The sequence below is a fragment of the Pseudomonas sp. EL_65y_Pfl1_R83 genome, from assembly GCF_963970695.1.
In the GTDB taxonomy this organism is placed as follows: domain Bacteria; phylum Pseudomonadota; class Gammaproteobacteria; order Pseudomonadales; family Pseudomonadaceae; genus Aquipseudomonas; species Aquipseudomonas tritici.
The window spans coordinates 1-56,239 of record NZ_CAXAQI010000020.1 but is presented as its reverse complement, the minus strand read 5'-3'; the positions used below and the strand labels follow the sequence as shown (position 1 = coordinate 56,239).

The 56,239-nt window shown below is 59.5% G+C and carries 54 protein-coding genes and 3 pseudogenes (1 of these 57 cut by a window edge); 25 read left to right on the top strand and 32 right to left on the bottom strand.

Translation table 11 applies throughout. From position 1 onward, the window contains the following. Positions 1–3,027: the 5' portion of a DEAD/DEAH box helicase gene (locus AACY08_RS23970; protein ID WP_339471688.1), read on the bottom strand. 1,224 nt of this gene lie to the left of the window's left edge; 3,027 of the gene's 4,251 nt are visible here — the first part of the coding sequence; it begins with the start codon at positions 3,025–3,027; its stop codon lies off the left edge, out of view. A 142-nt stretch (positions 3,028–3,169) separates the two neighbouring features. On the opposite strand from AACY08_RS23970, the gene AACY08_RS23965 reads away from it, so the two are divergent. Then, positions 3,170–4,054 (top strand): sugar nucleotide-binding protein, encoded by an 885-nt coding sequence (locus tag AACY08_RS23965; protein WP_339471703.1) that lies wholly within the window; start codon positions 3,170–3,172, stop codon positions 4,052–4,054. 77 nt (positions 4,055–4,131) lie between these two features. Here the strand turns inward: AACY08_RS23965 and AACY08_RS23960 are convergent, their stop codons facing one another. From AACY08_RS23960 to AACY08_RS23940, 5 genes are all read right to left on the bottom strand, one after another. Then, a complete protein-coding gene (locus AACY08_RS23960; protein WP_339417000.1) occupies positions 4,132–4,830 on the bottom strand; it encodes an OmpW/AlkL family protein in 699 nt (232 codons plus the stop codon). A 94-nt stretch (positions 4,831–4,924) separates the two neighbouring features. Next, positions 4,925–5,437, bottom strand: a complete 513-nt coding sequence (locus AACY08_RS23955) for a DUF3299 domain-containing protein (protein WP_339416999.1) — start codon at positions 5,435–5,437, stop codon at positions 4,925–4,927. 91 nt (positions 5,438–5,528) lie between these two features. Continuing rightward, complete coding sequence (locus AACY08_RS23950; RefSeq protein ID WP_339416998.1) at positions 5,529–6,794, bottom strand: ABC transporter permease; 1,266 nt, start codon at positions 6,792–6,794, stop codon at positions 5,529–5,531. A gap of 1 nt (position 6,795) precedes the next feature. After that, complete coding sequence (locus AACY08_RS23945; RefSeq protein ID WP_339416997.1) at positions 6,796–7,506, bottom strand: ABC transporter ATP-binding protein; 711 nt, start codon at positions 7,504–7,506, stop codon at positions 6,796–6,798. A 149-nt stretch (positions 7,507–7,655) separates the two neighbouring features. After that, positions 7,656–8,243 carry a DUF2796 domain-containing protein gene (locus tag AACY08_RS23940; protein ID WP_339416996.1) on the bottom strand — a complete coding sequence of 196 codons (588 nt, stop codon included), beginning with the start codon at positions 8,241–8,243 and terminating at the stop codon, positions 7,656–7,658. A gap of 136 nt (positions 8,244–8,379) precedes the next feature. Between AACY08_RS23940 and AACY08_RS23935 the strand changes: the two genes are divergently transcribed. After that, positions 8,380–8,721 carry a hypothetical protein gene (locus tag AACY08_RS23935; RefSeq protein ID WP_339416995.1) on the top strand — a complete coding sequence of 114 codons (342 nt, stop codon included), beginning with the start codon at positions 8,380–8,382 and terminating at the stop codon, positions 8,719–8,721. Here AACY08_RS23935 and trxA read toward each other — a convergent pair. Genes trxA through AACY08_RS23920 form a run of 3 tightly spaced genes read right to left on the bottom strand, consistent with a single transcriptional unit; the run spans position 8,718 to position 10,756 of the window. Further along, a complete protein-coding gene (gene trxA / locus AACY08_RS23930; RefSeq protein WP_339471686.1) occupies positions 8,718–9,590 on the bottom strand; it encodes a thioredoxin in 873 nt (290 codons plus the stop codon). The genes AACY08_RS23935 and trxA overlap by 4 nt on opposite strands. Positions 9,591–9,647: 57 nt before the next feature. Then, the gene (locus AACY08_RS23925) at positions 9,648–10,304 is read right to left on the bottom strand and encodes a class I SAM-dependent methyltransferase (protein WP_339416993.1); all 657 of its coding nucleotides are present in this window, start codon (positions 10,302–10,304) and stop codon (positions 9,648–9,650) included. After that, positions 10,301–10,756 (bottom strand): YbaY family lipoprotein, encoded by a 456-nt coding sequence (locus AACY08_RS23920; protein ID WP_339471684.1) that lies wholly within the window; start codon positions 10,754–10,756, stop codon positions 10,301–10,303. The genes AACY08_RS23925 and AACY08_RS23920 overlap by 4 nt, the downstream gene beginning before the upstream one ends. Before the next feature lie 140 nt (positions 10,757–10,896). Between AACY08_RS23920 and nrdR the strand changes: the two genes are divergently transcribed. The 10 genes and pseudogenes from nrdR to AACY08_RS23870 form a co-directional block, all read left to right on the top strand. Continuing rightward, positions 10,897–11,367, top strand: a complete 471-nt coding sequence (gene nrdR / locus AACY08_RS23915) for a transcriptional regulator NrdR (protein ID WP_049713467.1) — start codon at positions 10,897–10,899, stop codon at positions 11,365–11,367. Further along, on the top strand, positions 11,364–12,500 hold the full coding sequence (gene ribD, locus AACY08_RS23910; RefSeq protein WP_339471682.1) for a bifunctional diaminohydroxyphosphoribosylaminopyrimidine deaminase/5-amino-6-(5-phosphoribosylamino)uracil reductase RibD: 1,137 nt from the start codon (positions 11,364–11,366) through the stop codon (positions 12,498–12,500). The genes nrdR and ribD overlap by 4 nt, the downstream gene beginning before the upstream one ends. Positions 12,501–12,546: 46 nt before the next feature. Next, positions 12,547–13,209, top strand: a complete 663-nt coding sequence (locus AACY08_RS23905; RefSeq protein ID WP_339416990.1) for a riboflavin synthase — start codon at positions 12,547–12,549, stop codon at positions 13,207–13,209. A gap of 15 nt (positions 13,210–13,224) precedes the next feature. Further along, positions 13,225–14,316, top strand: coding sequence for a bifunctional 3,4-dihydroxy-2-butanone-4-phosphate synthase/GTP cyclohydrolase II (ribBA, locus tag AACY08_RS23900; protein WP_339471680.1), 1,092 nt, complete (start codon positions 13,225–13,227; stop codon positions 14,314–14,316). Between the two features lie 90 nt (positions 14,317–14,406). Beyond that, positions 14,407–14,883, top strand: a complete 477-nt coding sequence (ribH, locus tag AACY08_RS23895; protein WP_003194576.1) for a 6,7-dimethyl-8-ribityllumazine synthase — start codon at positions 14,407–14,409, stop codon at positions 14,881–14,883. Further along, positions 14,880–15,380, top strand: a complete 501-nt coding sequence (nusB, locus tag AACY08_RS23890) for a transcription antitermination factor NusB (RefSeq protein WP_065873720.1) — start codon at positions 14,880–14,882, stop codon at positions 15,378–15,380. Before ribH ends, nusB begins: the two co-directional genes overlap by 4 nt. Positions 15,381–15,398: 18 nt before the next feature. Beyond that, the gene (gene thiL / locus AACY08_RS23885; protein WP_339471678.1) at positions 15,399–16,361 is read left to right on the top strand and encodes a thiamine-phosphate kinase; all 963 of its coding nucleotides are present in this window, start codon (positions 15,399–15,401) and stop codon (positions 16,359–16,361) included. 148 nt (positions 16,362–16,509) lie between these two features. After that, on the top strand, positions 16,510–17,127 hold the full coding sequence (gene ribA / locus AACY08_RS23880) for a GTP cyclohydrolase II (protein WP_339471676.1): 618 nt from the start codon (positions 16,510–16,512) through the stop codon (positions 17,125–17,127). Next, positions 17,124–17,543 carry an MFS transporter gene (locus AACY08_RS23875; RefSeq protein WP_339471674.1) on the top strand — a complete coding sequence of 140 codons (420 nt, stop codon included), beginning with the start codon at positions 17,124–17,126 and terminating at the stop codon, positions 17,541–17,543. Before ribA ends, AACY08_RS23875 begins: the two co-directional genes overlap by 4 nt. Next, a pseudogene (locus tag AACY08_RS23870) lies at positions 17,540–18,325 on the top strand (cobalamin-binding protein); the annotation flags it as partial. The gene AACY08_RS23875 and the pseudogene AACY08_RS23870, both read left to right, overlap by 4 nt. Before the next feature lie 11 nt (positions 18,326–18,336). On the opposite strand, the gene AACY08_RS23865 reads toward AACY08_RS23870, so the two are convergent. From AACY08_RS23865 to AACY08_RS23840, 6 genes are all read right to left on the bottom strand, one after another. Next, positions 18,337–20,232: a TonB-dependent receptor domain-containing protein gene (locus AACY08_RS23865; protein ID WP_339471671.1), complete on the bottom strand. Its 1,896-nt coding sequence runs from the start codon at positions 20,230–20,232 to the stop codon at positions 18,337–18,339. 94 nt (positions 20,233–20,326) lie between these two features. Beyond that, a complete protein-coding gene (dxs, locus tag AACY08_RS23860) occupies positions 20,327–22,225 on the bottom strand; it encodes a 1-deoxy-D-xylulose-5-phosphate synthase (RefSeq protein WP_339416981.1) in 1,899 nt (632 codons plus the stop codon). A 111-nt stretch (positions 22,226–22,336) separates the two neighbouring features. After that, positions 22,337–23,224, bottom strand: coding sequence for a (2E,6E)-farnesyl diphosphate synthase (gene ispA, locus AACY08_RS23855; RefSeq protein ID WP_339471670.1), 888 nt, complete (start codon positions 23,222–23,224; stop codon positions 22,337–22,339). Next, positions 23,221–23,463, bottom strand: coding sequence for an exodeoxyribonuclease VII small subunit (locus tag AACY08_RS23850; RefSeq protein ID WP_003176346.1), 243 nt, complete (start codon positions 23,461–23,463; stop codon positions 23,221–23,223). The genes ispA and AACY08_RS23850 overlap by 4 nt, the downstream gene beginning before the upstream one ends. A 125-nt stretch (positions 23,464–23,588) precedes the next feature. Continuing rightward, positions 23,589–23,966 carry a MerR family transcriptional regulator gene (locus tag AACY08_RS23845; protein ID WP_339471669.1) on the bottom strand — a complete coding sequence of 126 codons (378 nt, stop codon included), beginning with the start codon at positions 23,964–23,966 and terminating at the stop codon, positions 23,589–23,591. After that, a complete protein-coding gene (locus tag AACY08_RS23840) occupies positions 23,905–24,549 on the bottom strand; it encodes an NAD(P)H-dependent oxidoreductase (protein WP_339471668.1) in 645 nt (214 codons plus the stop codon). The genes AACY08_RS23845 and AACY08_RS23840 overlap by 62 nt, the downstream gene beginning before the upstream one ends. Before the next feature lie 201 nt (positions 24,550–24,750). Here AACY08_RS23840 and AACY08_RS23835 point away from each other — a divergent pair, with 201 nt between their 5' ends. Next, positions 24,751–25,782 (top strand): PDDEXK nuclease domain-containing protein, encoded by a 1,032-nt coding sequence (locus AACY08_RS23835; protein WP_339471667.1) that lies wholly within the window; start codon positions 24,751–24,753, stop codon positions 25,780–25,782. Positions 25,783–25,878: 96 nt separating this feature from the next. On the opposite strand, the gene ycaC is transcribed toward AACY08_RS23835, so the two are convergent. The 8 genes from ycaC to AACY08_RS23795 all read right to left on the bottom strand — a co-directional run bounded on the left by ycaC (position 25,879) and on the right by AACY08_RS23795 (position 33,686). Further along, positions 25,879–26,511 carry an isochorismate family cysteine hydrolase YcaC gene (gene ycaC, locus AACY08_RS23830; RefSeq protein ID WP_049711340.1) on the bottom strand — a complete coding sequence of 211 codons (633 nt, stop codon included), beginning with the start codon at positions 26,509–26,511 and terminating at the stop codon, positions 25,879–25,881. Between the two features lie 104 nt (positions 26,512–26,615). Further along, on the bottom strand, positions 26,616–27,002 hold the full coding sequence (locus AACY08_RS23825; protein WP_339471666.1) for a Zn-ribbon domain-containing OB-fold protein: 387 nt from the start codon (positions 27,000–27,002) through the stop codon (positions 26,616–26,618). Between the two features lies 1 nt (position 27,003). Next, positions 27,004–28,182 carry a thiolase domain-containing protein gene (locus tag AACY08_RS23820; RefSeq protein WP_339471665.1) on the bottom strand — a complete coding sequence of 393 codons (1,179 nt, stop codon included), beginning with the start codon at positions 28,180–28,182 and terminating at the stop codon, positions 27,004–27,006. Then, positions 28,179–28,631, bottom strand: coding sequence for a hypothetical protein (locus AACY08_RS23815; RefSeq protein ID WP_339471664.1), 453 nt, complete (start codon positions 28,629–28,631; stop codon positions 28,179–28,181). Before AACY08_RS23815 ends, AACY08_RS23820 begins: the two co-directional genes overlap by 4 nt. Positions 28,632–28,739: 108 nt before the next feature. Next, positions 28,740–30,176, bottom strand: a complete 1,437-nt coding sequence (locus AACY08_RS23810) for an acetoacetate--CoA ligase (RefSeq protein ID WP_339471663.1) — start codon at positions 30,174–30,176, stop codon at positions 28,740–28,742. 119 nt (positions 30,177–30,295) lie between these two features. Beyond that, complete coding sequence (locus AACY08_RS23805) at positions 30,296–31,024, bottom strand: TetR/AcrR family transcriptional regulator C-terminal domain-containing protein (protein WP_339471662.1); 729 nt, start codon at positions 31,022–31,024, stop codon at positions 30,296–30,298. Between the two features lie 75 nt (positions 31,025–31,099). Then, complete coding sequence (locus tag AACY08_RS23800; RefSeq protein WP_339471661.1) at positions 31,100–32,371, bottom strand: aspartate aminotransferase family protein; 1,272 nt, start codon at positions 32,369–32,371, stop codon at positions 31,100–31,102. Then, positions 32,355–33,686, bottom strand: coding sequence for an amino acid permease (locus AACY08_RS23795; protein WP_339471660.1), 1,332 nt, complete (start codon positions 33,684–33,686; stop codon positions 32,355–32,357). The genes AACY08_RS23800 and AACY08_RS23795 overlap by 17 nt, the downstream gene beginning before the upstream one ends. Before the next feature lie 506 nt (positions 33,687–34,192). On the opposite strand from AACY08_RS23795, the gene AACY08_RS23790 reads away from it, so the two are divergent. The 9 genes from AACY08_RS23790 (at position 34,193) to AACY08_RS23750 (ending at position 40,901) form a co-directional block, all read left to right on the top strand. Then, on the top strand, positions 34,193–34,882 hold the full coding sequence (locus tag AACY08_RS23790) for a YjfI family protein (protein ID WP_445261453.1): 690 nt from the start codon (positions 34,193–34,195) through the stop codon (positions 34,880–34,882). Between the two features lie 17 nt (positions 34,883–34,899). Next, positions 34,900–35,598, top strand: a complete 699-nt coding sequence (locus AACY08_RS23785) for a PspA/IM30 family protein (RefSeq protein ID WP_065881133.1) — start codon at positions 34,900–34,902, stop codon at positions 35,596–35,598. Between the two features lie 57 nt (positions 35,599–35,655). Continuing rightward, positions 35,656–36,216, top strand: a complete 561-nt coding sequence (locus AACY08_RS23780) for a rhomboid family intramembrane serine protease (protein WP_339471659.1) — start codon at positions 35,656–35,658, stop codon at positions 36,214–36,216. 72 nt (positions 36,217–36,288) lie between these two features. Further along, positions 36,289–37,323: an ion channel gene (locus AACY08_RS23775; protein ID WP_339471658.1), complete on the top strand. Its 1,035-nt coding sequence runs from the start codon at positions 36,289–36,291 to the stop codon at positions 37,321–37,323. After that, entirely contained in the window at positions 37,310–37,984 is a 675-nt protein-coding gene (locus AACY08_RS23770; RefSeq protein ID WP_339471657.1) for a DUF2491 family protein, read from the top strand. Before AACY08_RS23775 ends, AACY08_RS23770 begins: the two co-directional genes overlap by 14 nt. Before the next feature lie 16 nt (positions 37,985–38,000). Further along, the gene (locus AACY08_RS23765) at positions 38,001–38,429 is read left to right on the top strand and encodes a DUF350 domain-containing protein (protein WP_065873700.1); all 429 of its coding nucleotides are present in this window, start codon (positions 38,001–38,003) and stop codon (positions 38,427–38,429) included. Between the two features lie 18 nt (positions 38,430–38,447). Further along, positions 38,448–39,158 (top strand): DUF1190 domain-containing protein, encoded by a 711-nt coding sequence (locus AACY08_RS23760; protein WP_339471656.1) that lies wholly within the window; start codon positions 38,448–38,450, stop codon positions 39,156–39,158. A 12-nt stretch (positions 39,159–39,170) separates the two neighbouring features. Further along, positions 39,171–40,328 carry a glutathionylspermidine synthase family protein gene (locus tag AACY08_RS23755; RefSeq protein WP_339471655.1) on the top strand — a complete coding sequence of 386 codons (1,158 nt, stop codon included), beginning with the start codon at positions 39,171–39,173 and terminating at the stop codon, positions 40,326–40,328. A gap of 336 nt (positions 40,329–40,664) precedes the next feature. Further along, entirely contained in the window at positions 40,665–40,901 is a 237-nt protein-coding gene (locus AACY08_RS23750; RefSeq protein ID WP_339471654.1) for a DUF6124 family protein, read from the top strand. 155 nt (positions 40,902–41,056) lie between these two features. Here the strand turns inward: AACY08_RS23750 and AACY08_RS23745 are convergent, their stop codons facing one another. Continuing rightward, positions 41,057–41,236 (bottom strand): hypothetical protein, encoded by a 180-nt coding sequence (locus AACY08_RS23745; RefSeq protein ID WP_339471653.1) that lies wholly within the window; start codon positions 41,234–41,236, stop codon positions 41,057–41,059. A gap of 241 nt (positions 41,237–41,477) precedes the next feature. On the opposite strand from AACY08_RS23745, the gene AACY08_RS23740 reads away from it, so the two are divergent. Both AACY08_RS23740 and AACY08_RS23735 read left to right on the top strand, forming a co-directional pair. Further along, entirely contained in the window at positions 41,478–42,059 is a 582-nt protein-coding gene (locus tag AACY08_RS23740) for a hypothetical protein (RefSeq protein WP_339471652.1), read from the top strand. A gap of 2 nt (positions 42,060–42,061) precedes the next feature. Then, a complete protein-coding gene (locus tag AACY08_RS23735; RefSeq protein ID WP_339471651.1) occupies positions 42,062–42,976 on the top strand; it encodes a DUF4868 domain-containing protein in 915 nt (304 codons plus the stop codon). A 134-nt stretch (positions 42,977–43,110) separates the two neighbouring features. Here the strand turns inward: AACY08_RS23735 and AACY08_RS23730 are convergent, their stop codons facing one another. The 8 genes and pseudogenes from AACY08_RS23730 to AACY08_RS23695 form a co-directional block, all read right to left on the bottom strand. Further along, positions 43,111–43,809 (bottom strand): M48 family metallopeptidase, encoded by a 699-nt coding sequence (locus AACY08_RS23730; RefSeq protein ID WP_339471650.1) that lies wholly within the window; start codon positions 43,807–43,809, stop codon positions 43,111–43,113. Between the two features lie 2 nt (positions 43,810–43,811). Continuing rightward, positions 43,812–47,147 (bottom strand): type I restriction endonuclease subunit R, encoded by a 3,336-nt coding sequence (locus tag AACY08_RS23725; RefSeq protein ID WP_339471649.1) that lies wholly within the window; start codon positions 47,145–47,147, stop codon positions 43,812–43,814. 99 nt (positions 47,148–47,246) lie between these two features. Then, positions 47,247–48,284, bottom strand: a complete 1,038-nt coding sequence (locus tag AACY08_RS23720) for a PDDEXK nuclease domain-containing protein (RefSeq protein ID WP_339471648.1) — start codon at positions 48,282–48,284, stop codon at positions 47,247–47,249. Further along, a complete protein-coding gene (locus AACY08_RS23715) occupies positions 48,281–49,606 on the bottom strand; it encodes a restriction endonuclease subunit S (RefSeq protein WP_339471647.1) in 1,326 nt (441 codons plus the stop codon). Before AACY08_RS23715 ends, AACY08_RS23720 begins: the two co-directional genes overlap by 4 nt. Next, complete coding sequence (locus tag AACY08_RS23710) at positions 49,599–52,097, bottom strand: type I restriction-modification system subunit M (protein WP_339471646.1); 2,499 nt, start codon at positions 52,095–52,097, stop codon at positions 49,599–49,601. The genes AACY08_RS23715 and AACY08_RS23710 overlap by 8 nt, the downstream gene beginning before the upstream one ends. A gap of 188 nt (positions 52,098–52,285) precedes the next feature. Further along, positions 52,286–52,363: pseudogene (locus tag AACY08_RS23705) on the bottom strand (integrase); the annotation flags it as partial. 989 nt (positions 52,364–53,352) lie between these two features. Continuing rightward, a pseudogene (locus AACY08_RS23700) lies at positions 53,353–54,592 on the bottom strand (tyrosine-type recombinase/integrase). A 359-nt stretch (positions 54,593–54,951) separates the two neighbouring features. Further along, positions 54,952–55,728, bottom strand: coding sequence for a LexA family transcriptional regulator (locus tag AACY08_RS23695; RefSeq protein WP_339416946.1), 777 nt, complete (start codon positions 55,726–55,728; stop codon positions 54,952–54,954). Between the two features lie 258 nt (positions 55,729–55,986). Between AACY08_RS23695 and AACY08_RS23690 the strand changes: the two genes are divergently transcribed. Further along, positions 55,987–56,239, top strand: a 253-nt coding sequence (locus tag AACY08_RS23690; RefSeq protein ID WP_339471645.1) for a transposase domain-containing protein, incomplete at its 3' end; no start/stop codon positions are given.

Sequence of the window (56,239 nt, the reverse complement as noted above, 5' to 3'; positions counted from 1 at the left end):
CAGCGCCTGGACCCCATCAGATTCTCGCAAGGCCAGGGGCGCGGCGATCTCGCTCAGGCTCAGCGGGCCGAACCCACCGAGGCGTGCGCGCAGCACTTCCACCACGGCCTCATCAAAGGTCCAGGGCTCATCGAAACCAGGTAACAGCGGCAAGTCGTTGGGGAAGATTGCCTGCAAGCAACTCAAGCGTTCAACGGCGACCCACAGGTCATTGTGCAATTGAAAGGCGCGGCCGCTCTTGGCCAAGGCGTGCAACCATTGCGCCCATTGCGGCGTGACTTCGCTGGCGGCGATACACGCCAGACTCATCAACGCCTCGTGCATTTCATCCAGCCCGTTGGGCGCCGGCCAGGCTTCTTCGCGCACGCTAGCAATAGCGTCAGCATCCAGCGCCCCTAGGTCGTCGGTACTTTGCGGGTCGCTCCAGCGTCGGTTGAGCACGGCCTGGGTTCGGCGCTCTTCCAGTGGCGCATCGTCAAGAAAGGTGTAGGGCCGCGCACTGAGGATTTCAGCGGCCATCGGCGAGGGCGCTGGCAAGTCGCGGCTGATCAGGCGCACGTCGCCGTGCTCCATGCGCCGCAGCAGGGCCAGCCAGGCGTCGCTGTCCATGGCTTCGTGAAGGCAGTCGTCGAGGGTTTGCTCGACCAGCGGGTGTTCAGGCACTTCGCGCTCGCCGGCGAGGTTTTCCAGGCAGGCGATCTGGTCGGGAAACACACTGGCGATCAGGTCTTCGCTTTTCATGCGCTGGATCTGCGGCGCCACCTTGCGCCCGCCGGTAAAGCGCGGCAATGCCAGCGCCACACCGGCATTCCAGCGCCAGCGCACGCCGAAGAGCGGCGCCTCCAGCACGGCCTGGATCAGGATATGTTCGGCGCTGTGGCTGTTGAGGTAACGCCACACCGCGTCCAGCTCGAAACTGTGGCTGGTGGACAGCGACAGCACGATCGCATTTTCGCTGGCGGCGGCCTGCAATTCGAAATTGAAGGTGCGGCAAAAACGCTTGCGCAAGGCCAGGCCCCAGGCGCGGTTGACGCGGCTGCCGAACGGCGTGTGGATGATCAGTTGGGTGCCGCCGGACGCGTCGAAGAAACGCTCCATGATCAACGTGTCCTGGGACGGCAGGGCGCTCAGGGCCAAGCGTGTGCGCGCCAGGTAATCGAGGATTTGTTCGGCGCTGGCGTGGTTTAGGCCGAGGGTTTCGGTGAGCCAATCTTGCGCGGCTTGCAGGTTGCCGGGCGTGGCGCTGAGCAGCGCGTCCAATTGACCCTGCAAACGCGCCACCGCCGCCGACAATTCGTTGCTGCGCCCGGGCGCTTCGCCGAGCCAGAACGGAATGGTCGGCGGCTGGCCATGGGCATCCTCGACGCGCACCTTGCCGGCGTCGACCCGCAGGATTCGGTAGGACGTATTGCCGAGCTGGAAGATATCCCCGGCGATGCTTTCCACCGCAAAGTCTTCGTTGACGCTGCCGATGTTCAGGCTTTGGGGTTCGAGCAACACGCTATAGTCGGCATTGTCGGGGATGGTGCCGCCGCTGGTCACGGCAGTGAGTCTGGCGCCGCGACGACCGCGCAAGGTGCGGCTCAGGGCGTCGCGGTGCAGGTAGGCGCTACGGATGCCCTGGCGACCGTTGTAGCCGTCGCTGAGCATCTGCAGCAGCGCTTGGTATTGGCGTTCATCCAGCTCGGCATAGGGCGCGGCGCGGCGGATCAGGTCGAGCAAGGCCTGCTCCGACCATTCCTGGGCGCTGACCTCGGCGATGATCTGTTGGGCCAGCACGTCCAACGGCGCGACCGGTATGTGCAAGGTGTCCAGCTCACCCCGGCGTACGCAATCGAGCAGCGCGGCGCATTCGATCAAGTCGTCGCGTGTGGTGGCGAACAAGCGCCCTTTGGGCGTGCCGCCGACCTGGTGGCCGGAGCGTCCCACTCTTTGCAGAAAACCGTTGATGGAGCCGGGCGAGCCGATCTGACAGACCAGATCCACGTCGCCGATATCAATCCCCAGCTCCAGGGACGCGGTGGCGATCAGCACTTGCAGCTCACCGGCCTTGAGTCGTTGTTCGGCGTCCAGGCGCATTTCCTTGGCCAGGCTGCCGTGGTGCGCGGCCACGGCGCTTTTGCCCAGGCGTTCGCTCAAATGCCGGGCCAGGCGTTCTGCCAGGCGGCGGGTGTTGACGAACACCAGCGTGGTGCGGTGCTCGCGGGCCAATTCGGCGAGGCGGTCGTAGACCCGTTCCCACACATCGTTGGCCATTACTGCCGAGAGCGGCACTGGCGGTACTTCGATATCCAGGTCGCGGGGGCGGGCGTGGCCGATATCCACAATCGCGCAGTGGCGGCCGGTGCCCACGAGAAAACGTGACACCGCGTCGATGGGCTTTTGCGTGGCCGACAAGCCAATGCGTGTCAGTGGTTCGGCGCACAGGCCTTGCAGGCGCTCCAGGCTCAACGCCAAGTGGCTGCCACGTTTGCCGGCCGCGATAGCGTGGATTTCATCGACGATCACCGTGCGCGTGCGGGCGAGCATTTGCCGCCCGGAGTCCGACCCCAGCAGCACGTAGAGCGATTCCGGAGTGGTCACCAGAATGTGCGGCGGGCGCTTGCGCATCTGCATGCGGTCTTTTTGCGGGGTGTCGCCCGTGCGCACGGCGGTGCGGATCACCAGCGGCGGCAGGCCCTGGTTCTGCAAGTGCTGAGTGATTCCGGCAAGCGGATTCTGCAGGTTGATCTGGATGTCATTGGACAGCGCCTTCAGCGGCGACACGTAGACCACCAGGGTTTCGTCCGGCAGTTGCCCGCCGTGCGCCAGGCCTTGCTGGACCAAGTCATCCAGCACCGCCAAAAAGGCTGTGAGCGTCTTGCCGGAGCCGGTGGGCGCGGCGATCAGCGTCGATTGGCGTTGGCGGATCAGCGGCCATGCCTGGGCCTGGGCGCTTGTCACCGAAGGGAAGGTGCTGCGGAACCAGGCGCTGACGGCGGGGTGGAAGCCGTGCAACGCGCTGTCGGTGGATTCAGGAAGGTTCATGGAGTGATTGATACCGCCCGCTCCAACAAGTTGCAATCGCGCAGTTTGTCCGTGACGGTTGCGCTACGAACCCGCAAAATGCAACGATTCTGACAAATACATGAATAACCTTCGTTCCAACCAGACCGGGCCTGCTCAATCTATGCGAATGCGCCTTATGTTACTGGGCGGCGGGAATGCCCTCGGGCAGGCGCTGATTCGCCTCGGTGCAGAGGAAGACATTGGTTTCCTCGCACCCAAACCGCCCCAAGACGGCTGGGATGCCGCGAGCCTCACCCAATTGCTCGACGACACCCGTCCCGATGCGTTGATCAACCTCGCCTACTATTTCGACTGGTTCCAGGCCGAAGCGGTCAGCGAAACCCGCCTGGCCTCCCAGGAGTTCGCTATCGAGCGTCTGGCCGAGCTGTGCCAGCACCACAACATCACCTTGCTGCAACCGTCCAGCTACCGCGTGTTCGATGGCTCTCGCGCCACCGCTTACAGCGAAAAAGACGAGCCGGTGCCCTTGGGCCTGCGCGGCCAGGCGTTGTGGCGTATCGAACAAAGCGTGCGCGCCACTTGCCCGCAACATGTGTTGCTGCGGTTTGGCTGGCTGCTGGATGACAGCGTCGACGGCACCCTCGGGCGCTTCCTGGCCCGGGCCGAAAAAACCGATGAATTGCTGATGGCTGACGACCGGCGCGGCAACCCGACGCCAGTGGACGATGCGGCGCGGGTGATCATTTCGGTGCTCAAGCAACTCGATTGCGCGGCGCCGTTGTGGGGCACTTACCACTACGCCGGCCATGAGGCGACCACGCCGTTGGCGCTGGGCCAGGCGATCCTCACTGAAGCGCGCAATTTTCATCCGTTGGCGATCGAATCCCCCACCGCCCAGGCCCATGCGGGCCGGCCGGATGCAAGTGAAGAACCGCAACACGCGGTGCTCGCCTGCAAGAAAATCCTCCATACCTTTGGCATCAAGCCACGGGCATGGCGGGCGGGGCTGCCGGCGTTGCTGGATCGCTTCTACCGGCACAACTGAATACACGCAAAACCAAAATGTGGGAGCGGCGGTGCGCCGCTCCCACATTTGGTTATGCAGTGTTGCTTAGGTCGGGATTAGAACTTGTAGCCAATACCCACCATGTAAACCATTGGGTCAACGTCCACATTGACCTTGGCACGCGTGCCAGGTGCCACGGCGTTGTTTTCCACGGTGGCCTTGGTGCTGATGTCGATGTAGCGCGCCTGGGCGTTGATCATCCACTTGTCGTTGATCATGTAGTCCGCGCCGATCTGTGCGGCCCAGCCCCAGGAGTTTTCAGCCTTGAAGTTGCTGAAACCTGCGCCTTGGGCACGGCTGCCGACGTGCTCGTCGTAGATCCAGGTGTAGTTGATACCGGCGCCTACGTAAGGTTGGAAGGCCGATTTGTTATCCAGCGGGTAGTACACGACGCTCAGGGTTGGCGGCAGGTGTTTCAGGGTACCGAGCTTGCCGTTGGCGGCGCCCAGGGCGGTGCCTTTGATCTTCACGTCGTGCTCGAACGGTGTGGCGGCCAGCAGTTCGATACCCACGTGGTTGGTCAGCATGTAGGCAAAGTTCAAGCCCAGTTGGGTATCGCTGCTCATGGTCGCCTTGCCGCCCAGGTTGGTGCCGGCCAATGGGCCCTGGTCAACTTTGACGGTGCTGCTGTCAGCCTTCGGATTCACGGTGATTGCACCGGCGCGAACCAGAATGTCGCCCGCTTCGTGAGCGTGTGCGACAGGGGCAACGAGGGCGAGCGCGAAGAGGGACGCGCCGAGCAGAGACTTGTTCATGGGAGCTCCAAAAGGACGTTAAAAGTTGTACGTCCAATGGTAAAGATCGTTCCGCTCGATCTTTTGACTCAGCTCAACGAAAGGGCGATCAGCGCTACTCCGGCAGCTCGTAGATGTAAATCTTCTCGGCATCCATCTGGTAACCGGCGTCGGCCAGTTCGCTGGTGGACGGTTTGACCCGCATCGCGCCTTCGATCCAGTACGGTTGATACAGCTCATCGAGCTTCACGCCGACTTCACTTTTAACGTGCACGATCTGGTTCGACGGCGGTGGCGGAACGTGGATGCACGCGCCGAAATACGGCACCAGCAAGAATTCAGTGGTGCGGCCGTTTTCACCCACTTCCAACGGCACGATATAACCGGGCAGGCGGATGTGCTTGCCATCAAGGCTTTGCACCACAGGCGCGTGGGGCATTTCCTGCTTGGCCGCCGGCGCCGACTCCAGTGCATCCGCCATGCCGGACAGGTTGTGCAGCGGCTGCATATTGGGCACTTCGGGCATGGCATCCGGCGGGATCAGCTCCGACCAGGTCAGTTCCTTGGGCTCGGCGGCCCAGGCGGGCAGGGCCACCAGCAAAAACAGTGCAGCGAGGGCGCGACGCATGAAAACTCCTCAGTAGGTAGCTAGAAGCCGCAAGCTTTAAGTTAAAACCGATTCGCTTGCAGCTTAACGCTTGAAACTTGCAGCGGCTGTTCTACAGCCTAATCGACAGGCCATCGGCCAAAGATTGTCGATAGGCGCGCCACGCGGGCACGCTGCCCATCAACAGCGCGGCGGCCAGGATACCGGCGAGCAGCGTCCATTCATATTCGCTGGGCCACGACATGGGCAGGTCCAGGCCGTAATTGGCCTGCAGGTAACCGCGCGAGGCGGCGATGCACACGTACAGCAGGCCCACGCCTGCGATCACGCCGGACAGCGCCAGGGCGAAGGCTTCAACGATCAGCAAGGTTGCAATATGCCACGGCCGTGCGCCCACTGAGCGCAGGATCGCCATTTCGCGACGGCGCTCGTTGAGGCTGGTGAGGATCGCCGTGAGCATGCCGATCAAGCCGGTCAGCACCACGAACAGCGAGATCACGAACAGTGCTTTTTCAGCGGTGCCCATCATGCTCCACAGTTCTTGCAGCGCCACGCCCGGCAGGATCGCCAGCATCGGCTCGCCACGGAATTCGTTGATCTCCCGTTGCAGGGCGAAGGTGGAAATCTTGTTGTTCAGCCCGAGCATGAACGCGGTAATGGCCTGCGGCGTGAGGTCCATGTTGCGCGCTTGATCGGCGCTGATGCGGCCTTTGCCTTGAGCCGGCACACCGTTATGCCAGTCGATATGGATCGCCTCCATGCCGCCGAGGCTGATGTGCAACGTGCGGTCCACCGGTGTGCCGGTGCGCTTGAGGATGCCGACCACGGTGAAGGGTTTGTCATCGTGCTTGACCAGGCTGACCACCGCGACGCCATGGGCCAGCACCAGTTTGTCGCCGAGTTTGTAGTGCAGTGCGTCAGCCACTTCGGCGCCGAGCACCACTTCGAACGGGTCGGTGGCGAAGGCGCGGCCGCTGGCCAGTTCGAGGTGTTGCTTGCGACCGTATTGGTAGTGCTCGAAGTAGGACTCGTTGGTGCCCATCACGCGGTAGCCACGGTGGGAATCACCCAAGGAAATCGGGATCGCCCATTTCACCTGAGGGCTGGCGGCGAAGTGTTCGTAGCTGTCCCAACGGATGTTGTTAGTGGCATTGCCGATGCGAAACACCGAATACAGCAGCAGGTTCACCGAGCCGGAGCGGGCGCCGACGATCAGGTCGGTGCCGCTGATGGTGCTGGCGAAACTGTTGCGCGCCTCGACACGGACGCGTTCCACGGCCAGCAGCAGGCACACAGACAGGGCGATGGCGAATGCGGTGAGGATCGCGGTAAAGCGGCGGTTAGCCAGGCTGGCCATGGCTAGACGGAACAGATACATCTCAAACCTCTGCGGGCGTGGCGGCGCGATTGAGTTCGGCCAGCGACAGGTGGCGGTCGAACAGCGCGGCCAGACTTTGGTCATGGCTGACAAACAACAGGCTGGCGCCGGCTTCGCGGCATTCAGCGAACAACAGCTGAAGGAAAGCTTCGCGGGCGTCGTAGTCCAGGGCCGAAGTGGGCTCGTCGGCGATCACCAACTCGGGTTGACCGATCAGCGCGCGAGCGGCGGCCACCCGTTGTTGCTGGCCGATGGACAGCGAGTCGGCGCGGCGCTCCAGCAGGTCTTTGTCTTTCAACCCCAGGTGCGCCAGCAGGGTCGCGGCGGCGCGGTCGACACTGCCGTGACGTTGTTTCGCCCGTTGCGCGCGCAGCTTGGAGAAGTGGCAGGGCAACTCGACGTTCTCGCGCACCGACAGGAACGGCAGCAGGTTGAACTGCTGGAAGATGTAGCCGGTGTGGTCGACACGGAAGCGGTCGCGGGCGCCGGCCGAAAGTTCGGTCAGCTCCTGGCCGAGCAGGCGGATGCTGCCCTGGCTGGGTTTCTGTACGCCCCCGAGCAGGCCCAGTAGCGTGGTTTTGCCACTGCCGCTCGGGCCCTTCAGAAACAGGGTTTCTCCTGCTTCCAGGCGGAAAGCGGGGATGTCCAGCAACTGTGGCTGCCCGGGCCAGTTAAAGCCCAGGTCAGACAGTTCGATCAATGCATGGGTCATGTTAAATCAGTATTGCCTGGTTGTAGAAAATGGCGCCGATCCCTTGTAGGCGCTGGCTTGCCTGTGATGCGGGCGACTCGGTTGTTCCAGACATACCGAGGCGATCCGTTCGCAGGCAAGCCAGCTCCCACATTGACCGTATTTTCAAATCAGAACTTCAGGGTGGCTGCTGTGGCCGTCGCTTCAACACCTTGCTGGCCGCTCGGGCCGATCAGTTGTACCTGAATTTTCTGGGTGGCGGGGAAGGTCTTGAACACTTGGCTCAGGTCGAGATTGCTCAAAGCTGTCGGCGTGGCGCAGGTGAACTGGTAGTGGGCGTGGATCTCGCTGTGGTCGTGATGGTGCTCGTGGGCGCCGTCTTTGGCGTCATCATCATGGTCATGGTCGGCTTCGGGCTTGTCGCCGAACAACGGACTGTTGAGTTCCTGGTTGCCGACGACGCAGCCGGCGGCCTTGGGCAAGTTGAACAGGGCGACAGGGTTTTCCAGCTGTTTACGTGCAGCGGCGACTTTAGCTTTGTCCGCCGCGCTGGTGGCCACGTGTTCGAAACCCACCAGGTTCATCGCCGGGCTGTCCAGCTCAAGTTCAAGGGCTTGGCCGTCGAGCACCGCGTTGAGGCGACCAACGCCGTGCTCATGGGCGCCGAGGCTGCCGTGTTCATGGTCGTGATCGTCGTGAGCATAGGCGACCGCCAGTGGCAGCAGGGCAAACGGCAAAGCAAGCAACAGACGGCGCATGGTGAAACTCCCGAGCGAAGATAAAAGTTTTGTTATGTGATCTTATAACAATGGGGCCGGGAGTTTGACCGCCTGCTTGGCGTTGCGCAAGCCGCATGGGAGCATGCCTATCGGAAAATGTGCAGGAGTAACGACGATGTTGCGAATTCGTGGAACCGTCGGCGACCTGCCGGTGGACTTGACCCTGGAGCTGGACGACGCTGATTGGGCACGCCTGGGCGCGCAATTGCAGGCCGCCCCAGTAGAGAGTACGCCGCCAGTTGTGCCGATAAAACAGAACGATGACCTGTGGCAGAACGCTCAGGATCTGTTGCGCGAGGCCGGGCAACTCAGTGGCCTCGAACTGCTCGACCAGTTGGAAGGCTTGGCGGGGGACGCCTCGGCGGGCAAGCGCCTGTTGGTGCGCCTGCGCCATAGCGCCAAGGTGAAAGTGGCCAGCGGCGGTGATACGCCGCTGTACAGTTGGGTCGGCGATTAATACAACGCGGCAAACAGCTTGCGGCGGTACACGGTCACCAGCGGGTGATCATTGCCCAGCAGTTCGAACACCTGCAGCAAGGTCTTGTGCGGCAGGCCTTCGTTGTAGCTGCGGTTGCGGATGAACAGCTTGAGCAAACCTTCCAGCGCCGCATCGTACTGCTGGCGCGCCAGTTGCTGGATTGCCAGTTGATAGGCCGCTTCGTCGTCCTGCGGGTTTTGCGCCAGTCGGCTTTTCAAGTCGGCGGCGTCCGGCAGGTCGGCAGCCTGGCGCAGGAAAGTGATCTGCGCCTTGGCCCCGGCGAGGGCGGCTTTGTGGTCGTCGCTTTTCACGGCGTCCAGCACGGCCTGGGCTTCGCCCAACTCACCGCGCTCGGCCAGGCAGCGTGCATACAGGATCAGTGCGGCGGCGTTGGTGTTGTCCTCGCCCAACAGCGCGACCAGCAGGGCTTCGGCATCACTGATGCGACCTTCTGCAAACAGCCCCTGGGCCTGCTCCAACGGGTCCGCCGCAGCTGGCGGCGGCATCTGCACATGCGGCTCCAACAGCGCCCGCACCGCCGACTCCGGCTGCGCCCCGGCAAAACCGTCCACCGGCTGGCCATCCTTGAACAGCACCACCGTCGGCAGGCTTTGAATGCCAAAACGCGCGACGATGTCTTGCTCGGCCTCGCAATCAACCTTGGCCAGCAGCAACTCGCCCTGATAACTCTCGGCAACTTTCGCGAGCATCGGCATCAACGCCTTGCACGGCGCGCACCACTCGGCCCAGAAATCCACCAGCACGGGTTTTTCGAAGGAGTTCTGGATCACTGCCTGGTCGAAGGTGGCAGTAGTAACGTCGAAGATGTATGGCGTGGGCTCACTCATGGGGCGTCTCGAATAAAGCGGGAATGGGGCAACTATAAGGGCTTGCTCGCGAAGGTCTCAAGTGCGCCGCGAATGGTACAGGCTCACCTTGCGAAACTCCCAAGGCTCCGCCAAGTCCGGCAACGTCAGCGCATCCAGAATCTCCAGCCGTTGATAATCCGGGTGCTGAAAGTCCCGCACCCGCGAATCCGCCACCAACGCTTCGCGGCCACGGGTCAGGAACTGGTCCAACAGCGGCAGGTTCGCCCGGTCGTAGAGCACGTCAGCCACCAGGATCAGGTCGAAGCGGTCTGATTCGGCGAAAAAGTCCGCCGAATAACCCAGTTCCACACCATTAAGCTCGGCATTCGCCCGGCAGGATGCCAAGGCCAGCGGGTCCAGGTCGCAGGCGACTACTTCCAGCGCGCCCGCTTTAGCCGCCGCAATCCCGGCCACACCGGAACCCGCGCCAAAATCCAGCACGCGCTTGCCGGCGACCCATTCAGGAGTCGCCGCCAGATACCGTGCCAGCGCCAAACCACTGGCCCAGCAAAAACTCCAGTAAGGCGGTTCATGCAGGATGCGCCGGGTTTCTTCGGGGCTGAAGGCGCGGTCCATGTTGTCTGCGTCCAGCAGCCACAAAGACAGCTCGGTACCCGGCAGCGGGCAGGGCACCAGTTGCGCGTCGCCGATCAGTTCGCTCAGCGCCGCTTGCAGGTCCAGCGGTGGCGTCATGGTGCCTTGACGAGTTGCAGGGGGCCGGTGGTCTGGGTGATTGCCTGGGTGATCAGCACGGCGGGCAGGTGCAGGATCAACTCGCCGGACTGGCTGGCGCGGCCACGCAGTTCAACCCGCGCACCGGCTGGGAAGGCTTCGGGGTTGTAGCGCAGGCGGAATGCCAAGGGCTTGCCGTTGCCGCTCAATACACTGCTGGCGAGCAGTTGCTGCGGGCGCGAACGGTCGTCGATGACCAACAAGGCCATCTCGACTTCGGCACCCGCCGGTACGTTGGTCAGGCTGCCGCTGATTTCCCGCTGATAGGCAGGCAGGGGGCCCATGTCTTCAATCCCTGGGACTTTTTTCTCTTGCGCTGGCGTCGGTTGAGGTGCGGCCGGCTTTGGGGCTTCGCTGCTGCAGGCGACCAGGAAACTGAAGAGGGTGAGCAAAACAAGTGGTCGTAACTGCATGTACGGCTCCAGAAAGGACAAAATCCGTGGCTTAAAAGATATGAAACATAATAGTCAGCCTATATACCGTAAAGGCTATGGCTTGTCTTGCCACGGGGATGCGCTACCATGGTCCTCCCTTTATTTGTTGCCTGCCAACCATGCACTGTCCCTTCTGCGGTGCCAACGACACCAAGGTCATTGACTCGCGTCTGGTCGCCGAGGGCGATCAAGTGCGTCGCCGGCGCGAATGCCTGGCGTCTGGCTGCGGTGAGCGTTTCACCACCTTCGAAACCGCCGAACTGGTATTGCCACGTCTGATCAAGTCCGACGGCAGCCGCCAGCCTTTCGACGAAGATAAATTACGCGCCGGTATGCAGCGCGCCCTGGAAAAACGACCAGTGAGTGTCGAGCGGCTGGAAGCGGCGCTGGTGCACATCAAGCACAAGCTGCGGGCGACCGGCGAGCGCGAGGTCAAGAGCCTGGTAGTTGGAGAACTGGTAATGGGCGAGCTGCAAAAGCTCGACGAAGTTGCCTATATCCGTTTCGCCTCGGTGTATCGACGCTTCCAGGACCTCAATGAGTTCCGTGAAGAGATCGACCGCCTGGCCCGTGAGCCTGCCAAAGAATGAACCCACCTTCTGCTGAACAGGCTGTGCTCGACGCCCATTACATGGCCCGCGCCCTGGAACTTGCACGCAATGGCTTGTACACCACCCACCCCAACCCGCGGGTAGGTTGCGTGATTGTGCGTGATGGGCAGATTGTCGGCGAAGGCTGGCATGTGCGTACCGGCGAGCCCCATGCCGAAGTGCATGCCCTGCGCGCAGCCGGTGACAAGGCTCGCGGTGCCACGGCCTACGTAACCCTTGAACCTTGCAGCCACTATGGTCACACCCCGCCGTGCGCCGATGCGTTGCTGAGCGCCGGGTTGGCGCGGGTGGTTGCGGCGATGCAGGACCCTAACCCGGAAGTCGCCGGGCGCGGCATGCAGCGCCTGGCCCAGGCCGGGATCGAGGTGCGCAGCGGTGTGTTGGAGGGTGAAGCCAGGGCCCTCAACAAGGGTTTCCTCAAGCGTATGGAACACGGCCTGCCTTTCGTGCGGGTCAAATTGGCGATGAGCCTGGACGGTCGCACCGCGATGGCCAGCGGCGAAAGTCAATGGATCACCGGCCCCGCCGCCCGCGCCGCGGTACAGCGCCTGCGCGCCGAGGCCAGCGTGGTGCTGACTGGCGCCGACACGGTGTTGGCGGACGGTGCGCGCCTGACCGTGCGCGCCGCCGAGCTTGGCCTGGACGAAGCCACGACTGCCCTGGCGATGTCGCGCCCGCCGTTGCGCGTGCTGATCGATGGCCGCTTGCGCGTGCCGCTCAATGCGCCGTTCTTCAAGGCCGGCCCGGCGTTGGTCATCACGTGCGTGACGGCGGAAAACCAGTTCCCCCGTGGCCCCGAGTGCCTGGTGGTGCCGGGCGTCGTGGGCCAGGTCGACCTGCGTTCAGCACTGGTTGCGCTGGCTGCCCGCGGCGTCAATGACGTGCTGGTAGAAGCCGGCCCAAGCCTGGCGGGCGCGTTCGCCCAGCAAGGCCTGGTGGATGAGTACGTGATTTTCGTCGCCGGCAAGTTCCTCGGCTCCGCCGCCCGGCCTTTGCTGGACTGGCCGCTTGAGAAACTCGCCGACGCCCCCCAACTCAAGATCACTGAAATGCGCGCTGTTGGCGACGACTGGCGAGTCACTGCCATCCCGCTCCCCGCAGCGAGCGTATAATTCCCGGCCTGCGCTTGAGCGTCAGCCCCGTTTTCAGGAGAACGAAATGTTCACCGGCATTATCGAATCCATCGGCAGCATCCGTGCAATGACCCCCAAAGGCGGCGATGTACGCCTGCTGGTTGAAACCGGCAAGCTCGACCTGGGCGACGTCAAACTGGGCGACAGTATCGCCGTCAGTGGCGTGTGCCTGACCGTCATCGAGCTGCCGGGCAACGGCTTCGCCGCCGATGTCAGCCGGGAAACCCTGGACTGCACCGCGATGAATGACCTTAAGGCCGGCAGCCCTGTCAACCTGGAAAAAGCCCTGACGCCGACCACCCGCCTCGGCGGCCACCTGGTCAGCGGCCACGTCGACGGCGTCGGCGAAGTCGTGGCGCGCAGCGAAAACGCGCGGGCCGTGGAATTCCGCATCCGCGCGCCCAAAGCGTTGGCCAAGTACATTGCCCACAAAGGCTCGATCACCGTCGATGGCACCAGCCTGACCGTGAACGCCGTGAACGGCGCCGAATTTGAACTGACCATTATTCCCCACACCCTGAGCGAAACCATCATGGCGTCGTACCAGCCGGGTCGCCGGGTGAACCTTGAAGTCGACTTGCTTGCCCGTTATCTGGAGCGCCTATTGCTGGGCGACAAGGCCGCAGAGCCTGCTGCCAGTAACATCACCGAAAGTTTTCTGGCCGCTAATGGCTACCTGAAATCCTGACCAAGGGGGTGCCACGTGGCGCTCAATAGCATCGAAGAACTGGTTGAAGACATCCGCCAAGGCAAGATGGTCATCCTGATGGATGACGAAGACCGCGAGAACGAAGGCGACATCATCATGGCCGCCGAGGCCTGCCAGGCTGAGCACATCAATTTCATGGCCAAGCACGCCCGTGGGCTGATCTGCATGCCCATGAGCCGTGAGCGCTGCGAGTTGCTCAAGCTGCCGTTGATGGCGCCGCGCAACGGTTCGGGTTTTGGCACCAAGTTCACCGTATCGATTGAAGCCACCACCGGCGTCACCACCGGTATCTCTGCTGCTGACCGTGCACGCACCGTACAGGCGGCCGCCGCGAAAGACGCCAAGGCCGAAGACATCGTCAGCCCAGGCCACATCTTCCCGCTGATGGCCCAGCCGGGCGGCACCCTGGCTCGCGCCGGTCATACTGAAGCGGCCTGCGACCTGGCGCGCATGGCCGGTTTCGAGCCGAGCGGGGTGATCTGCGAAGTGATGAACGACGACGGCACCATGGCCCGCCGTGGTGAACTGGAAGCCTTTGCCGCCGAACACAACATCAAGGTCGGCACTATTGCCGACCTGATTCACTACCGGATGATCCACGAACGTACCGTTCAGCGGATTGCCGAGCAGCCACTGGACAGCGAACTGGGCCAATTCAATTTGGTGACCTACCGTGATTCAGTGGAAGGCGACGTGCACATGGCCCTGACCCTGGGTGCCATTTGCGCAGACGAACCGACCTTGGTGCGCGTGCACAATATGGACCCGCTGCGTGACCTGCTGATGGTCAAGCAACCGGGCCGTTGGAGCCTGCGCGCCGCCATGGCTGCGGTCTCCGAGGCGGGTAGCGGCGTGGTGTTGCTGCTGGGTAATCCGGTGGACGGCGATGTGTTGCTGGCGCATATCCGCGAAACGGCTGACAACGTGCCGGTGAAAAAACCGACCACCTATAGCATCGTCGGTGCCGGTTCGCAGATCCTGCGTGACCTGGGCGTGCGCAAAATGCGCTTGATGAGTGCACCCATGAAATTTAATGCGATATCCGGTTTCGACCTGGAAGTAGTAGAATACGTGCCCTCCGAATAAAGGCCGGCGATTGTCGCCCCTTGTTCGCGGTTCAAATATCACTAAGGGACGCGTCATACACGCGTCCCGGCTCTTTAAGAGATTTGTCGAATGACCCTGAAGACCATCGAAGGTACCTTCATCGCCCCCAAAGGCCGCTACGCCCTGGTAGTTGGCCGCTTCAACAGCTTCGTGGTTGAAAGCCTGGTTAGCGGTGCCGTGGACGCCCTGGTTCGCCACGGTGTGAGCGAAAGCGACATCACCCTTATCCGTGCCCCTGGCGCCTTCGAAATTCCACTGGTTGCGCAAAAAGTTGCTCAACAGGGTGAATACGCGGCCATCATCGCCCTGGGCGCGGTCATTCGTGGCGGTACTCCGCACTTCGAATACGTGGCTGGCGAATGCACCAAGGGCCTGGCCCAGGTGTCCATGGAGTTCGGCGTGCCGGTCGCCTTCGGCGTACTGACCGTTGATTCCATCGAACAAGCCATCGAGCGTTCCGGCACCAAGGCCGGTAACAAAGGCGCTGAAGCTGCCCTGTCCGCCCTGGAAATGGTCAGCCTGCTGTCGCAGTTGGAGGCCAAGTGATTTCCGACGAGAGCGATCGTTTCAACCCACGCGACGAGCGTCCAGCCGACGCCGGTAAGCCGTCCAAGAACGAGAAGCGTCGCGCTGCTCGTCAACTGGCCACCCAGGCGCTGTATCAGCGTCAGATGGCGGGCGCCTCGTTGAACGAAATCGAAGCACAGTTTCGCGTCGATAACGATTTCACCTTCGCCGACCTGCCGTACTTCCACGACATCCTGCACGGTGTGTATGCGCACCTGAGCGAGATCGACACGGCCCTGGCACCTTGCCTGGACCTGACCATCGAAGAGCTGGACCCGGTTGAACTGTGCGTGATGCGCCTGTCCACCTGGGAACTGCTGTATCGCGTCGATGTGCCGTACCGCGTAGTGATCAACGAAGGCATCGAACTGGCGAAAGTCTACGGTTCGACCGACGGTCACAAGTTCGTCAACGGCGTGCTCGACAAGCTGGCCCCGCGCCTGCGTGAAGCTGAAGTGAAGGCGTACAAGCGCTAACCGGCGCTTGAGTCCTGAATGGGCGAGTTTGAGCTGATCCGCAACTACTTCGCCGCCGCGCCTTGTGCGCAAGGCGGCGAAGGCATTGCCTTGGGGATCGGCGACGACTGCGCCTTGCTGGCGCTCCCTGCCGGGGAGCAACTGGCAATTTCTACCGATACATTGGTGGCCGGGGTGCACTTTTCGGACCCCTGCGACCCCTTCCTGCTCGGCCAACGCTCGTTGGCGGTGGCGGTGAGCGACCTGGCTGCCATGGGCGCCAACCCTCTCGCGTTTACCCTTGCCCTTACCACGCCGACGGTTGATGCCGATTGGCTGCAACGCTATGCCCTGGGTTTGAACCGCATGGCGCAACGCTGCGGCGTGGGCTTGGTGGGCGGCGATACCACGCGCGGGCCCCTCAGCCTGACCCTGACCGTGTTTGGTCGTGTGCCGGCCGGGCAAGCCTTGACCCGCAGCGGTGCGCAGCCGGGTGACCTGCTGTGTGTCGGCGGCGAGCTGGGCAATGCGGCTGGCGCCTTGGCGCTGGTGTTGGGCCAACGCAGCGCCGATGTGACCATCGCCGACCCGCTGCTGGCCCATTACTGGTCGCCGCAGCCGCAGTTGGCCCTGGGGCTGGCGCTGCGCGGCAAGGCCACGTCTGCGATGGATATTTCCGACGGGCTCCTCGCCGATTGCGGGCATATCGCCACGGCATCAAAGGTCAGCCTGCTGATTGAGCGTCAGCGGTTGCCATTGTCCCAGGCGCTGCTGGCGTTTGTCGGCGATCATGAGGCGCGCGTGGCGGCCCTGAGCGGGGGCGACGACTACGTGCTGGCGTTCACCCTGCCACCCGCCGAATTGGCGCCGTTGCAGGCCAATGGCTGGCCGATCCATGTGATCGGCCGTGTCCGGGCGGGGCAGGGCGTGACGCTGCTCGACGACAACGGGCAGGACATCACCCCGGCCATTCGTGGTTATCAGCATTTTCGCGACGCGTGAAGAGGTCTTGGCCAGTGGCGCTGCATAGAACCTGAACAAAGGCCAATCAAACCGATTGATCTTTATCAGCGATAATTCAGCTTAAGCGTCTGTAGGAACGTGCTGTTACAATGGCCGCCTCTGTAAAAACTGAAATCAGGAGCACACGGTGCCCGTCGTTTTCGTCGCCGCTTCCAAGCTGCCTACCCCTTTTGCCACGTTCACCATGAACGGCTTTCTTGAAGAAGCCACCGGGCGCGAGCACGTTGTGCTTAGCCTGGGCGATATCGCGGATGGCGCGCCGGTGCTTGGGCGTTTGCACTCCGAGTGCCTGACCGGCGATGCACTGTTCAGCCAGCGTTGCGACTGCGGCTCGCAACTCGAAGCGGCTATGCGAGCCATCGCGCGTGAAGGCCGTGGCGTGCTGCTGTACTTGCGTCAGGAAGGCCGTGGCATTGGCCTGATGAACAAGATCCGCGCCTACGAGCTGCAAGATGGCGGTGCCGATACCGTGGAGGCCAACGAGCGCCTGGGCTTCGCCGCTGATCAGCGTGACTACGCGATCTGCCTGCCGATGTTGGAGTATCTGGGCGTCAAGTCCCTGCGCCTGATGACCAATAACCCGCGCAAGGTCAAAGCCTTGACCGAAATGGGCATCACCGTTGCCGAGCGCGTGCCGTTGCACACCGGGCACAACCCGCATAACAAGCTCTACCTGGCCACCAAGGCCAGCAAGCTCGATCACATGATGGGCAACGAGCACCAGGGCGAGGTCGACCGCGCGTGACTCGTGGCCAGGTGAAACGGCGACTGTCCTTCAATTGGTGGCAGTACCTGGCGCTGGCGCTGCTCCCTTTGTTCGTGATCAACCTGGTATTTGGTAAGGCCCAGTCCTTGCTGCCGGTGCTGGCCATGCCGTTCTTTATTGCCGGTGTGGCTTCGATGTTCCTCAGTCTGCGCTACTTCAACGGCTATAAACATGCGTTGATCGCGACCTCCAAAGCCCTCGATACCCCCGAAGAACCGGCTGCCTGGATTACGTTGGCGGCGCGTCGGCGCACGGCGTTGCTGATTGCCTCCATGCCAGCCTGGATCGGTGCGTTGGCGGTGTTTGTCGGCCTTGAAGCAGTGCCGCTGTTCTTGCTGGTGCTATCGACACTCGTGCTGTTTTACCTCTACCGCATCCCCCGTCAATTGGGATGAGGCGTCACTGGCTGGCGTTCCTGCTGCTGGCATCGAGTGCCCAGGCGTTGGCTGCCGAACGCGTGATCAGCCTGGCGCCATCGCTGTCTGAAATCGTCGCTGAACTGGGCGCTGCCGACCTGCTGGTGGGCGTGCTCGACGGCGGCGATCGCCCGGCAGCCTTGGCGCAAGTACCGTCGGTGGGGCGTTATGGCCAACTGGACATGGAACGCCTGCTCAGCCTCAAGCCCGACCTGATCCTGCTGTGGCCCGGCAGTGTCGGCCCGGCCCAGCGTGAGCAGTTGCAGCGCCTGAACATTCCGGTGTACGTCTCCGAACCCCACAGCCTTGAGCAACTCACCACCCAAGTGCAGGCCATCGCCGAACAATTAGGTCGGCCTGAAGCCGGTCGGCAGTTGGCTGCACAGTTGCGCCAGCGCCTGGCTGAACTGCGTCAGCGTTATCAGCGGGCCAAGCCGTTGCGAGTGTTCTACCAAGTATGGAACCCGCCGCTGTACACCGTGGGCGGCGGGCAGATCATCAGTGATGCCTTGGGTGTGTGCGGCGCGCGCAATGTGTTTGACGACCTCACGCTGCCCGCGCCGCAGGTGAATATCGAGTCGGTGTTGCAGCGTGATCCCGAGCTGATTCTGGTGGGGGATCAGGCGCAGAAGGAGGCCTGGAAGGTCTGGCCGGCGATGGCGACGCGGGTGCGGGTGGTGCCGGACAAAGGCCTGGAGCGGCCCAGTGGGCAGATGTTGGAGGCGGTGGCGAGGTTGTGCCAGGTGATTGCACCTGACCTGTCACAGCCAACTCAGATCTCGGGTGTCCAAGTCACCCCAATCATCCAAGCCCGGCCTTCTTCACGGTAATCCTGATTGTTCAAGAACCCCGGGTCGTTATAGCTGTAACGCGCCCGTGCATAAGACTTGTCCAACAGATTATCGACCTTCACCGACAACGCCACTTCCCGATTCAACGTCCAACTGCCGCGTAACCCCAGCAAGGCATACCCGCCAAGGCGGTGTGTGTTGTCTTCATCGTCATAGCTGCTGCTGATGGCCTGCCAACTGGCACCTACGCCCAGTTTGTCGAACTGCCGATCCAGATCCAGGCTCAACGTACGCCGCGCCCGGCGGGCCAGGGTGTGGCCGCTGTCACGGTCGCGCGGGTCGATGACCGCAAGCCCCAGGTTGCCCTGCCACCCAAACAGCTCTTGCTTCAGCGCGGCCTCAACGCCATCGATGCGCGCCGACGCCACGTTTTGGGGCTTGCTGTTACTGTCGAGGATGATCGCATCGCTCAATTCGGTGCGGTACAGCGAGGCTTCCAGGCGCGTGCTGTCGCTCAACTGGCTGCGCCATTGCAGCGCGTAGCTTTTCGAGGTTTCGGGCTGCAGGTTGGGGTTGCTGTATTTCGTATCCGGGTAATACAGGTCGTTGAAGGTCGGCGCACGAAAGCCTTCGCTGTAGCTCAGCAGCACGTCGTTGTCGGGGTTGACCGGCACGGTGACGGTGCCGCTCCAGCTGTTCTGCCCGCCAAATTGCTGGTTCTGGTCGCGCCGTACCCCCAACTCGGTGGAAAACCAGTCGCCGTGGAACCGATGTTGCACAAAAGCTGCACGGTTCCAGTGGCTGTTTTCGGTAAAGGTGGTGGAGCCGTGGAACCGGTCTTCGTACCAGTCGCCGCCGAGAATCAGGCTGTTCTGGTCATTCAGCGTCAGGTCGTTCTGCCAGTTGACCGAGTCGCGGTACGTATTGAACACGCTGAAGTCATCGCTGAGGGTATCGCGCTTGGTGTCCCGGTTCTCGCTATGGCCCAGCTCCAGGCGCGACTGCCAGCGCTCGTTGAGCCTGGCGTCGACATAGCCGCTGGCGCTGCTGACGGTGTAGTCGGTGTAGGGCTTTTGCCCAAGCGTTTGCCCGGTGGCGACGTCGTAGCGGCCGAAACTGTTGTCGTACTCCGATTTGCCACGGTTATCCAACAGGTTGAACCCGGCCTCAAGCTCATCGCTGAAAGAATGGCTCAGGTTCAGGCTGAGTGACTGGTTGCGGTAGGCGTCGTGGTCGCCATCGCTTGGGAATGACGTGTGCGTCGAGTTGATACCCGAGGTTTCATCCAGGCTCGCGCCGAGGTTGAAACGGGTGTGCTCATCACCGCCGGACAGGCCAAGGCTGCGCTCCCAGGTCTGATTGCTGCCGAAACCGAACTTGAGGCGTGGTTGCAGGCCTTGCCCGGTATTACGCCGGGTAAACACCTGGATCACCCCGCCAATTGCATCGCTGCCGTAGATCACCGAGCGTGAACCGCGCAGCACCTCCACCCGTTCAATCTGGTCGACGTTCAGGTACTGCAAGCCGCTGTCACCGGAGGTGCTATTGGCGATGCGCTGACCGTCCACCAGCACCAGGCTCTGGGCGGATTTGGTGCCACGAATATAGATGCCGGGCAGGCTGCCGCGCCCACCAGTAGGCGCTATTTGCACGCCAGGAACGCGGCTGAGCAGGTCGGTCAGGCTGGTGGGTTGCAGGCGGTCGATGTCGTCGCGGGTAAACACGCTGTTGGCGGCGCTGCTGTCGTTGCGCGCCTGCACCTGGCGGTTGGCGCTGATGACGACGTTGGGGAGTTTCAGGGCGTCGTCGCGGGTGTCTGCGAGCAGGTCCGGGGAGGCTAGAAGCAGCAAGGGCAGGGCGAGGCGAAGGCGACTCATGGGCGGTCCATGGCTATCAAATTGACACAAAACCAATCTGGGAGCGGCTTGCTCGCTCCCACATTCTAGTCCCGGTTTCAGCCTGGAGATTGGGTTAGAGGCCCAATAGCGCCATGCGCTCGCGCACCGAAGCCTCGATCCCGGCCTCATCCAACCCGCACTCCGCCAGCATCTGCGCCGGCTTGGCATGCTCAACGTATACATCCGGCAAGCCCAGGTGCAGCACCGACTTGAGGATGTTCTCCCGCGCCAGGCATTCGCTGATCGCCGCACCGGCGCCGCCCATGATGGCGTTTTCTTCAACCGTCACCAGCAGCTCGTGGCTACCGGCGATCTCGCGCACCAAGGCTTCATCCAGTGGTTTGACGAAACGCATGTCGACCACGGTCGCGTCGATCTTCTCGGCGACTTTCAGGGCCTCGGCCAGCTGCACGCCGAACACCAGGAACGCGGTCTTGCTGCCCTGGCGACGCACGATGCCTTTGCCGATCTCGATCGGCTCCAGGTCCTTTTCGATCACGGCATTCGGGCCATTGCCGCGCGGGTAACGCACGGCCGCCGGGCCGTTGTACAGATGGCCGGTGCTGAGCATCTTGCGCAATTCGTTTTCGTCGCTCGGCGTCATCACCAGCATGCCGGGGATGCAACGCAAGTAGGACAAGTCGAAGCTGCCCGCGTGGGTCGGGCCGTCTTCGCCGACCAAGCCGGCGCGGTCGATGGCAAACAGCACGTCGAGGTTCTGCACCGCCACGTCATGCACCAGTTGGTCATAACCGCGTTGCAGGAACGTCGAGTAGATAGCTACCACCGGCTTGGCGCCTTCACAGGCCATGCCGGCGGCGAATGTCACTGCGTGCTGCTCGGCAATCGCCACGTCAAAGTAACGCAGCGGGAACCGTTCGCTGAACGCCACCAGGTCGGAGCCTTCCTTCATCGCCGGTGTAATGCCCACCAGGCGCGGGTCGGCGGCGGCCATGTCGCACAGCCATTCGCCAAACACACCGGAATACTTAGGCCCGCTGGCTTTTTTCGGCGCAGCGGCGGGGGCGTCCAGCGGCTCCAGCTTGGTGATTGCGTGATAGCCGATCGGGTCGACTTCTGCCGGGGCAAAGCCTTTGCCTTTCTTGGTGACGATGTGCAGGAACTGCGGGCCCTTGAGGTCACGCATGTTGCGCAGCGTGGCGATCAGGGTCGGCAGGTCGTGGCCGTCGATAGGGCCGATGTAGTTCCAGCCCAGCTCTTCGAACAGGGTGCCGGGAACCAGCATGCCCTTGGCATATTCTTCGGTGCGCCGGGCAATTTCCCACGCACCGGGAAGACGCGAGAGCACCTTCTTGCTGCCTTCGCGCATGCTGGCGTAGGTACGGCTGGAGAGGATTTTTGCCAGGTAGTTGGACAGGCCCCCGACATTGCGCGAGATCGACATGTCGTTGTCGTTGAGGATCACCAGCATGTTGGCGTCCACTTCCGGCGCATGGTTCAGCGCTTCGAAGGCCATGCCGGCAGTCAGCGCGCCATCACCAATCACGGCAATCGCCTTGCGATCGCTGCCTTGCAGACGGGCGGCAATCGCCATGCCCAGCGCTGCACTGATGGAGGTGCTGGAATGGCCGACGCCAAAGGTGTCGTACTCGCTCTCGGAGCGACGCGGGAAGGCAGCAACGCCGTCCTTCTGGCGCAGGGTGCCCATTTGCTCGCGGCGACCCGTAAGGATTTTATGCGGATACGCCTGATGGCCCACGTCCCACACCAGCCGGTCGTCCGGGGTGTCGAACACGTAATGCAGGGCGATGGTCAGCTCGATGACGCCCAGGCCAGCACCAAAATGCCCACCGGTCTGGCCGACCGTGTAGAGCAATTCCAGGCGCAACTCATCGGCCAGGGTTTCCAGCTCGGCTTCACCCAACCGACGCAGGCCGTCCGGCGTGGCAGCACGGTCGAGCAGGGGCGTGGACGGGCGCTTGCGGGGAATCTCTTGAAACGTCGTGGGCATCAGGCGAATCGTTATAGGTATAAGAAGAGGCGGCAGTTTACCTCAAGCATCGCAAACTGCCCACGCAGAGCGCCGAACTTGGCCGATATGCGGCTGAAATGGCCGCTGTAATCAGTGCCGGCGTTCGACGATATACCGCGCCAAGTCACGCAGTGGCTCGGCCGCCGCGTCGAAAGGTCGCAGGGCGTCCAGGGCCTGGTCGCGCAGTTCCAAGGCATAAACCTTGGCCGATTCCAGCCCGAGCAGCGCAGGATACGTCGGTTTGTCCCGTGCGATATCAGCGCCTTGGCGTTTGCCCAGGGTGGCGGTGTCACTTTCTACGTCGAGAATGTCGTCCTGCACCTGGAACGCCAGGCCGACGGCCAGCGCGTAGGTCTTCAGCGCCGCCAATTGAGGGGCTTCGGCCCGCCCACTGGCCAGGGCGCCCAAGTGCACGGCGGCTTCGATCAAGGCGCCGGTCTTGTGCCGGTGCATGTATTCCAAAGCGTGTTGATCAAGCTTCTGGCCTACCGAACCGAGGTCGATAGCTTGGCCTCCGACCATACCGGCGGGGCCTGCAGCCACGGCCAGGGCGGTCACCATACGCAGACGGATGTCGGCGTTGACGCTGCTCAGCGCCGGGTCCAGCAGTGCGCTGAACGCCAGGCTTTGCAGGCCGTCACCGGCGAGGATCGCGCAGGCTTCATCAAACGCTTTGTGGGTGGTCGGCTGGCCGCGACGCAAATCGTCGTCGTCCATCGCCGGCAAATCGTCATGCACCAACGAATAGGCGTGAATCAACTCCACCGCACACGCCGCGCCATTCGCCTGTTCGGCCGGCGCGCCCAAGGCTTCACAGGCCGCATAGGCCAGCAAGGGGCGCACGCGCTTGCCGCCATTCATCACGCTGTAGCCCATGGCTTCGTAAAGACGCTTGAGTTCGGGGCTTGGCGCAACAAACAAGGGTTCCAACGCCGCATTGACCCGGGCTTGGCTACTGGCCTGATACGCGTCGATCATTCGGGCTGTTCCGCATCGAAAGGCTCTTCGGCCAACTCCCCGTCACGTTCCAGCAATACCTGGACCTTCTGTTCCGCCTGCGCCAAAGCACTCTGGCAGTCACGGGTCAGGCCGATGCCTTGCTCAAACGCTGTCAACGAGTCTTCCAGCGACAACTCGCCGTTCTCCAGACGCTCGACCAGGGTTTGCAGGTCGGCGAGGGATTGTTCGAAATCGAGTGCAACTTTTTTGCGGGCCATGGCGGCTATTCCGGTAGACGGTAAACCGGCGCGACACTAGCAGACATGGGGATTCTGGGCAAATGAGCGGGGGAGGATGCCGTGGTGTGTGAGCCGAGTAAGCGGATTATTCGGCTCATGAGCCGTCAGGTTCTCTGCGCTACTGACAAACACTGTCCTTGTGCATCCTTCAGCTGTGCCTCAAATGCCAGCAATCCCATGCGCATCTTCTGCAATTCGGCAATGTGCACGGCCAGTTCCTGTTTTTTGCCAGCGATAGCCTGGTCCGCTCGGTCCCAGGGCAACGCATCGCCTTGATGGCCTCGGAGAATGTCCTGCAACTCCTTGAGCTTGAAGCCCAGTTGCTGCGCGCACTTGATAAACATCAGCAACTGAACGCTTTGCTCCGAATAGACCCGGTACTGGCCCTGACGCTGCGGCGTAGGTAATAGCCCGATCGCCTCATAGTGACGAATTGCCTTGATGGTCGTGCCCGACAACTGCGCGGCTTTGCCGATGTACATGAAAATTCCCTTTTCCCAATAAAGCGCCGGTTTGTTTCAGCCACCTGGCCCGCTGCGCTGCAGTAGAGCCCAGTACCGGCCCGAACAGCAACGTCTTGGTCGGCTTGATGCCACACAACCCCAGCGTGGTCTTGCGCATCTGATGGATGGCTGGCATGCGATAGAACCAGCGGTAGTACCACGCAGGGGTGTCCAGGGTCACCAATAGGTGCGCGCTCCGGCCTTTCAACAGTTTGTCAGGGAATGCCTTGCCAGCACGGTATTTGAAGGCAAAGCCGGGCAGGAAAGTTCGGTCGATAAAACCTTTCATCAAGGCAGGGACGCCGCCCCACCAGATCGGGAAAATGAACGTCAGATGGGTGGCCCAAAGGATGTCAGCTTGTACGCTGAGCAGGTCGGGTTCCAAGGCTTGGATCTCGGAGTAGCCGTTGTGCAAGACAGGGTCGAAAGCCAGGTCGCCCAAGCGTAGGACGCGCACCTCATGGCCGGCGTCTTTTGCGGCGTGGACGTACGTTTCGGCCAGGGCTGAACAAAAGCTGGTGGCGGAGGGGTGCCCGAGGATAACCAGGGTGCGCGGGGTCATGGGAAAGGTCCTGAACATGGCCTTTCAGGGTAAGGGTTACCGTATAGGGGAGAGTCAAGCGTGGGGCGGCAATACGCCGATCTGCAATGGCCAGCAGGGCGTTTCTGTAACCGTTGAAAGGCCCTTCCTGAACCGTTCCTGGCCCCTTGTGACAGCACATGCCCCTGACTAGCCTGCCTTAAAACACAAGAGTGCAACGGCATGAGCGAAACCGCTATCGGCTTGACCCAACCGCCTGCGGGTTACAGCGACGGGCTGACTGACCTGAAAGGCCGCATCCATTCGGCGCAACAGCGCGCAACGCTGGCGGTAAACCGAGAACTCGTGCTGCTCTACTGGCAGATCGGCCAGGACATTTTGACCCGTCAGGCTGAGCAGGGCTGGGGCAGTAAAGTGATTGATCGTCTTGCCCAGGATTTGCGTGCGGCCTTTCCCAAAATGAAGGGTTTTTCACCGCGTAATCTTAAATACATGCGTGCTTTCGCGCAGGCATGGCCAAGCTCGGAATTTGTGCAACAGGCTGCTGCACAATTGCCCTGGGGTCATAATGTGGTGTTGCTGGACAAACTCCCCGGCCCCGAAACCCGCCGCTGGTACATCGCCCAGGCGATAGCACACAACTGGTCGCGCAACACGTTGGTCATGCAGATCGAAAGCCGATTGCTGGAGCGCAGTGGCAAGGCCGTCAGCAATTTCGACAGCCATCTGCCCAAACCTCAATCCGATTTAGCGCGCGAGTCGCTGAAAGACCCTTACCGTTTTGATTTCCTCAGCCTGGGCTTGGACGCGCAGGAGCGCGACATAGAAAACGCCTTGATCAAACACGTCACTGACTTTCTGTTGGAGCTGGGCGCGGGTTTTGCCTTCGTCGGCCAGCAAGTGCTGCTCGACGTTGGGGGCGATGAATTCTTTGTTGACCTGTTGTTCTATCACCTGAAGCTGCGCTGCTACGTGGTGATCGAACTGAAAGCGGGCAAGTTCAAACCCGAGCATCTGGGGCAGTTGAGCTTTTATCTTGCGGCCGTCGATGCCCAGCTCAAACACCCGCAAGACGGACCAACGATTGGCCTGCTGCTGTGCAAGAGCAAGAACGAAGTCGTCGCCGAATATGCATTGCGCGACAACAACCGACCGACGGGTGTGGCTGAATATCAACTGGTTGAGTCGCTGCCCGCGGAGCTGCAAACGGTTTTGCCTAGCATTGAGCAGATCGAGCGCGAGCTGGCGGATTAGAGTGCGTGATAGGCCAAATACGGGTGGGGACGTTGTTTTAGCGAATAAAAAAAGCCTGCTTTTCAGGGCAGGCTTGTGTTGAGTGAAACGGTTGGCTTAGTCCTTGCGCGCCGTCAGCGCCGAGTAACCATTCATCAAGTTGCGGTAGTTCGGAATACGCTGGGACAACAGATTGCCCAGGCCTTCGATATCGTTGCGCCAGTCGCGATGCAGCTCACAGGCCACCGAGAACCAGTTCATCATCTGCGCACCGGCTTGGGTCATCCGGCTCCACGCCGCCTGCTGCACTGTGGTGTTGAACGTGCCCGAGGCATCAGTCACCACAAACACATCAAAGCCTTCCGCCAGTGCCGACAAGGTTGGGAACGCGACGCACACATCCGTGACCACGCCGGCAATGATGATCTGCTTGCGGCCGGTGGCCTTGATCGCCTTGACGAAGTCTTCGTTGTCCCATGCATTGATCTGGCCAGGGCGAGCGATGTACGGCGCGTCCGGGAACATTTCTTTCAGCTCCGGCACCAGCGGGCCGTTGGGGCCTTGCTCGAAGCTGGTGGTGAGGATGGTCGGCAGGTTGAAGAACTTGGCCAGGTCCGCCAAGGCGAGCACGTTGTTCTTGAACTCGTTAGGGGAGAAGTCTTGCACCAGGGAGATCAGGCCGGTCTGGTGGTCGACCAGCAGCACTACGGCGTCGTCTTTGTTCAAGCGGTTGTAGGTTGGCGTGCTCATGGTTGAATCCTTTTTTGTTTAAGTGGGTTTGGCGTTGCGTTCAACATGGGCACAGATTAATGGGGGGGTGACGGGGGATAAATCGGCTGCGGTGTGTCTGACTGTCAACCTTTAAGAGACAATCTAAAGATGGGTATTTTTTGCCCATTGGGCGTCGGCGCGAAGGTCACCTCAAGCCGTTGCCCGATATGCAGCTGTTGCCTGTCCTCGCACTCGATGACGGACAACATTGTCGGTCCCTCGTCGAGCGTTACGTAGGCGATGCAATACGCTTCATCGTCTCGCCCGCTGTAGCTGAAGCTGTACAAGGTGGCGTTGCCGCTGGCGACGATCCAGTCGGTGGCCGCACTGCCGGTAAAAGGGCTGTGGTCGCGGGGGTAGAAAAAGGCCTTGCCAGTGTCGAGGCAGCGGCGCAGCAGCAGTTGCTCCCGGTTGGCCGCTTCCCAGAACGGTGCGCTTTCGGGGGTGATGTGCGGTGATGTCAGGTGCATATCAGAGTCGCTCCAGAATGAGAGTAGCGCTGCCATGCCTTGAGCCCAGCAATCCACCGGTGCCGTGGGCCAGGGCCAGCGCGCAGTCAGGCCGTTGCACCGCTGGGTGTGCCTCGCCACGTAACTGACGCACGGCCTCTATCAGCCTGGCCATGCCGCCGCGATTGCCGGGGTGGTTGTTGCACAGCCCACCACCGTCGGTATTGATCGCCAACGGGCCCACGCCGCTGATCAATTTACCGTCGGCAACGAAAGCGCCGCCCTCGCCGGGGGGGCAGAAGCCGAGGTTTTCCAGCTGGATCAATACGGTGATGGTGAAGCTGTCGTACAGCGAGGCGTAGCGGATGTCACTGGGTTTGAGCCGTGCCTCGGCGAATGCATCGGCGCCAGACTTCACCGCGCCCGACGCCAGCAGGTCGAAGTAGCCGCCGTTCAGATGACTGATTGAGTAACCTGCACCGATGGGTGTAATCAGCGGCCGCTTGAGTGCCCGTGCAATGGCCGGATGAACCACCACCAACGCGCCACCGCCGTCGCTGATCACACAACAATCCAAGCGTCGCAATGGGGCGGCGATCAGCGGTGAGTTCAGCACATCGTCCACCGTCACTATGTTGCGCAACATCGCCAGGGGGTTGTGCTGGGCATGGTGCGACGCTGCGACTTTGATCCAGGCCAGTTGCTCGGCGGTGGTACCGTGCTCGTACTGATGGCGCATCGCGCACATCGCGTACAGGTTGGTCACGGCGGCGCCGTAGGGCATTTCAAAGGGGCCCTCGCAGGTGGTTTGGGGCTGATCGAGGTGGTTGGCGTCCGGCCGTTGGCGCCTGGCACGCGGGCGTCCGGCTTGGGTGATCAGGGCAACGGTGCAGCGCCCGTCGGCAATCGCGCGCGTAGCCTGGGCGACATGATGCAGGTAGGACGAACCCCAACTTTCTGTGGTCTCCAAGTGCCGAGGATGAATGCCCAGGTACTCGACCATGGAAAAAGGCCCCACGCCCGGTGCATCCCAACCGGGTACGTCGCCGGCGCAAAAGTAGCCGTCCACATCGCTGAGGCTCAACCCTGCATCCGCTAGGGCGCCGCGGGCCACGTCCGCGTGCAATTGCGCGAGGGAGCGGTCCACCGCATGCCGTGTGGGATGTTCATAGGCACCGACGATAAAGGCTTTGCCCTTCATGATTGACGACTCCGGCGGGCGTACTCGATGAAAAACGCCAGCGCCTGCGGATCGCGCATGGCGCTGAGGTTGGCGACGTTTTGCGGGTCGTGTCCCATCAGGATTCGGCGCACCGGCACTTCCATTTTTTTACCGGTCAGCGTCAGGGGAATCAGCGGCACCGCGAGGATCTGGTCCGGTACATGCCGGGGCGTGCACGCCTGGCGCAGGCATTCACGCACGCGCTGCTGCAAGGCGTCGTCCAGCACCGCGCCATGACGCAGTTGGACAAACAGCGGCATGAAAAAACCGCCTTCGGGCAGGTCCAGATTCACGATCAGCGCATCGTCGATTTCTGCGATGGGCTCCAATGCCCGGTAGATTTCTGCCGTACCGATCCGCACCCCAAAGCGGTTCAGCGTGGCGTCCGAACGCCCCAGCACCTGGCAACCGCCGCGGGCATTGAGCAAGAAAAAATCCCCATGGCGCCACACCCCTGGCCAGGGGTGGAAATAGCTTTCGCGGTAGCGCTCGCCCCCAGTGTCATCCCAAAAGTACACCGGCATTGACGGTATGGGCTACGTCACCACCAGCTCGCCAACCTGTTCAACCACCGCCTGACCATTTTCATCAAACGCATAAACCGCCACACCCAGGGCGCGCGCCTGGATCTCACCGGCATACACCGGCAGCGTCGGCACGCCGCTTACCAGCCCCGTGCAAATGTCCGTGCCCCCGCTGCCTGTGGTCACCCAGATATCCGTTTTGAGGTTGCGGTAAAACCAGGCATTGCATTGCGGCGAAACCGGCGAGCCCACCGGCATCACGGTGCGCAGCGCGCCCAGTTCAAAGCGCTCACGGGGCACTACGTCGTAGCGTTTCATCAACTCGATATAGGTGGGGCTGGTGCCGAAAAAGCTGGCGCGGCTGTCCTGCACGATCTGCCACAGCGTATCGATGTTCGGCCAGGTCGGATGGCCGTCATAGAGCACTGGCCGTACTCCGCAGAGCAGGGCGCTGAACAAGGTGTTCCACATCATCCAGCCGGTGGTGGTGAAGATGAATGCTGCATCACCGGGGCGAAAATCCAGGTGTAGATGCAGTGCCTTCAGTTGCTCCAGAAGTATCCCACCATGGCTGTGTACGATGGCTTTGGGCAAGCCAGTCGTGCCGGAAGAAAACAGCACCCATAACGGATGATCGAAGGGCAATTGTTCGCAGTGGAAATCGGCTGCGGGCACGGTAGGACGCAGGAGCAAGGCGCGCCAGTCGATGGCGTTGGCAAACGTCAGCGGTTCATCGGGAAACAGCGCTGGCAGCACGATGACGTGCTCGATACTGCCCAGCTCGCGGGCAATGTGCCGGACCTGTTCGCGTCGATCAAACGCCTTACCGCCATAGCGATAACCGTCTACCGCCAATAGCACCTTTGGCGACAATTGCCGCACCCGGTCCAGCACGCCCTGCGCACCGAAATCCGGCGAGCAACTGGCCCAGACCGCGCCGATGGCTGCACATGCACACAGCGCAATCATCGCCTCGGGAACATTTGGCAAATAAGCCACCACTCGATCACCCGGCACCACTCCCACTTCCCGTAGGTAGGTCGCCAGGGTGCGAACCTGACGGGCGAAGTCACTCCATGGCAGGCCTTGCAAGGCAGCCGTTTCACTCTGGTAGAGCAGCGCGTCGCCTTCGCGTTCATTGCGCAGAATGTGTTCGGCAAAATTCAGTCGCGCGCCGGGAAACCAGTGCGCACCGGGCATCGCACGGTCACCCGGCACTGCCTGGTGAGGGCTGCTGGCCTGAATGTGAAAATGATCCCAGATCGATTGCCAGAACGCCTCCGGCTTATCGACGGACCACTGCCATAACCCGTGGTAATCGGCGAATCTGAGCTGGCGTTCGTGCTTCAGCCAATTCAGGTAATGAGTGAGGCAAGCGTGTTGAAGAAGCTCAGGGGAGGGCTGCCAGAGCAGTTGCCCCTGGGCCACGTCGTTGAATGCAGTCGCCACGATAAAAGACCTCTGACATTGTTGTTATTCGGGTCATGGGGTGCTCTTGCGTGGCGGACTGTAGCGATAAATTGTACGTCGTACAATTAGTGGCGTGTCTGGTTTTGCTGTGCGAATTTTCAGCGGCGGGCAGCCAGGGTTTCCAGGCCGCAGAGGAGGGTGTCGACGTAGAACGTGAAGCTCTCATCCAGCGCGGCGTGCACGCCATTTTGCCAGCGCAGGCTGAAACCGCGATTGCTCAGTTGGTCCATATTCTGCGCGAGAGTGGGGTGCTGTTCTGCGTCGACGGCCCTCAGCTTCTCCTGCACTTGGCATTGCCATGCCTCGGTGTTATCCGGCAATGGCGCGTACTCCAGCGTCGTGAAACCGGCAAGCGCAGCGATAAACGTATTGTAGGCGGCGGCCAGGGAAGGGCCGCTGAAACCCGCTTGTTGCAGTGCTGCCAACACACCCTCGACCAACGTGAAGTCGGTGCTGGCGTTGGACACCAATTGCGAGCCCAACAACGGCGCGATGTTCGGATGCTGGTGCACGGCATCATGGCAGTTGACCATCGCCGCACGCAGGTAGTCCTGCCAGCGCTCCTGAGGCGCTGGCGCAACGTGTTCCAGGACTTTGGCCAGCACTTCACTCAACAACAACTCGCGTGATGAGACGTACCAATAGATGGCCGTCGGGTACACACCCAGGCTGCTGGCCAGGTTGCGCAGGCTGCATTTGTCCAGGCCTTCGCGATCGATCAGCGTCAGGGCGGCGGTGATGATCGCGTCTTTGTTCAGTGGGCTCTTTGCATCTTCGCCAGCGGTTTTTTTACGCCTGCCTCGTGGGTTTGCGGTTTTGCTGGTCATTATTGTGGGTTCCGGTTGAGCGACGGCGAAAGGATAGCGGTTCACCGATTCGCTGTCGCTCTTGCGCAATAGCCGTCAATCCCCTCCGTAGCGCTCGACGAACGCTTGCGTGGCTGTGACCAGTCGGCTCAGCTCGCGGTCAGTCAGCGGCAAACTCAGCGCAAACAACCCGCGCCGCGCGCTGTAGATCCCACATTCGAGCAGGTGAAAAAAGAACAGGTCGCGCAGGTCGTTTCGCTCCGTTGGAATATCTGAAGGACGACGAATCGGTAAGCCCGTGGGATGCAGATTCATCACCGATCCTTGCCCGGTAAATTGCATCGGCATGGGCGCCAGCACCTCATTGAGCTGGCCGCGCAACCTGTCGCCACGGGCATTCAGTTCCAACGCTGCTTCGCGGGTGTACACCTGCTCCAGTCCGGCGATGCCCGCCGCCATGGTCAGCACATTGTTATTGAACGTGCCCGCATGGGACAGGCATCCATGGCGCGGGTCAAACTGCGCGAGGATGTCCCGCCGCCCACCGAGCGCGCCGCACGGCATGCCACCGCCGAGGTATTTGCCCAGCGTGATCAGGTCCGGGGTGATGCCGAGCTTTTCCTGCAGGCCGCCGGGGGCCAGGCGCGAGGTCATCACCTCATCGAAGATCAGCAGCGTGCCATGGGCGTGGCTCCTTCTGCGCAACCCTTCGAGAAAACCCGGCTCGGCACAGATACACCCGCCCGCACCCAGCATCGGCTCCACCAGGATGGCCGCAATGTCGACATGCTCATGCAACAAACGCTCGACGCTGTCCAGGTCGTTGTAGTCGGCCAAGTAGACCCGATGCGGCACATTCATCGCCGTGCTTGTCCCGGCAAAACTCAACACACCGCCGTGATAACCGCCGTTGAACGCGATGACTGCGCTGCGCCCGGTGTAGGCCTTCGCCGCCGCCAGCGCGAGAAGATTCGCCTCGGTGCCGGAGTTGGTAAACCGCACCTGCTCGATGCAGCTGAAGCGCTCCACAATCAGCGTCGCCAGCCGCGCCTCACATTCCGTATGGGCGCTCAGGTTCAGCCCATTCGCCATCGCCTTTGTCAGCGCATGGGTGATCACCGGATGGGAGTGTCCATACAGCGCTGCCGTGTATTCCGCGAGAAAATCGACGTAGCGGTGCCCATCCAGATCATCGAGAAAACACCCGTTGCCGCCTGTCATCACCAACGGAAACGGCTGATAAAACAGCACCGAGCGCGTGTTGCCGCCGGGCATCACCTGCGCGGCCCACTCCAGCTGGCGCGCACTCTTGGGATTGGCCAGGATGTACCGTTGAATGCAACGCTCCAACTCAAGCTTGCCAGGCATCACTCACCCCCTTCGACGCAGTACGTTTCGGATACACCAGCATCAATAAGCCAAACCACGCCGCCGCCACGTAAAACGCCGCGCGCGTTTCCGGGTCGCGGATCACCAACACCGTCAGCACGCCCAGGTAACCCAGCACCAGCACGCTGCTGACCTTGGGCCAGGGCAGGCGGTAATCCACTTCTGCCAGCTCGCTGCGCTGCACCTTACGGCGATAGGCCATATGCGCGGTGATGATCACCATCCACACCCAAATCAACAGGCCCAGGATTCCCGTGATCAACAGGCTGAAAATGCTCTCCGGGATCAAATAATTCAGCAGCACCCCCACTAGCAAAATGGCGGTCGACACCATCAAGCAACGGGCCGGCACCTGTTGCGCGCTCAACACCTGCAACTGACGCGGCGCCTGCCTGATATGCGACAGTGCAAACAACATGCGGCTGGTGGCAAACAGTCCGGTATTACACGAGGACGCCAGCGCGCTGATCACCACGAAATTGATAAATCCGGCCGCCACACCCAGCCCAATACTGTCGAACACCATCACAAACGGGCTTTGCGAGGTGTCGATCTGGTTCCACGGGTACAGCGCCATGATCACAGCGGTCGACCCCAGGTAAAAAATCGCCATGCGCCACAGGATGCTATTGATCGCTCGTGGCAAGGTGCGCTGCGGCTCCGCTGTTTCCGCCGCCACCAAACCAATCACCTCGACCCCGGCAAAGGTAAACGCGGCGACAGGCACCGCGAACCAGAAGCCATGCCAGCCATTCGGAAAAAACCCACCGTGCTGCCAGAGATTCGCGACTGAGGGTGTCGTCTGCGCAGACGTCTCCAACCCAAACAACAAAATCACCAACCCCGCCCCAATCAGCCCGACAATCGTCAACACCTTGATCAACGCCAGCCAGAACTCCACCTCACCAAACGTCTTCACCGCAAACAGATTGATCACCATCAACACGCCGACAGTGACCAACGCGGGAATCCACTGCGGCAACTCCGGGTACCAATACTTCATCAACAAACCAATCCCGGTCACCTCCAGCACCCCGACCAGAATCCAGATCATCCAATACGACCACCCCGTGATAAACGCCACCCGCGGCCCCAAAAACTCCTCCGCGTACGTTGCAAACGACCCACTGCTGGGTCGATACAACGACAACTCCCCCAGCGCCCGCGCAATCAGATAAACCATCCCTCCACACAACGCATACGCCAGCAACAGCGCCGGCCCCGCCGTGGCAATCGCCTTGCCCGACCCCAAAAACAACCCGGCCCCGATAATGCCGCCGATAGCGATCAACATGACGTGGCGCTCCTTGAGCGATCGCGCCAAGCCATGGTTGGAAGAGTGAAGCGGTGTTGTAGACATCAGCATTCCCCAGGCTGCATTACGCAGCAGTGGTTGAGGGCGAGCCCGGCTTGAACCGGTTTTATTGTACGCTGTGCAATAAGCAGGTTTTGGGCCAGCGGCGAGGGGAGTCGGGTAATTGGCGTTTAAACGGTTCATTTAGATATGCGTGTAGGACGTTTCATTTGATGTTTATGCGATGGGGGTAAGGTTGCAGGGTGTCACCTGGGAACACAGGTGGGTGGGGGGAACACGGGAGTGAGTGGGAAGTGATCTTCAAAGGCCAGCAGGGCTGATCTTTGTTACGTGCAGGACGTTTCCTAGGGAGCGCCTATCGCTCGTCGACGCTTTTTGATGGCCGAAAAACGTAACGCAAAAATCTCACGCGTGAGCTCTTGAGCATGGTCGAGATTGCCTGTAGTGTTTCTCACGCGTGAGTTTTTCACAACGAGGTCAGTACCATGAAAAGCAGCTCTCCATCGAGCCCGCCGGCTGGGCCCGATACAGATTCAGCAAGCCGCAAGGGAGAGCGCTTGAAATCGCCTGCGAAAAAGCCGTCGAGCTTTTATATGAAGCAGATGCGCGCGGGCCTGGCGGCCGCCGGTTATGTGAAACACGAGACTTGGGTGCTTCCCGAAAATCGAAGCCTGCTCAAGCAGATGGAGAAACAGCTTCGCCAGCCGATTCTGGCTGGCTCATTCATGTCGGAGAATTACATGAGCGCAGGTACCAACTGGAACATCGATCGCCTCTTCAGTGCACTTCAGGCCCTGGACGACGTGGTTTCCAACGACATTACGCTTTCTCTGGTTCAAGGCTCCGAGTCCAGCATCAAGCTGGAAATGAACGACTTCGGTGGCCTGCCGATTTACATCGCGGTGGTCGGCGAGCAGATCATCGTCGACACCGTTCTGGTCGACGTCGAGTCCATCAACGACGTACCTGCCTTCAATGACGCCGTGCTGCGCAGCCGGGAGATGTTCCCGCTGTCCTCGATCGGCATCGAATCCATGCCGAACGGGCAAGTTATTTACAACATGTTCGGCGCGTTGAGCTCCGACTCCAGCTTGACGAACATCGTGACCGAGGTAAAAACCCTCGTCGATAACGTGCAGCGCGCGAGCGAAGCCTTTGAACGCTTCTTCAACTAATTAGTAGGGAATATCCAATGACTCAGTCCATCTGGAGCAAATTGTTCACCGCGCTGCGTGGCGGTGCCAACGAAGTCGGCGAATCGATTGTCGATCAACAAGCCCTGCGCATCCTCGACCAGGAAATTCGCGACGCCGACAGCGCGCTGGCTAATGCCAAGCGTGAGCTGGTCAGCATCATGGCCAAGCACAAACTGGCGAATGATCGCGTCGGCGAATACAACGCCAAGATCAAGGATCTGGAGTCCAAGGCGATGGCCGCTATCCAGGCCAACCGTGAAGACCTGGCGCTGGAAGTGGCCGAGGCCATTTCGACCCTGACCAACGAACTGGATGTCGAGCAAAAGCAGGCCGCCGAGTTCGGTGGGTACGCTGAAAGCATGCGCAAGGACATCACCAAGGCTGAAAGCCGGATTAAAAGCCTGCGTCAGCAAGTGGACATGGCCAAGGCGCGCGACAGCGTACAGAAGGCCCAGGTCAGCGCGTCCATCGCCAGTGGCGGTGCCAACGGCAAGCTGGAAACCGCCGTCGGTACGCTGAATCGCTTGCAAGCCAAGCAGCAGCAACGCGCCGCTGAGCTGCAAGCCCAGGACGAACTGGCTGACGCCTCGACGGGTACCGACCTGGAGCGCAAATTGCGCGACGCCGGCATCACGCCGAACGAAGGCAGCGCCAATGCGATTCTGGAACGTCTGAAGCAAAAGTCGGCCGAGTAAGCAACGCGGCAACAGGAAGGGCATGGTCTGCCCTTCCTTTTTTATATCGAGGTCAGGATGGATGCCCTGAAGGGTTTCAAGATAATTGCAGGCCTCGCCCTCTTGATGGTCGCGCTGCAACTACTCAATGCAGCCACCGGTTACAGCCTGATGGCATTCGGCCTGGTCCCAAGAACGCTGTACGGGCTGCCGGGCATTCTTACCTCACCCTTTTTGCACGCGTCCTTTGCTCACCTGAGTGCGAACCTGATCGCCTTTTTGATACTGGGCACCCTGGTCATCCTCGAAGGTTTCAATCGGTTCATCAGCGTCAGCGCAATCATTATCCTGCTGGGCGGCTTGTTGGTCTGGCTGTTCGGTTTTGCAGGCGTACACGTGGGTGCCAGCGGCTGGGTATTCGGGCTGTGGGCCTACCTCCTGTCTCGCGCCTGGTTTCATCGGAGCTGGAGCAACCTGATAATCGCCGGCGTTGTCGCTCTGCTGTATGGCGGGCTGATTTTTGGCTTCCTGCCGCGTCAGGGGGTGTCCTTCGAAGGTCACCTGTTTGGTGCGTTCGCTGGATTTATTGCAGCCAAGATACTTCTCTCTGCGCCGCGCAGCAGGTTTAATGCGCGGTGAACGCACTTGAGCCTCCAGACGCCGAGGCGCTGACCTCATCCGGAATCAAGTACCCAGGGAATCAGGGACAACATGTCGATTTTTCTATTGCTGCGCCTGTACGCGTCCTCCCTCTTTCACCGCTTCGGCTGGGCAGGTCTGGTCATTGCCCTGGGCGTCCACCTGAGCACGGCTTATCTGGGCCTGGTGTTTCTGGGCGAACAGCACCTCACCGCTCCCGCCACGTTTATTTACTTCTATCTCACCACCACACTCACCGTCGGCTACGGCGATCTCGCGCCGCAGACCTCGGCGGGACGAATTTTCGTGGCCACCTGGGTCATGCTCGGGGGCATTGCGCTGTTGACGGCAGCCATCGGCAAAACCACCAGCAGTGTCATCGATGCATGGAGAAAAGGCATGAAGGGTAAAGGCGATTTCACGGGCAAGGTCGACCATACGGTGCTCATTGGCTGGGAAGGCGCATCCAGCGAGCGGGTCATTGAGTTGTTGCTGCAAGACGAAACCTCGAACGACAACCTGATCGTCATCTGCGATTGCACCCTCGAAGAAAACCCGATGCCCGGCAAAGCGGCATTCATCCGCGGCGAAAGCCTGTCCTCCACCGCGTTACTGCTGCGCGCAGGCGTGCCCGGTGCCGAGCGTGTGCTGGTGCGAACCTCGTCTGACGACTTGACGCTGGCCACTGTGCTGGCGGTGAATCAATTGAATCCTGTGGGGCATGTGGTCGCGCACTTCAACGAAAGTGAAATTGCCGCACTCGCCAGCTCCTACGCCCCCAGCCTGGAATGCACCTCCAGCATGGCGATTGAGATGTTGGTGCGCGCCTCCCAGGATCCGGGCTCGTCAGTGGTCATTAATGAGCTGCTGTGCGTGGGCCAAGGCGCCACCCAATACCTGATGAAATTGCCCGAGGCCTTTGAAGCAACGTTCGGCGACCTGTACGCGCAGATGAAGGAACACCACAACGCCACCCTCATCGGCTACCGCGCCAAAGGTGCCCAACAACCGTCGATCAACCCGCCCAGCGCCACGCGCGTTGAAGGCGGCGAACTCTTTTACATCGCCTCTACACGCCTCAAGGAAATCTCCAATGGGATGGCTTAAACAGTTGATGGGGCTTGAGGCCCCGAACGCGAATGCCGCGTCGAACCGCACAGCCAGCGTAGCCCTGCCGACCACTGGCCCGCTGGGCCTGGCGCCGGGTAAAGGCGTGATCTTCGACGCAACCCTGCGATTGTTGCTCGATGATAAAACCAGCGTGGTCATCCCCGGTTCCCAGGAAATCTGGAGCAACGGCACCGTGGACCTCGGGCAGTCGACCTGGCTGTCGCGCTATTACATGAACGACGAAGATTACTGGCTGCAGGTGCACACTACGGGTGACATCGCCGGGCAGGTCGAGTCGGTGATCCTGTTCAACTACCTGAGTTACGTCACCCTCAGCAGTGAGGCGGAACTGCGTCGGCTGGCAGGTCCACAGAGCCTGATCGGGCTGGCGACCTACACGCACAACGGCGTCGAATACAGCCGCGTGTGGGGCAGCGAAGAGGGCCAGACAGAGTTAGTGGCAATGAGCGAGCAGGTGATCAATCCGGAGAGTGCCTACACCGTCGAGCACCGTTCGATGTTGTACGCCCGCGATACCGGCCTGACCGATCGCCGGGAGTTCCTGCTGTTTTCCGTTGAAGAAGACGCTGAAGGCACCGTCAGCCTGAGCACCTCGCTGGGCATTTCGCTGTACACAACCGACCTGAATACGCTCTGAAAAAAGGAAGAAATCCATGCTAGAAGCTCTGTCCATCTCGCTGAATAAACCCGCCGTGTTCGGGTTTGTCACCTACATCCTGGGTGCCGCCGTGCTGTTCGCGCTGTTCCAGTTCATCTACACCCGCGTCACCCCGCACAAGGAATTCGAACTGATCCGTGCGGGCAACGTATCGGCTGCGGTCGCGCTGGGCGGTGCCATCATCGGTTTCGCGATTCCGGCCAGCAATGTGATTGCCTTCTCGATCAGCCTCCTCGACTTTGTCGTTTGGGCCGTGATCGCCGCCCTCGTCCAACTGTTGGCGTTTCTGGTGACCAGCCTGGTACTCAAAGGCACTTCCGAACGCATCAAAAAAGGTGAACTCGCGGCCGGTATCTACGTGGCAGCCGTGGCCATCAGCGTCGGCATGTTGAATGCCGCCTGCATGACGCCTTCCCAGAACTGATTGCGCACGGAGCTCCCGATGAAACGAAGCAAGTACGTCCAGCTTTCGCTGGCAGCGTCGGTCGCCATGGCGATATCCGGCTGTGGGCCGACGGAAAAAACCTACGAGTTGCAGAAGAAGTACAACTTCCAGTCTGTTCAGCAGTGCGCCGATGAAAAGCTACCGGTGGACGTCTGCTCGGACGCCTACATGAAGGCCATGGTCGAGCACCGCCGCATTGCTCCGGTGTACGACAGCCAGGCCGACTGCGACGCCGACTTTGTCGCCGACTGGTGCCAGCAAGACTCCACCGGCAAGTTCATCCCCAAGCTGGGCGGTTTCGAACTGACCGCCGAAGGCCAGGTCACACAATCCCAGGTTGACGCGGCCAAGGCGCAAGCGGGCGAGTCGCAAGCGAGCGGCGGCTCAGGCTTCTCCACCAGCAGCCTGCTGACGGGGTTGCTGATCGGCAACATGCTGAGCAACAACCGCAACAGCTACCGCTCCGAGCCGGTGTATCGCTACCGCGACGATCGCGGCAGTTATGGTTCCTCGACGCTGAGTCAGCGAGCCTCCAGCGGGGCGACATTCGGCCGCTCGAATCAGGCGCGGTACGGCAGCAGCAATTACTCGAACACGCTGCGCTCCTCCAGCGCGTCCAGTGCCGTATCGTCGGCCACCTCCCGTGGCGGCTTCGGCAGCAAGGCCAGCGCACGCAGCGGCTGGGGCGGCGGCGGGTCGAGCAGTTAAGGAAACCGGGCCATGAAGAAGATCCATTGCGCAGAGCGTCATGACTGGAAACAGACCGCCGACAGCCTCGGCTTCCTGTTCCACACCATCGACGACGAACCCTACTGGGACGAGCGCGCGTACTACCAGTTCACGCTCAAGCAAATCGAGCAAGACCTCGAAGACCCGACCACCGAGATCCATGACATGTGCATGGACCTCGTGGCGCGCGTGGTCCATAGCGAGGAACTGCTGGACCGCCTGAGCATCCCCGCGCCGTTCTACGACATTATTCGAACCTCATGGCTCGAAGGTCACCCGCACCTGTACGGGCGCATGGACTTCTCCTACAACGGCACCGGGCCCGCCAAGCTGCTCGAACTCAACTACGACACCCCCACCAGCCTGTACGAAGCGGCGGCGTTCCAGTGGGGCTGGCTGGAACAATGCATCGAACGCGGCCTGCTGCCCAAGCACGCCGATCAGTTCAACAGCATCGACACCAAACTGCACCAGGCCTTCGCCCAATTGCAGATCAACCAACCTTTCTACTTCGCCTCGATGAAAGACTCGATCGAAGACAAAGGCACCACCGACTACCTGCGCCTCGTCGCGGAGAAAGTCGGCATCGAATCACGCCACATCGACATCGAAGACATCGGCCTGACAGCCGAAGGCCGCTTCGTCGACCTCGAGGACCGCTGGATCCCCCACCTGTTCAAACTGCACGCCTGGGAATTCATCTTCCACGAGCCCTTCGGCTCGGCGATTGCCCAGAGTGATACGCAGTTTTTCGAGCCGGCCTGGAAGTCCATTATTTCCAACAAAGGCATCCTGCCGCTGTTGTGGGAATTCAATAAAGGGCATCCGAATTTGCTGGCGTCCCACCTGGATAACGACCCGGGTAAAGCCGTGCCAAAGGGCTGGGTGCGCAAGCCGTTCTTCTCGCGGGAAGGGGCCAACATCGAGCTGCAAACGGCGGACGGGCTGATTGTGAAGGAGGATGGCCCCTATACGGATGCGCCGTTCATTCTTCAAGAGTTTGCGCCGCTGCCGAAGTTTGGGGACAGCTATACGTTGATTGGGTCTTGGGTGATTGGTGATCAGGCGGCGGGGATTGGGGTGCGCGAGGATAATAGTTTGATTACCAAGGATTCGAGTCGGTTTTTGCCGCATTTGATCTTGGATTGAGGCCCGAGCTTAAAGGGCCAGCAGGGTTGATCTCTTTCATTTGCAGGACGTTTCCGAGAGAATCCCAAGTGCATTGCGCCAGCGGGAATGCGTGACTAGGCTGCGAGCGGTCACTGCCTATTCAGTGATCGGGTTTAGTCGCCCAGACCTCGCTAGGCGCACGCGCCATCCCAAAGACAGGTGTCTTCTCGCCTGCACTTTATGGTGGCTGTGCGCAGGGCACCTTCGGGTGCGCCGGCGCCTAGCGGCCGGTCGACTAACCTGCGTACAGCCGCCACCTCTGCTCGTTTAGTCGCGAAAGGACGGTGGTATTCACTTACTGCTAGGAGTTTTGCTATGGATAACGTTGTTTCGGATTCGCCATCATCGGGCGCGACTCACCCATTTACCGTTAATGAAGAACTGAGCTTTGAGGATGCCTGGGTGCGTGTGGCTGAGTTACTGCAGTGTGCAGTGGCCACGTCGCAGGCGCTTGGTGAACCGCTGGGTGCGCCGCATAGAGCGGTGATGCATTTGGTGGAGATGGCGAAGATGGTGGCGGATCGGGCGGTGGAGTGTATGCAGCCCAACTGATGCGGCTTGATAATCGGTCAGGTCGCTAGGCGGCCCGCCTTTGCTTATCCAGTTGTCCAACAGCTGTTGGACAATTGGTTTGTAATTTTTACAGGCATTAAAAAGCCGGCTTGTGGTTAGCTTTTAATCGATCTATGTTTTTGAAAAACAATGATTTAGGTGTTTTGGAAAGCGCTCTGATCCCCCATTTGTTCCCCCACTTTTTGGCGATTTTCTGATTTTCTTTCCAGCAAAAGACCGGCTTTTTTTGGCCAGTTTTGTTGGCTTTTCGATTGTTCGAATTGTTTGTTATCGAGAATTGGCGACGCCATTAAAAAGCCTTGCCTCAGCGTCACCTCAAAAAATCCTCAGCGGAATGACCACGTCTGGCCACCTACAAGGAAGAGACCACCTCAAATGATTTGAGGATTTAGCTGGCAATTGCCTTCGGTCACAAAATCCGCGCAAACGGAGTCGGGTCGTGATAGCTTTTGGCCATCGACTGAAGGGAATCGCGGATGATGGAGCAAGGAAGCGTTCAAAAAAATATTGCAAACGTTGCCAAAATTCCAGGCACCTTCAACAAAAGGTACCTTTATGCAATTTAGGCTTAGCGCTGCGTTCCTGATTTTCATTGGGTCTTATACGCCGCTAGCGATCATTCTCGCGATCCAAAACATTCCCTTTGAGTGGTGGGCGCGCCCACTTTGCAAGCTGCCCCAATTGCTGGCGCCGACCTGCGCCCTCATTCCATTCAAAAATCCCGTGCTTGCTATTTTACTGGTTGCGTTAACCGTATGTTCGGCATTTTTAGCAAATCAGCTTTTCAAGCGAATCGCCTTCCCGCACCGCATTGAGGTCGTATCCGTTAAAGCGGTACCTAACGAAATTATCAATTACACATTTCCCTATGTGGTTTCATTTATGGGGATTAGCTATTCCGAACCGGAAAAGCTTTTAGGCTTCTTAGTGTTTCTACTTTGGATGTTTGCCATCACCTACAAATCCGGGCAAATAATCATGAATCCGCTTTTGTTGATTTTCGGTTGGAGTCTGTATGAGGCCAATATTAAAATCAATGGGGTTTCGCGTACGGTAAGGATACTAAAAAGAGGCACCTTCCCTCCTGGGGGCTACAAAGCTCAAACCATCCAAGATTTCTACATCTGTAAGGAGTAGCCATGCAAATGCACTTTGATAATTTTAGAAATTTTAACTATGTCGATGCTACGGTGCACTTATGGATTTTCAAGAGAAGCACCACTGGTCGAAAGTTCAACACCGCCTATGTCCAAACTGACGATGACGTTAATACCCTGCTTAAGGATGTGGCGATCCACGAAGTCAATCGAACCACCGAGTTCGCTCCTTACTCTTACCTCGCTCAAACGAATGAAAATAGCTGCCTGGCCACCCCAGTACTAGCGACCAATTTTTCTTTGTTAAAAGTCCAAGTAGACCGCCCAGAACCTGAGTGTGCTGTGGAGTCCGTCGAAGAATTGAAGGGCGCGCAAGGTTACGTGGTCAAGTTTTCTCATAATGGTCACACCATTTATGCCGTGAAACGCTCCACGGCATCTTGGAAAACGTCGTACCCCAACAAATTTATCAATATGGTCTTTAGTAACGGCGAACTCTCCGCTGCTGAGAACAACAGCTTCTCGATAGAAAAGAACTTTGACTTCTACTGCTCGGCTGACACGTTGTTGATCAGCGCCAAGCGCGCGTTTGAGTCATTAATGCAATATAAAGAAGCTTACACTCAAGCTTTTCAGGCCTTACAAGCCAATGCCGAGTTTTCTAACTTGTTTTCTGATCTCGCTCCGCTTGCCGAATACATTGGCACCAACTCTACGCAACTGCGACGCATGGCCACCATCGAGCAAAAGTCCTTATATTCAAATCCTGGATTTATGGGCAGTTTGCAAAATGTTAATGCGCTTAGGAATTGGGGGGTGAACTTCGACCAAGCTAATGGCAAGATAATCGTCTGCAGTGCAACTGCGCCAACGATTTTACAAGTGCTGTTGGATCATCGCTTAATGAGTGAGGTGACCAGCAATATCTATGACGTGCCTGACGCGATTCAAATTTGATCATTTCGACAACTCGAGCGAATCCACCAGTTCGGGCTTTCCATTGAAATCGAGCTTATAAAAAAGCCCGCTTAACAATTCCCTGAGGGGCGTTTAGCGCGTACCAGCGCTGGAGGCCTGACTCAGCTCGACTTTTACAACCCTTCCACCTCAATCCCATGCTCCGCCAGCCATTCCTTGCGCTGTGCGTAATCGGGCATGGCGCGCTCGAGCCGTAGCCAGAACTCTGGGGTGTGGTGCGGCTCGTGTAGATGGACCATTTCATGGACCACGACATATTCGGCGATGCGCTTGGGCAGAAGGATGCTCTTCCAGTGGAAGTACAGGATTTCACCTTTGCCGCATGATCCCCAGCGATAGCCAAGATCCTGCACCCGCACCCCGGTGGGGGAAACGTCCATACGTCCTTGGTACTCCTTTGCCCGCAAGGCGAGCCAGTTACGGGCATGCAGGCTGTACCAGCGAATAAAGTGCTCCCTTGCCTGTGGCAGCTGGCTGCGCAGCAACAAAAAGCGTCCCCCCGTCAGTTTCAAGGGCACGTCCTGCTCGTCGACCAGCTTGAGCCTGTAACTGCGGCCGAGGTACAGGAAGCCTTCACCATCCACATATTCCTTGGTAGGCACGGCACGCAGCAGGCGTTCCTTCTCGGCCAGGCGAGAGTAAATCCAAAAGCTCTTTTCCTGCACGAATCGGCTCAACGATTCTTCGTCTGCCTCAGGCGGTGCCGAGAGCACCAACGTGCCGTCACGTTCGACGGTGATCTGTAGCGTCTTGCGTCGGGCACTGCGACGCAGCGTCAGATACAGATCGTTTACCGTCAGGCTGGCCGTCATGCTTACACCTGCATCAGCTTGTCGTGGCTGGCCCGAGCCTGATCCAGGAGCCGGTCGGCTAGTATTCCTGCGGTGTCGGCATCGACAAGCTGCGGCCGCAAAAGCATCAGGTGGTCGAACAGTCGACCGGTGAGGTCTTCCTGCGCTACTCGCTTGCGAGGACTCCAGATGTCCCGGTGGCTCTGCAGTTCATCAACCAGCATATCGACCAACTCCACCGTCACATCTTTCAGCCGTATCAGTTCAGCCGGCTGAGGGGTCGCTTCGGCACAGACAACCTCCAATACGGTGCGCAGGAAGGGCGCGTAATGCTCGGGAAGATCGGTCTGAGTAGTGTCATCGTTGATCTGTCCCGAACGCAGGTCGGAAATTATTTTCTGCAACTGAGCGACCAGTGCGTCCCACTGCTCATCAAGCGACTTGAGGATGTCGTTCAGTCGTTCGGACAGTTTGCGAAACAGTACCGGGTCTTCATCTGCATGCTTGCGGATGTGCGAGCGAATGGCGTGCTCCATTTCCGAGGCTTTGGCGCGGTCGTTGGCATTGCGTGATAGTTGCTTCTCGAAATCTGCATCGGTCAGCTGAATGGGCGGAATTTTCGGATCGACACCCAGTGATATGACGTGGTCGTCGATCAGTTTGCGCACTTTGGCCCCGATATCCTTGCCTAGCACCGGCAGGTCCTTGTAACGATTGCGTGCGCGAGCGTGGATATAGGCCAGACGTTTGGCGTCCTTGATAAAGGGCAATCCCTCAGGGCGCGGCAAGATGGTATCGAGTGACGCGAGGAAGGCCTTGAGTTTGACGGCGAACTCTGCCCGCACTTTCTCCTGATCGAGAGCGGCCAAGCAGACTTCGGTATCGTCCAGCGACTCGACACCCTGGCGTCGCAGCACGTCCACTACTCGCAGATGGCGATCTCGCAGGATTGGCACCTCGTCCTTGATGCTGACCAGCGCACCCTCGATATCCTCGTCGGCATAAGCCGCCAAGGCTTCTTTTAGGTGGTTGGCCACGCCATAGTAGTCCACCACGATACCGCAGCGCTTGCCATGGCCAGTGCGGTTCACGCGGGCAATGGCCTGCAGAAGCTCAGCTTCCTTGATCGGTCGGTCCAGGTACATGACGCCTTCAATGGGGGCGTCGAAGCCGGTCAGCAGCATCGACTTTACGATCAGGAAGGCTAGCGGATCAGCCTTGCCCAGCTGTTCATGCCGTAGCGGCTTCTTGAAACGTTTGATCAGTTGTTCGTGCTTCCCGCCGTCGGTCCAGATTTTCCACGACGAGTCGTCGTTGTTGCTACCGGAAATGATCGCGGCGAATTCCAGGCTACGTAGCGTGTCGCGGTAACGCCAGGCCTGGATGCGTGCCTGCACTTTGGGTGGGCGCAGGCACAGGGCTTCATCGTCGAGCATCTTGTCGGCGGCTGGCAGCGCTTCTGCCTCGCTCAGCAGTTCGTCACGAGCGCTCTGTAAGGCGCTGAAATAACGAATGGCGGCCAGCCGACTGTAAGCCACTACCTGAGCTTTGTAGCCGTTGGGCAGGATATTCGTGACATAGTGTCGAAGGATGTCACGCGCCTTGTCGTCGATCAGCGCCGGGGCATCGAAGATATGGCCCTTGGTGGCGTATTTCTTCTTGATCAACTCCAGCTCTTCGCTACTGTGTTCGCGGAAGAGATCCTCGAACAGCTCATCCAGGCTAGCACCGTCCTTGACCGCGCCGTGGGCTGTGCGCCCTTCGTAGAGCACTGGCACCGTAGCACCATCGGCTTCGGCTTCCTTGATCGTGTATTTGTCGATGAATGCACCGAAAATTTCATGGGTGCGCTTCTTGTCGCCCATGATGATCGGCGTGCCGGTGAAGCCGATGCGTGCGCAATTTGGCATTCCAGCCATCAGGCTGGCCTGCAGGTCGCCGGCCTGGGTACGATGCGCCTCGTCCACCAGCACCAGAATGCTCTCGTCGCTATTCAATACTTCGATGGGCCTACTGACCTGGTAGGCGCCGCGACTTTCGGCGGCCTTGAGCCCTGCGTCAGGCGTTTCGGGCAGATCTTTCTCGTCGGACAGCGCTTCGTCTTCCAGTTCAGAGCTTCGGTACTTCTGGATAGTGGCGAAGATCAGTCCCGGTCCCTGACGCCGAGCCAGCGCCTTCACACCCTCGGTGCTGGAAGCCACTTCCGGCAGTTCGCCAGTCAGCGTGGCAGTTGCCGACAACTGGTTCTGCAAGTCTTTGCGGTCGGTCACCACGATGACTTTGAAACGACGTAGTTGGGTGTCCGTGCGCATCTTGCGTACCAGAAACACCATGGTCAGGCTCTTGCCAGAACCCTGGGTGTGCCAGACGATACCGCCGCGCTGGTCGTATTCGCCATGCTCGTGGCGGGTCTGGCCGGTCTTCAGTCGGGTGATGGCACGGTTTACAGCACGGTATTGCTGGTAGCGGCAGACGGTCTTGATGGTCTGCCCGCTGACCTGCATAAACAGCATGAAATGCCGCAACACATCTAGCAGGTGCGCAGGGGGCAACAGTCCGGCAATCAGCCGCTCTTGCTCGGACAAAACGGATTTGCCCAGCCCGCTTGCTACTTCCTGTTCGCTGCCCTGGCCATCCGGTCCGACTACTGTTTTCCACTGAGCGAAATGAGCGAAGCCGGAGCCGATGCAGCCGACCCGCGCCTCGTCGAAGCTGCTGGCGATCAGTAACTGTACGCTGGCGAACAACGCTTCGTTGCCTTCGTTGTCCTCAACTTCGAAGGCCGCCTTGCGTTGGTTGCTGTAACGGCGCAGTTGGTCCACGGCATCTGTCAGAGGCTCGGGGATGGATGGACTCTTGCATTCCACCACTACTAATGGAATGCCGTTTACCAGCAACACCAGATCGGGAACGATGAATTTTTTACCACTGTTGTAGCCTGGCGGGCAGTCCACCCGATACTGATTGATCACGGTGAAGCGGTTGTTGGTCGGCGTCTCCCAGTCGATATACTGGATCGTCTGCCCACGGCCGCCATCCCAACCAGGAAGGCCGTCCACCGTGATGCCCTTGAGCAGCAGCTCGGTGGCCTTCTGGTTGGCTTCCATTAGCTTGGCAGTGCCAAGGCGGGTGATCGTTGCAACGGCCTCGGCGATGCGCACGTCATCCAGCCAGGGTTCGCTATCGCGCAGGTTGATGGCCCGCAGGCGTTCACTCAGTTGGGCTTCCTGAATGACTTCGGCGAAGTTGTTGCGACCCGTCACGGCCGGGATGTCGAGATTGCCCTCGATGTGTGTCCAGCCCATTCCTTGCAGCTGTGCGACAAAGGGTTGCTCAACGTCGTCCAATTCCCAGCCCATCTCACTACTCCATTTTCAATGGATGAAATCTATCCGATCTCACCCGACTCCATCAGATTTACTTGGCGCCCATACGGGTTGATGTCAGTTCATAAACACTCAATTATCAGCCAGTTCCTGCTCGATCTGTTCGATGCTGGGCAGGGTGGTTTGCAGCTCAGCCGGCAGCGCCTCCATCAATTGATACTCCGCGACGCCCATGGGTTTGGCGCTGTCGCGCAGGGCGTACTCTGCCACTACCTTGTTTTTGCTCTTGCACAGCAGTAGGCCAATAGAGGGGGAATCATGTTGGCCCTTCATCTGCGCATCCACGGCTGTCAGGTAGAAGCCCAACTGGCCCAGATGCTCAGGCTTGAATTTGTCGGCCTTCAGCTCGATGACCACGTAGCAGCGCAGCTTGAGGTGATAGAACAGCAGATCAATGAAGAAGTCGTCGCCACCTACCTCCAACGGCACCTGCCGCCCAACGAAGGCAAACCCAGCGCCCAGCTCCAGCAAAAAACGGGTGACATGCTGCACTAGGGCGTGTTCGATTTCGCGCTGGTTCGCCTCCCGGCTTACATCGAGAAAGTCGAAGACATAGGGGTCTTTCAGCGTCTGCTGGGCCAGGTCCGAGCTCGGAGCCGGCAGCTGCATAGCAAAGTTAGTTTGTGCCTGACCTTCGCGCTCCAGCAAGCGGGTTTCGATGTGCATGCCCAGCACGCTGCGCGACCATCCGTATTCGACGGCTCTTTGGGCATAGGCCAGCCGTTGCTGCGAATCTTTCAGCTTGGCGAGCAGCACCAAATTATGGCCCCACGGCAATTGTCCAACAGCCTGTTGGACAATTTCAGCGTCCGGCCAGGCCTCGGAAAAAGCGCGCATATACATCAGGTTAGCGCGGGAAAAGCCTTTCATATCGGGGAAGGCCGTGCGCAGGTCGTGAGCCAGTCGCTCGATGACCTTGGCACCCCAACCCTCGCGACTTTGACGCTCAAGGATATCGCGGCCGATCTGCCAGTAGAGCAGCACCAACTCGCGGTTGACTGCCTGCACTGCACGCTGCTGGACGTGGTGAATGCGGGTTTTCAGTTCGGCCAGCCAATCGGTATAGCCACCGGGTGGGTCGATTAGCGAGATGGGGCGTGAGTCGGTCATGGAATCGCGCCTTCGAGTAGGGGCGTGACGCGTACGCGACCGGTAAGGAGGTCGTCCATTAGACCGTATTTCAATATCTGCAGCTTCGTTAGGCTGTGCATCTCATCACGAAGCCGAGAGTCATGACTCATTACTACAGCCAAGATAGTTCTTTGTTCACTGATAGATGGCAACGGTACCGGCACGCTGCAAATCGTTTCGCGATTAATGCTGGCTTGATTGGACGCGAAAGCGCGCGACATGATCCAAGCGCGAGCGGTCGGGTGCTTCAGCCAATGAAATAGTAGATGCGGTAACATCACCTGTTGCTTGACCCGAAGTCGCATCATGTTGGACTCGTAAACTGCCGCGCTCAGTAGCTTCGGAACGATAACCGGTTGGCCGACACCCTCCCGTGTCGCGAATACCCTAGATACCAACAAGTCATTCTCTCGCAGACCAAAAACGTCGCACTCGACATCTGACACGCGAGCTCGTCTGGCTTGGGTGAAGTCGACCGACCCTTCCGAAGTGAAAGCGGTTTGCCCGACGAGCAAAACCCCCGAGCCGATATGACTAGCAGGCTTGTAGATACCGTTTCTTGGGGAGCCTTCAATTGTGCTATTGAGCGTCTCGCATCTCCATTCTTTTGGAGTCCACCCTAACTGCGACTCCTTGTAGAGCTGTGGCGCTTCGCTTTGGGGTGGGCGCAGTTCGCCATTGGCGTCTATGCCACGGGTCAGGAGGTCGTGCAGTAGGCTCTGCTTGACCGCCTTAAGCTTGTCGATGATTTTCTCGGCTTCGCGGATAGACGTGTCGAGGGTATCTAGGATTTTTGCGATGGAACGCTGCTCACCCAAATTAGTAGGTATTTCGATGTTAGCGTTTAGATATTCTTCGAACTTGAGGTTGATGATGCCAGTAGTTTGCTGCTGGAGCGTTAATATTATCGGCTGACGGTAAAGCCACATCAGCATTCGCCACAAGAACTTCGGCTCTATCACGCTCTGATTAGGGCGCAGGGTTTTGAAAAAATTCGAGCATACAGCTGGATCGTGGTGTTGCGCTGCATTGAAGAACGCTACTCGACCTACTGGCTTGTCAGGTCCACCGCCGGAGCCTTCAAGTAGGATGTCACCATCCTTTAGCCTCCGAGAGTTCAGCTTGTTCAATGAAAGGCGGCGTAGAGCTCCAGAGCTGATAAGGTGGCCGTCATCGTCAATATCTGTAGCGCGTAGTACGCGGGCATTACCTGGAAGTGGCTCAGTTCCCCACTCCCCGGCGAAGCTCTCCGCCAGACACTCTCGAATGGTCCGGTTGGCCCAAGAGACTTCTTCAGACATAACCCAGCTCCCGCAGAAATCCGTGTAACGCCTGTGTAGCTGCGTCGCGCTTGTGTTCGATCTCGGTCAGCGTCACCCGGTATTTGTCCCACCAGTTGCAGAAGGCGGCGACTATTTGTCTGCGCCGGACAGCGATGTAGCGCTCAACAATAGCCTCCATGTCGTTGTGCAGGATGGTCAGCAGCAGCTCGGCAGCGGTTTCTGGAGTCAGGCCATCAACGGCTTGATTCAGATGGCTGGTAAAGCTTTCCTTTTTGATCTTGAGCTGTTTTTTAACCTTAGTCAGTTCGGCCTTCCACGCTTTAACCTGGGCCTCGTCGGCGGTGTCTTCTTCATCGCCTTCGGTTTCTTCGCTTTCACCTTCAGACTGTTCGCCATCCTCGCTCTTGGCTGGTGCGGCTGCCTTGAGCTGGCTTTCCAGTTCGGCCTTTTTAGCTTCTAGCTCGGCCAGCTCGATCACAAAGTCGCTGAGTAGAAACTTAACGAGCTTATGTTCCAGTGGGCTGTCCTTGCTGGCTTTGTCTTCCAGGGCTGTGACAATACTGGTTCGCCAGGCATCGGCCACACCCTTGGCACCGCGCGCCATTAGGGTGAGGAAGTCGTATTTGCTCTGGTACCAGAAACCGGCAACGATGCCGCGTACCTGAAAGGGGTCGAGTAGGCCAATGCTTTCCAGTGACTGACTGAAACTCTGTAGCAGCTCGTTACGCAGGCTGACTAGGCTATTGCTGTTGTCCATCTGTCCAGCCAGGGCGATGATGCGCGGGCTGTGCTCTTTCCACCAGCTTTCAAAGGCGTCGCGAATTTTGGTTTCTTTGGCCTGCAGGCCGACATTGCCCTCGATGGCTGGCTTGAGCGCTTGGCGGTTGTTCAGTTCTGGGCGGAAGTCGAAATAGCGCTCGTCACGGATGACGAACAAGTCCTGCGGGTCAAGGCCGTGGGCCTGGAACAGGCCGGCTTTGGCCGTCACTTCGGACTTTGGGATGCCTCCAAGCAGATGGGCGCGCACGTCGTGGGACTCGGGCGTTGGGGCGTTGTCCACATAGCGGCGGATATTCAGGTTGTAGCTGTTATCGCGCAGGGTGGTGATGGCAACGATATCGGACAGGCCGTCGATCTTGCGGAATTCATCAAAGGCGGTGGCAATTTTCTCGATATGTTCTGGCAGCAAGAAGTTCTGCGCGCGACCCTCGAAGTACTCCCGGTCGGCATTGATAAATAGCACTTTGCCCTGGCGCTCGGCTGGCTTGCCGCTGACGCGATTGGCACCGTCCTGCTTCTGTTGGCGCAGGATCAGGATACAGGCGGGGATGCCGGTGCCGTAGAACAGGTTGGCCGGTAGGCCGATTACTGCCTCGAGCAGGTCGTCCTCGATGATGCCAGCGCGGATGCCTTTCTCCTCTCCCCCGCGGAACAGCACTCCATGGGGCAAAACTGTGGCGATCATACCTTCGTCGCGGCAGACGCCGAGCATGTGCTGTAGGAACATCAAATCGGCCTTCTTGGAGCCCAATGGCACCTGACCGTAATTGAATCGCTCAGGGTGCTGTGGACTCCAGGCCGGCTGGCCATTGGCATCTTTCTCAGTGTGGCCCCAGTTGATAGAGAACGGCGGATTGGTGAGAATGCGGTCAAAGCGCAGCAGTTCGCCGCCTTCCAAATGACGTGGATCGCTAAGAGTGTCATCGTTTTGCAGGTCAGCCGTACTGATGCCGTGCAGCAGCATGTTCATCTTGGCGATGGACCAGACGGTTCCGTTGAATTCCTGGCCGAACAGGTTGGCTTTACGGCCATCCTCGCCATGCTCGTCGATAAACTCTTTGGCGGCGATCAGCATGCCGCCCGAGCCGCAGCAGGGGTCATAGATGTCGTGTTTCAGCGCTGGCTTGAGCAGACGAACCATCAAACGTACCACTGAGCGTGGTGTGTAGAATTCACCTCCTTTCTTGCCGGCAGAGTCGGCGAACTCGCCGATCAGGTATTCGTAGGCTGCGCCGAGCAGGTCGGGAAACTCGAAGTCAGAGTTGCGCAGACGTACCTGACCGAAGTGGCTGATGAGCTGACGCAGCTTGAGGTCGGAGATCTTGTTCTGGCCGACTTGGCGGGTGAAGTCTATGTGCTCCAGTACCCCGTCGAGGGAGGTGTTATTTTTCTCAATGCCACCCAGTGCCTTATTGAGCAGATTGCCGACATTGATGTGCGCCTCGTTGAGCAAGTGCTTGAAGCGCGAAGGGCTGGGAACCCAGAAACCACCGTCGCGTTTGTACCAGCGCGGATTCTCGGCAGAAACAAAGGCATCTGCCTGGCTCTTGCCCGCTTGGATTTCCTGCGCTACGACTTCCTCGTAACGCTCCTCGAACACATCAGAGCAGCGTTTGAGGAACAACATGCCGAAAATGTATTCCTTAAACTCCGAGGCATCCATCTTGCCGCGCAGAATGTCTGCGGCCTTGAACAGGTGACGTTCCAGTTGCTGAAGCGTGAGGGGCATTACGGTTTTCCTTTTCGTCGCCCAGCGAGCGACGTATTCCCAAGGGATATAAATGATGGGCGGGATTCTAACCCAGGATGCCTCCGCAAGCTGTCTGACAGTACTGGATGCGGTTATGCCGCCGGAAATGGGAGTGCCGGGCAAAGCCGTATGACCGTCCCGTAATGCCCGCCGCCAAACAGGTCTCACAACGCTTGCGGACCGGCATAACTCAGTTGCCGTCCATAGCCAAAATTGCGCCCGTCGCGTTTACCTAGCAGTGCCATGATCGAACTCCTCGCGAAGCCAAACCGTTGAAGCCTTTCCCCACGTAATCCCGCCACGAATGTTGAGTGTTATCAGGGATCAAGGCCCCTGCGACCTGTGAGGGTTGTCCACTAACGCGGGACTGGCGGCTCTTTACAACCGGGAGCTTGGGCATCTCATGATCTGGCCTCCTGAGCACTTCCGAGGAAGTGGGCGGGTGGAGGCTGCACTGGCTGACGAGACCAACGCCGCGAGATCCTGAGTCGGGTGAAGGCAGTGATGCGATGACCGGGGCATGCCTGACTGTCAGTCAGGTGCAGTCCATTCCGTGGGCTGCGGCACCATCATCTGCATCGCTGTTGCTGGTGACTTCGGTGTTTGTCACGCCGATTGTCACGAGGGGGAATGCCGCAAAGCCTTGTACGAGTTGGGCTGCAGCAGCGGTAGGAGCGCCCGTCTCTTTCCGGGAGAAAGAGACGGGCGCAGGTTGGCGCAATGAAATGGCCAAGCGGATGAGTTGCTGCAGCGCAGCTATGACGGGGATGAGTTGCCGCAGTGGGCACTCTGGTAGAAGTAGGCATCCATCACATTGCTGTGACCGTGCGAGCCGCCGGACGCTAATCGCACTTTGGGAGAACCACCACGGTGTGGCGTAGCCTTAAAGGTTCGGGCTACCTGGGTTGCTGTCAATGACAGCGCTTTGCCCGATCTTTTCTACGCCGGTGGATAATTTGGGTCAAGGCTCGATTTTTCGGGGATTCAGCGGCTGTGGATGAAATTATCCACCGGTGGAAATCTGTGGTTTGCCACAGACAGTTGCGTGGGCTTTAGATTTTTTAAGTGAGGTCCCTTTAAGCAGGGAGGCTACGCATCCCTGCTTAAAGGGACCCGGCTTTTAAAGTCGGTAACCAGAGACCTCGTGGTCCTACACCGATATTGGTTTCGCCGCAGTTGCGGGATTGTCGCCTTTGCGCCCCAAGGTCCGACGCATTCAGCGGTCGCCGCCTCATCATTCCCCCGATGTTTCGCGTTGGCTCTCATCCGTGTGTTCAGGTGTAGATGTAGCGTAGATGGCCCACGCGTGCATCAGCTCCCGTCGCTTATCAAAAAAGTCTGATCGATAATATGCGCTTTCCGTTTCCCCGCGCTCGTCATGGGCCAGTGCGAGCTCGCAGATATCTCTTGGGAAAGGCGTCTTTTCACCTGCCCAGTCCCGGAAGGTTGAGCGAAAGCCGTGACGAGTGATGTGCTCATAACCCAGTGTATGTAGCAGATTGCGAATGCCATTAGCGTGCATCACGCCGCTTTGGCCGTGGCCGGGGAAAACGTAGGGACTTCTAATATTGATTTTCGGAAGGCCCTTCAGAAGTGAAACCACCTCTGGGGCCAAAGGAATCGCGAACGCTTGCCGTGTTTTCATACGCTCATCTGGCAGAGACCATCGACCCGACTCCAAGTCAAATTCATCCCAGCGTGCGAATCGGACCATATGCGAGCGAGCCCCGGTTAGGATCAGTAACTGAGCTGCGACAGAAACGTGACTGGGGTCCTTGCGTAAGTCGTCCATGAGCGTCGGTAGGTCCTGCCATTTCAATGCAGGATGATGTTGGCGTTTGCGAGCTTTCTTCTTCTCATGCCGGCTGAGCAGGTTTTCGAGATGGCCGCGCCAGCGTGCCGGATTCTCTCCGGTCCTGAGGCCACGGGCTCTGGCGGCATCCAGGATCTGTTCGATTTGCCCACGCACTTCGTCAGCCGTCCGCGTCTTGGTCGACCAGAGTGGCTGCAGGGCCTTGATCAAATGTTTGGTCTCGATCTGATCAGCTGACAGCTTCCCTATTGTAGGGAAGGCATAGAGCACGAGCTTCCTCAACCAGCCCTTGCGCCATTTCTCCGACCAGCTTGAGCCATGGGCATCTCGGTAGTCGGTGGCCAATTTCTCGAAGGTTATCAGCTGTGCCTGTTCTCGGCGTTCAGCTTCTCGTTGAGCGGCCTGCTCAGCCTGTCGTTTTGCTAAGGGGTCTGTGCCGTTGAGTATCTGGGCTTTATTTTCATAGGCGGCTGCGCGGGCTTTTTTCAGGTCGAGCTGAGGGTAGCTCCCCAGACCCATCTCCCTGTGTAGTGGTCAATTGAAAGCGGAGCACCCAGGTTTTTCGTCCTGAGGGTTTCACCAAAAGACGAAGCCCTTGACCGTCTTCGTACGTCCCAGCCTCAACCAGATTTTTGACTTGATTGGCGGTCAGTTTGCCCATTTTTTTCGCCCTCTGTTCCCCCACTTGTTCCCCCACTTACGTGTGGAACGCCTCGGATCAAAACGGAAGTCACGGGAACGAAAATAGGCTGAAACCCTTAATCTAGCAAGGCTGTAGCGGTTTTCAGTAGATAAGAATGGCTTTCAAAAAGACATTAAAAAGCCGGCTTGTGGCCGGCTTCTCGGGGACTGCTTCAGCTTGTTTTTGACAAACCTCACCAGCCTTCAAATCGCTCAGCCCACATTGCGTCAGGCTGAATAGTAGGGGCATCCGCGGGAACTCCTCCGCATCGCCGAGCAGGGTGGATAGCGCAAAGCCACCCCCTGCCAAATGTGCGGCGCATGATACCCACATTCATTTCAAATGCCCACCTCCGGCTCCGATTTAGAGCCTTCCCAGCCCAACAGGTGTTCATCCAGCGGCACTGGGGGCCGGCGGTTGTTCAGGGTGGACCACCAGAACACCCACCCCAGAATCTGGAAGTTCTGTTCAAAGCGTTGCTCGTGCGTGAGGTATTCGTCCGGGTGTTCACTGGCATTGTGGCTACGCATGCGCAAACCACCGCCAGGTCGGTTGTAGAGGTATTTGATGCGCAGCATGCCGTCGTGTTCAACGGCGTAGATTTCGCCGTCGATGAGTTGCGTGCGGCCTCGGTCGATGGCGAGGGTGGCGCCTTGTTGGATGATGTCGATCATGCTGTTGTCGACCATGTAGGCACCCAGGGCGCGGTCGGGGTTTACGGTGAGGGTTTGGAGGGTGTGCAGGGAGACGCGGATGCGTTCGGTGGAGGTGAATGAGGGGTGGAGGTCGATCTCCACGTCGATTTTTTCTGGAGGGCAGGCGGGGCCTGTGAGGTATTTGCCGCTTCCTTCGCGGGTCGAGGGCAGTCCTTTTCGGGTGTCCGGGCCTTCCAGCAGGAAGTTGGCCGGTGGGTGTTTGGGGCCCTCGCCGGTGCGCAACCAACGGCTGGAGATGCACAGCAGTTCTGCGATCTCGTTGAGTCGGCCCATGGGTACACCGCGCTTGAACCAGTTGTTCACGTGTTGAGGCGTGACACCACGGTTCTTGGCGAAGTCGGAGGCGGAAAGATGAACTTCCCGCAGTAGCGCTTTTAAACGATCACCTGATGTATTCATAAACGCAGAGTTTACTGGCGGGATTTACAGATCAAATAAACCATGCGTTGAGTTGCGCCTGTAGGTTTTTGCTTAGTTGTAGCTCAATACTTCGGATTCGCTCGCTAGTTAAACATTACTTATAAAGAGTTGAACTTGTCGTTTAATTTTTCCCACAAAAAAAGCCCCGAATGATCGTAATGCTGTTCACTTAAGCATTTGAGCTCACGTCGAAGCTCCTAGAAAATCCGATGCCAGATATCTGGCATCGGATTTTTTATGTCTGTTCAGCAGCACCTGCTCGACCTCGGCGACCTTTTCAACTTTTCTGACCTGAGTACCTTCACTCAAAATATCCCCGTTGAGTGGGTGGCATCTGCGTTGAATCTCTCCAGTCAGGCAACCATCAGGCGCCGTCGTTTGCCTGCCGATCAAGTGCTCTGGCTTGTGCTTGGCATGGCGCTGTTTCGCGACGAACCGGTGCACGAGGTCGCGAGGCGGCTCAACATCTGCGCCCAAGGCTTGGCAACCG

Coding starts and splice junctions, on each gene's coding strand:
- AACY08_RS23965 (WP_339471703.1), top strand. CDS start 3,170: ATGCGAATGCGCCTTATGTTACTGGGCGGCGGGAATGCCCTCGGGCAG.
- AACY08_RS23960 (WP_339417000.1), bottom strand. CDS start 4,830: ATGAACAAGTCTCTGCTCGGCGCGTCCCTCTTCGCGCTCGCCCTCGTT.
- AACY08_RS23955 (WP_339416999.1), bottom strand. CDS start 5,437: ATGCGTCGCGCCCTCGCTGCACTGTTTTTGCTGGTGGCCCTGCCCGCC.
- AACY08_RS23950 (WP_339416998.1), bottom strand. CDS start 6,794: ATGTATCTGTTCCGTCTAGCCATGGCCAGCCTGGCTAACCGCCGCTTT.
- AACY08_RS23945 (WP_339416997.1), bottom strand. CDS start 7,506: ATGACCCATGCATTGATCGAACTGTCTGACCTGGGCTTTAACTGGCCC.
- AACY08_RS23940 (WP_339416996.1), bottom strand. CDS start 8,243: ATGCGCCGTCTGTTGCTTGCTTTGCCGTTTGCCCTGCTGCCACTGGCG.
- AACY08_RS23935 (WP_339416995.1), top strand. CDS start 8,380: ATGTTGCGAATTCGTGGAACCGTCGGCGACCTGCCGGTGGACTTGACC.
- trxA (WP_339471686.1), bottom strand. CDS start 9,590: ATGAGTGAGCCCACGCCATACATCTTCGACGTTACTACTGCCACCTTC.
- AACY08_RS23925 (WP_339416993.1), bottom strand. CDS start 10,304: ATGACGCCACCGCTGGACCTGCAAGCGGCGCTGAGCGAACTGATCGGC.
- AACY08_RS23920 (WP_339471684.1), bottom strand. CDS start 10,756: ATGCAGTTACGACCACTTGTTTTGCTCACCCTCTTCAGTTTCCTGGTC.
- nrdR (WP_049713467.1), top strand. CDS start 10,897: ATGCACTGTCCCTTCTGCGGTGCCAACGACACCAAGGTCATTGACTCG.
- ribD (WP_339471682.1), top strand. CDS start 11,364: ATGAACCCACCTTCTGCTGAACAGGCTGTGCTCGACGCCCATTACATG.
- AACY08_RS23905 (WP_339416990.1), top strand. CDS start 12,547: ATGTTCACCGGCATTATCGAATCCATCGGCAGCATCCGTGCAATGACC.
- ribH (WP_003194576.1), top strand. CDS start 14,407: ATGACCCTGAAGACCATCGAAGGTACCTTCATCGCCCCCAAAGGCCGC.
- thiL (WP_339471678.1), top strand. CDS start 15,399: ATGGGCGAGTTTGAGCTGATCCGCAACTACTTCGCCGCCGCGCCTTGT.
- AACY08_RS23865 (WP_339471671.1), bottom strand. CDS start 20,232: ATGAGTCGCCTTCGCCTCGCCCTGCCCTTGCTGCTTCTAGCCTCCCCG.
- dxs (WP_339416981.1), bottom strand. CDS start 22,225: ATGCCCACGACGTTTCAAGAGATTCCCCGCAAGCGCCCGTCCACGCCC.
- ispA (WP_339471670.1), bottom strand. CDS start 23,224: ATGATCGACGCGTATCAGGCCAGTAGCCAAGCCCGGGTCAATGCGGCG.
- AACY08_RS23850 (WP_003176346.1), bottom strand. CDS start 23,463: ATGGCCCGCAAAAAAGTTGCACTCGATTTCGAACAATCCCTCGCCGAC.
- AACY08_RS23845 (WP_339471669.1), bottom strand. CDS start 23,966: ATGTACATCGGCAAAGCCGCGCAGTTGTCGGGCACGACCATCAAGGCA.
- AACY08_RS23840 (WP_339471668.1), bottom strand. CDS start 24,549: ATGACCCCGCGCACCCTGGTTATCCTCGGGCACCCCTCCGCCACCAGC.
- AACY08_RS23835 (WP_339471667.1), top strand. CDS start 24,751: ATGAGCGAAACCGCTATCGGCTTGACCCAACCGCCTGCGGGTTACAGC.
- ycaC (WP_049711340.1), bottom strand. CDS start 26,511: ATGAGCACGCCAACCTACAACCGCTTGAACAAAGACGACGCCGTAGTG.
- AACY08_RS23825 (WP_339471666.1), bottom strand. CDS start 27,002: ATGCACCTGACATCACCGCACATCACCCCCGAAAGCGCACCGTTCTGG.
- AACY08_RS23820 (WP_339471665.1), bottom strand. CDS start 28,182: ATGAAGGGCAAAGCCTTTATCGTCGGTGCCTATGAACATCCCACACGG.
- AACY08_RS23805 (WP_339471662.1), bottom strand. CDS start 31,024: ATGACCAGCAAAACCGCAAACCCACGAGGCAGGCGTAAAAAAACCGCT.
- AACY08_RS23800 (WP_339471661.1), bottom strand. CDS start 32,371: ATGCCTGGCAAGCTTGAGTTGGAGCGTTGCATTCAACGGTACATCCTG.
- AACY08_RS23795 (WP_339471660.1), bottom strand. CDS start 33,686: ATGTTGATCGCTATCGGCGGCATTATCGGGGCCGGGTTGTTTTTGGGG.
- AACY08_RS23790 (WP_445261453.1), top strand. CDS start 34,193: ATGAAAAGCAGCTCTCCATCGAGCCCGCCGGCTGGGCCCGATACAGAT.
- AACY08_RS23785 (WP_065881133.1), top strand. CDS start 34,900: ATGACTCAGTCCATCTGGAGCAAATTGTTCACCGCGCTGCGTGGCGGT.
- AACY08_RS23780 (WP_339471659.1), top strand. CDS start 35,656: ATGGATGCCCTGAAGGGTTTCAAGATAATTGCAGGCCTCGCCCTCTTG.
- AACY08_RS23775 (WP_339471658.1), top strand. CDS start 36,289: ATGTCGATTTTTCTATTGCTGCGCCTGTACGCGTCCTCCCTCTTTCAC.
- AACY08_RS23770 (WP_339471657.1), top strand. CDS start 37,310: ATGGGATGGCTTAAACAGTTGATGGGGCTTGAGGCCCCGAACGCGAAT.
- AACY08_RS23765 (WP_065873700.1), top strand. CDS start 38,001: ATGCTAGAAGCTCTGTCCATCTCGCTGAATAAACCCGCCGTGTTCGGG.
- AACY08_RS23760 (WP_339471656.1), top strand. CDS start 38,448: ATGAAACGAAGCAAGTACGTCCAGCTTTCGCTGGCAGCGTCGGTCGCC.
- AACY08_RS23755 (WP_339471655.1), top strand. CDS start 39,171: ATGAAGAAGATCCATTGCGCAGAGCGTCATGACTGGAAACAGACCGCC.
- AACY08_RS23750 (WP_339471654.1), top strand. CDS start 40,665: ATGGATAACGTTGTTTCGGATTCGCCATCATCGGGCGCGACTCACCCA.
- AACY08_RS23740 (WP_339471652.1), top strand. CDS start 41,478: ATGCAATTTAGGCTTAGCGCTGCGTTCCTGATTTTCATTGGGTCTTAT.
- AACY08_RS23735 (WP_339471651.1), top strand. CDS start 42,062: ATGCAAATGCACTTTGATAATTTTAGAAATTTTAACTATGTCGATGCT.
- AACY08_RS23730 (WP_339471650.1), bottom strand. CDS start 43,809: ATGACGGCCAGCCTGACGGTAAACGATCTGTATCTGACGCTGCGTCGC.
- AACY08_RS23725 (WP_339471649.1), bottom strand. CDS start 47,147: ATGGGCTGGGAATTGGACGACGTTGAGCAACCCTTTGTCGCACAGCTG.
- AACY08_RS23720 (WP_339471648.1), bottom strand. CDS start 48,284: ATGACCGACTCACGCCCCATCTCGCTAATCGACCCACCCGGTGGCTAT.
- AACY08_RS23715 (WP_339471647.1), bottom strand. CDS start 49,606: ATGTCTGAAGAAGTCTCTTGGGCCAACCGGACCATTCGAGAGTGTCTG.
- AACY08_RS23710 (WP_339471646.1), bottom strand. CDS start 52,097: ATGCCCCTCACGCTTCAGCAACTGGAACGTCACCTGTTCAAGGCCGCA.
- AACY08_RS23695 (WP_339416946.1), bottom strand. CDS start 55,728: ATGAATACATCAGGTGATCGTTTAAAAGCGCTACTGCGGGAAGTTCAT.